At 62.4% G+C, this 57,671-nt stretch carries 40 protein-coding genes and 1 tRNA gene (1 of these 41 running past the window's edge); 21 read left to right on the plus strand and 20 right to left on the minus strand.

Going from position 1 to position 57,671, the window contains the following annotated elements; translation table 11 throughout:
* Nucleotides 1-337: 337 nt before the first annotated feature.
* The gene (locus QZY01_RS21135; protein WP_294541172.1) at nucleotides 338-1,792 is read right to left on the minus strand and encodes a M48 family metalloprotease; all 1,455 of its coding nucleotides are present in this window, start codon (nucleotides 1,790-1,792) and stop codon (nucleotides 338-340) included.
* A gap of 208 nt (nucleotides 1,793-2,000) precedes the next feature.
* Nucleotides 2,001-2,810, minus strand: coding sequence for a thermonuclease family protein (locus QZY01_RS21140; RefSeq protein WP_294541174.1), 810 nt, complete (start codon nucleotides 2,808-2,810; stop codon nucleotides 2,001-2,003).
* A 133-nt stretch (nucleotides 2,811-2,943) separates the two neighbouring features.
* On the opposite strand from QZY01_RS21140, the gene QZY01_RS21145 reads away from it, so the two are divergent.
* The 3 genes from QZY01_RS21145 (at nucleotide 2,944) to QZY01_RS21155 (ending at nucleotide 9,875) form a co-directional block, all read left to right on the plus strand.
* Nucleotides 2,944-3,020, plus strand: a tRNA-Arg gene (locus QZY01_RS21145).
* 275 nt (nucleotides 3,021-3,295) lie between these two features.
* Nucleotides 3,296-8,035, plus strand: a complete 4,740-nt coding sequence (locus tag QZY01_RS21150; RefSeq protein ID WP_294541176.1) for a hypothetical protein — start codon at nucleotides 3,296-3,298, stop codon at nucleotides 8,033-8,035.
* A 394-nt stretch (nucleotides 8,036-8,429) separates the two neighbouring features.
* Nucleotides 8,430-9,875, plus strand: a complete 1,446-nt coding sequence (locus tag QZY01_RS21155) for a class I SAM-dependent methyltransferase (RefSeq protein ID WP_294541178.1) — start codon at nucleotides 8,430-8,432, stop codon at nucleotides 9,873-9,875.
* A 109-nt stretch (nucleotides 9,876-9,984) separates the two neighbouring features.
* Here QZY01_RS21155 and QZY01_RS21160 read toward each other — a convergent pair whose 3' ends face one another.
* The 10 genes from QZY01_RS21160 to QZY01_RS21205 all read right to left on the minus strand — a co-directional run bounded on the left by QZY01_RS21160 (nucleotide 9,985) and on the right by QZY01_RS21205 (nucleotide 21,287).
* Nucleotides 9,985-10,260: a hypothetical protein gene (locus tag QZY01_RS21160; RefSeq protein ID WP_294541180.1), complete on the minus strand. Its 276-nt coding sequence runs from the start codon at nucleotides 10,258-10,260 to the stop codon at nucleotides 9,985-9,987.
* Between the two features lie 27 nt (nucleotides 10,261-10,287).
* On the minus strand, nucleotides 10,288-10,788 hold the full coding sequence (locus QZY01_RS21165; RefSeq protein ID WP_294541182.1) for a hypothetical protein: 501 nt from the start codon (nucleotides 10,786-10,788) through the stop codon (nucleotides 10,288-10,290).
* Between the two features lie 30 nt (nucleotides 10,789-10,818).
* On the minus strand, nucleotides 10,819-13,539 hold the full coding sequence (gene tssH, locus QZY01_RS21170; RefSeq protein ID WP_294541183.1) for a type VI secretion system ATPase TssH: 2,721 nt from the start codon (nucleotides 13,537-13,539) through the stop codon (nucleotides 10,819-10,821).
* Between the two features lie 28 nt (nucleotides 13,540-13,567).
* Nucleotides 13,568-14,608, minus strand: a complete 1,041-nt coding sequence (tssG, locus tag QZY01_RS21175) for a type VI secretion system baseplate subunit TssG (protein WP_294541185.1) — start codon at nucleotides 14,606-14,608, stop codon at nucleotides 13,568-13,570.
* On the minus strand, nucleotides 14,605-16,560 hold the full coding sequence (gene tssF, locus QZY01_RS21180) for a type VI secretion system baseplate subunit TssF (protein ID WP_294541187.1): 1,956 nt from the start codon (nucleotides 16,558-16,560) through the stop codon (nucleotides 14,605-14,607). Before tssF ends, tssG begins: the two co-directional genes overlap by 4 nt.
* Before the next feature lie 4 nt (nucleotides 16,561-16,564).
* On the minus strand, nucleotides 16,565-17,071 hold the full coding sequence (tssE, locus tag QZY01_RS21185; RefSeq protein ID WP_294541189.1) for a type VI secretion system baseplate subunit TssE: 507 nt from the start codon (nucleotides 17,069-17,071) through the stop codon (nucleotides 16,565-16,567).
* A gap of 198 nt (nucleotides 17,072-17,269) precedes the next feature.
* A complete protein-coding gene (locus tag QZY01_RS21190; RefSeq protein WP_294541191.1) occupies nucleotides 17,270-17,755 on the minus strand; it encodes a type VI secretion system tube protein Hcp in 486 nt (161 codons plus the stop codon).
* Between the two features lie 46 nt (nucleotides 17,756-17,801).
* Nucleotides 17,802-19,304: a type VI secretion system contractile sheath large subunit gene (tssC, locus tag QZY01_RS21195; RefSeq protein WP_294541193.1), complete on the minus strand. Its 1,503-nt coding sequence runs from the start codon at nucleotides 19,302-19,304 to the stop codon at nucleotides 17,802-17,804.
* A gap of 20 nt (nucleotides 19,305-19,324) precedes the next feature.
* Nucleotides 19,325-19,846, minus strand: coding sequence for a type VI secretion system contractile sheath small subunit (tssB, locus tag QZY01_RS21200; RefSeq protein WP_294541254.1), 522 nt, complete (start codon nucleotides 19,844-19,846; stop codon nucleotides 19,325-19,327).
* Nucleotides 19,847-19,958: 112 nt separating this feature from the next.
* Nucleotides 19,959-21,287, minus strand: coding sequence for a type VI secretion system ImpA family N-terminal domain-containing protein (locus QZY01_RS21205; RefSeq protein ID WP_294541195.1), 1,329 nt, complete (start codon nucleotides 21,285-21,287; stop codon nucleotides 19,959-19,961).
* A gap of 106 nt (nucleotides 21,288-21,393) precedes the next feature.
* On the opposite strand from QZY01_RS21205, the gene tssI reads away from it, so the two are divergent.
* The 11 genes from tssI (at nucleotide 21,394) to QZY01_RS21260 (ending at nucleotide 37,508) form a co-directional block, all read left to right on the plus strand.
* Nucleotides 21,394-23,208: a type VI secretion system tip protein TssI/VgrG gene (gene tssI / locus QZY01_RS21210; RefSeq protein WP_294541197.1), complete on the plus strand. Its 1,815-nt coding sequence runs from the start codon at nucleotides 21,394-21,396 to the stop codon at nucleotides 23,206-23,208.
* Nucleotides 23,209-23,212: 4 nt separating this feature from the next.
* Nucleotides 23,213-23,770, plus strand: coding sequence for a hypothetical protein (locus QZY01_RS21215; protein WP_294541199.1), 558 nt, complete (start codon nucleotides 23,213-23,215; stop codon nucleotides 23,768-23,770).
* A gap of 34 nt (nucleotides 23,771-23,804) precedes the next feature.
* Entirely contained in the window at nucleotides 23,805-25,193 is a 1,389-nt protein-coding gene (gene tagH, locus QZY01_RS21220) for a type VI secretion system-associated FHA domain protein TagH (protein ID WP_294541201.1), read from the plus strand.
* A 27-nt stretch (nucleotides 25,194-25,220) separates the two neighbouring features.
* On the plus strand, nucleotides 25,221-26,558 hold the full coding sequence (tssK, locus tag QZY01_RS21225) for a type VI secretion system baseplate subunit TssK (protein WP_294541203.1): 1,338 nt from the start codon (nucleotides 25,221-25,223) through the stop codon (nucleotides 26,556-26,558).
* Nucleotides 26,555-27,988, plus strand: coding sequence for a type VI secretion system protein TssL, long form (gene tssL / locus QZY01_RS21230; protein ID WP_294541205.1), 1,434 nt, complete (start codon nucleotides 26,555-26,557; stop codon nucleotides 27,986-27,988). The genes tssK and tssL overlap by 4 nt, the downstream gene beginning before the upstream one ends.
* A gap of 121 nt (nucleotides 27,989-28,109) precedes the next feature.
* Nucleotides 28,110-31,652: a type VI secretion system membrane subunit TssM gene (gene tssM / locus QZY01_RS21235; protein WP_294541207.1), complete on the plus strand. Its 3,543-nt coding sequence runs from the start codon at nucleotides 28,110-28,112 to the stop codon at nucleotides 31,650-31,652.
* A gap of 1 nt (nucleotide 31,653) precedes the next feature.
* A complete protein-coding gene (gene tagF / locus QZY01_RS21240; RefSeq protein WP_294541209.1) occupies nucleotides 31,654-32,343 on the plus strand; it encodes a type VI secretion system-associated protein TagF in 690 nt (229 codons plus the stop codon).
* A gap of 1 nt (nucleotide 32,344) precedes the next feature.
* Nucleotides 32,345-33,148, plus strand: a complete 804-nt coding sequence (locus QZY01_RS21245; protein WP_294541211.1) for a protein phosphatase 2C domain-containing protein — start codon at nucleotides 32,345-32,347, stop codon at nucleotides 33,146-33,148.
* 3 nt (nucleotides 33,149-33,151) lie between these two features.
* Entirely contained in the window at nucleotides 33,152-34,951 is a 1,800-nt protein-coding gene (locus tag QZY01_RS21250; protein WP_294541213.1) for a serine/threonine-protein kinase, read from the plus strand.
* 62 nt (nucleotides 34,952-35,013) lie between these two features.
* A complete protein-coding gene (locus tag QZY01_RS21255) occupies nucleotides 35,014-36,828 on the plus strand; it encodes a caspase family protein (RefSeq protein WP_294541215.1) in 1,815 nt (604 codons plus the stop codon).
* An 11-nt stretch (nucleotides 36,829-36,839) separates the two neighbouring features.
* Nucleotides 36,840-37,508 carry a DUF4384 domain-containing protein gene (locus tag QZY01_RS21260; RefSeq protein ID WP_294541217.1) on the plus strand — a complete coding sequence of 223 codons (669 nt, stop codon included), beginning with the start codon at nucleotides 36,840-36,842 and terminating at the stop codon, nucleotides 37,506-37,508.
* A 3-nt stretch (nucleotides 37,509-37,511) separates the two neighbouring features.
* Here the strand turns inward: QZY01_RS21260 and QZY01_RS21265 are convergent, their stop codons facing one another.
* Nucleotides 37,512-37,874, minus strand: coding sequence for a DUF4280 domain-containing protein (locus QZY01_RS21265; protein WP_294541219.1), 363 nt, complete (start codon nucleotides 37,872-37,874; stop codon nucleotides 37,512-37,514).
* Nucleotides 37,875-38,020: 146 nt separating this feature from the next.
* Between QZY01_RS21265 and QZY01_RS21270 the strand changes: the two genes are divergently transcribed.
* Together QZY01_RS21270 and QZY01_RS21275 are read left to right on the plus strand one after the other, a co-directional pair.
* Nucleotides 38,021-39,049, plus strand: coding sequence for a DUF4424 family protein (locus tag QZY01_RS21270; RefSeq protein WP_294541221.1), 1,029 nt, complete (start codon nucleotides 38,021-38,023; stop codon nucleotides 39,047-39,049).
* A gap of 69 nt (nucleotides 39,050-39,118) precedes the next feature.
* Complete coding sequence (locus tag QZY01_RS21275; RefSeq protein ID WP_294541223.1) at nucleotides 39,119-39,532, plus strand: hypothetical protein; 414 nt, start codon at nucleotides 39,119-39,121, stop codon at nucleotides 39,530-39,532.
* Between the two features lie 75 nt (nucleotides 39,533-39,607).
* Here the strand turns inward: QZY01_RS21275 and QZY01_RS21280 are convergent, their stop codons facing one another.
* Nucleotides 39,608-42,571 carry a caspase family protein gene (locus tag QZY01_RS21280; protein WP_294541225.1) on the minus strand — a complete coding sequence of 988 codons (2,964 nt, stop codon included), beginning with the start codon at nucleotides 42,569-42,571 and terminating at the stop codon, nucleotides 39,608-39,610.
* Nucleotides 42,572-42,741: 170 nt separating this feature from the next.
* Nucleotides 42,742-44,430 (minus strand): hypothetical protein, encoded by a 1,689-nt coding sequence (locus QZY01_RS21285; RefSeq protein WP_294541227.1) that lies wholly within the window; start codon nucleotides 44,428-44,430, stop codon nucleotides 42,742-42,744.
* Nucleotides 44,431-44,701: 271 nt separating this feature from the next.
* Here QZY01_RS21285 and glf point away from each other — a divergent pair, with 271 nt between their 5' ends.
* Nucleotides 44,702-45,844 carry a UDP-galactopyranose mutase gene (glf, locus tag QZY01_RS21290; RefSeq protein ID WP_294541229.1) on the plus strand — a complete coding sequence of 381 codons (1,143 nt, stop codon included), beginning with the start codon at nucleotides 44,702-44,704 and terminating at the stop codon, nucleotides 45,842-45,844.
* A gap of 25 nt (nucleotides 45,845-45,869) precedes the next feature.
* Here glf and rpe read toward each other — a convergent pair whose 3' ends face one another.
* From rpe to QZY01_RS21315, 5 genes are all read right to left on the minus strand, one after another.
* Entirely contained in the window at nucleotides 45,870-46,577 is a 708-nt protein-coding gene (gene rpe, locus QZY01_RS21295; protein WP_294541231.1) for a ribulose-phosphate 3-epimerase, read from the minus strand.
* A gap of 46 nt (nucleotides 46,578-46,623) precedes the next feature.
* Nucleotides 46,624-48,009 (minus strand): ribulose-bisphosphate carboxylase, encoded by a 1,386-nt coding sequence (locus QZY01_RS21300; protein ID WP_294541233.1) that lies wholly within the window; start codon nucleotides 48,007-48,009, stop codon nucleotides 46,624-46,626.
* 152 nt (nucleotides 48,010-48,161) lie between these two features.
* A complete protein-coding gene (gene tkt / locus QZY01_RS21305) occupies nucleotides 48,162-50,168 on the minus strand; it encodes a transketolase (protein ID WP_294541235.1) in 2,007 nt (668 codons plus the stop codon).
* 160 nt (nucleotides 50,169-50,328) lie between these two features.
* The gene (locus tag QZY01_RS21310; RefSeq protein WP_294541237.1) at nucleotides 50,329-51,204 is read right to left on the minus strand and encodes a phosphoribulokinase; all 876 of its coding nucleotides are present in this window, start codon (nucleotides 51,202-51,204) and stop codon (nucleotides 50,329-50,331) included.
* 11 nt (nucleotides 51,205-51,215) lie between these two features.
* The gene (locus QZY01_RS21315; RefSeq protein ID WP_294541240.1) at nucleotides 51,216-52,280 is read right to left on the minus strand and encodes a class 1 fructose-bisphosphatase; all 1,065 of its coding nucleotides are present in this window, start codon (nucleotides 52,278-52,280) and stop codon (nucleotides 51,216-51,218) included.
* A gap of 344 nt (nucleotides 52,281-52,624) precedes the next feature.
* Here QZY01_RS21315 and QZY01_RS21320 point away from each other — a divergent pair, with 344 nt between their 5' ends.
* The 4 genes from QZY01_RS21320 to QZY01_RS21335 form a co-directional block, all read left to right on the plus strand.
* On the plus strand, nucleotides 52,625-54,592 hold the full coding sequence (locus tag QZY01_RS21320; RefSeq protein WP_294541242.1) for a methyl-accepting chemotaxis protein: 1,968 nt from the start codon (nucleotides 52,625-52,627) through the stop codon (nucleotides 54,590-54,592).
* A 384-nt stretch (nucleotides 54,593-54,976) separates the two neighbouring features.
* On the plus strand, nucleotides 54,977-56,407 hold the full coding sequence (locus QZY01_RS21325; protein ID WP_294541244.1) for a sigma-54 dependent transcriptional regulator: 1,431 nt from the start codon (nucleotides 54,977-54,979) through the stop codon (nucleotides 56,405-56,407).
* Nucleotides 56,408-56,513: 106 nt separating this feature from the next.
* Nucleotides 56,514-56,903, plus strand: coding sequence for an Hpt domain-containing protein (locus tag QZY01_RS21330; protein WP_294541246.1), 390 nt, complete (start codon nucleotides 56,514-56,516; stop codon nucleotides 56,901-56,903).
* A gap of 157 nt (nucleotides 56,904-57,060) precedes the next feature.
* On the plus strand, nucleotides 57,061-57,671 hold the 5' portion of the coding sequence (locus QZY01_RS21335) for a ferritin-like domain-containing protein (RefSeq protein WP_294541248.1). 286 nt of this gene lie beyond the right edge of the window; the window shows 611 of its 897 coding nt (coding positions 1-611); its start codon is at nucleotides 57,061-57,063; its stop codon lies off the right edge, out of view.

Genomic DNA, 57,671 nt, shown 5'->3' on the forward strand with positions numbered 1-57,671 from the left:
TCTGATCGTCGGCCTGCGTCCGACCCCCGATCAGGAGCGCGAAGGTCTCGACATCGCCGAACATGGCGAAAAGGCCTACAACTACTGATCGAAGCCTAAATCCAACATCAATCGGCGGCGGGGAAACCCGCCGCTTTTTTTGTCGTGACTTCGCGCAGCAATGCGTCGATGGTCGCGACCCGTCCCGATCGACGAATTCATTGCAACAAGCAGGAAACCATGCCGAAAGACTCCCGGCTGACGACACGTTCGCGGCGCATTCACGCCTTGAGCATTTTCGTATTTCCATGAAACAAGAAAAAAATGTTACTAGGTCATGACCTTCCGAAAACAGGCGTCAATTGGTGACCAGCTTGTAGGTTTCGCCCAGCCGCAGCGCCGGGCTTTCCAACTCATTGAGCAGCAGAAACTGGTCGAGCGAGCGGTCCACGCCGGTCATTTTCGCGGCCAGCGACTCGGCGCTGTCGATCGGCCCGGCGATGGCGAGGCGCAGATGCAGCGGCTGCGCCCGCGCCGCCTCTTCCGGCGTCATCGGGGCGAAAGAGCGGATCGACCGGATGAAACGCTCGTCCGCCTCCGGCGTCAGCGCTTTAACGGCAAAAATGATGCGGTAGAAATCTTCATGGAAGGCGATGACGGCGACGCGAAAATTCCATTCGCCGGCGCGCGCATGGGCCAGTACAGTAGGCATGCCGTTGATTTCGGCAGATTGGATCGACGATTCCAGCAAACCGTCGATCCAGCCCGAATTCAGATATTCGGCCAGCGTCTTGCCTTGAGGCGTGCGAACGCTGTCGAGCCGCAAGGCCTCGGCGCCGCCATCCGCCACGCCGAGCACGGCCTGCGAAGAATTTTCCAGAACGAATCCCTCTGGCGCCTCGAAGGCGAAGCCGAGGCGCGGATGAATGAATTTGCGGCCCCTTATGGCGCCTTCGGTGGGATCGTCGCCGAAAGCCATGCCGCCGATCGCCGCCAGATAGGGCGCCCGCGCGGCCTCGCCCAGCCCCGGCCCTCCGATCTGCCGCGCCGCCTGCAAGGCGGCGTCGATACGCTCCGGCGTCGAGGGATGGCTCGCGAGAAAATCCGGTTTTTCGGCGCCCTTCTGGCCCATCAGCGAGGCGCGGAAAGCGCTGGAGCGGGCAAGAGATTTCAGGAAGCGCGAGCCGCCGAAGGGATCGTAGCCGGCCCGCGCCGTCACGCCGATCCCGATCTGGTCGGCGTCCAGCTCCTGTTGGCGCGAGAAGCCGGCGATGGTCATGGCGGAACTCGCCTCGACCTCCTTCCCCTTCTGCCGGCTCTGGATCACGCTCGCCGCCTGGGCGATCACCGCCGCCTTCTTTTCCTGCTCGGCGCGCAAAAACGCATGGCGCGCCGTGACATGGGCGATTTCATGCGCCATCACCGCCGCGACTTCCGATGTGTCATTGGCCAGGGCGAGCAATCCGCGCGTGACGAACAGGTCGCCGGAGGGCAAGGCGAAGGCGTTGACGACGCCCGAATTGAGAATGGTCACGCGATAGGGCTGGCCGGGCGTCTCGCTGGCTTTGGCCAACCGGACCAGCACGTCGTTGAGATAGTTCTCCGCCCTTGGCCAGCGATATTCGCCGCCATAAAGCGCGATCAGTCTTTTGCGCTCGGCTTCATTGGGCGACTCCGCCAGCGTTTTCGGGGCGGCCTCGGGGGGTGAAGGGGCGACCGGCGGGATGGAAACATCCGGCCCGCCGCCCTGGCGCTCCAGCGTCGAGCAACCGGCGAGCAGCAGCAGCGCGGCGGCAACAGCCCCTCGCGCCAAATCCTGTCGCGTCTTGGCCTGCCACGTACACGCCGCCGGGCGCCCCCGCGTCCCTTTACCCCCTACTGCCGCCATTCGCGCCCGTCGCCCTGTCGAAAACCTTTGCCGCCCGGATCGGAAAAGGCATGTCCTTGAAAATTGCGCCCGACTTTCGCGCGACGCCGGCTCCAAGCGTGAGCCAAAGGCCGAACCACACGTCGAACCCGTGTCATCTGCGGTCTTCCATAAACTCGATTTGATCGGGATGGAACAATTCGATTTGCGGCGCAGCCCCAATTTCCACCACGCCGCGCACGCGGATCGATTGATGAAGCAGGTTTTTCTCGGCCAGTCCGGCGCGATCGAACAGGGGCAGAAGGCGCCGGGCGATGGTCAGGGAAAAGCCGCCGCTTCCTGCGCCAAAATTGAGGTAAAGACGCGGCGCCGTATGGCCGATGCTGGCGATGCGACCCTCGACCAAAGTCACAATCCCGGCGCGGGCGGCGAGATTTGCGCCGTCTCCCGGCGAAATTACGGCGAACTCCGGATCGGCCCAGATCCCGAGACGGTCGCCGCGCGCCGCCGCTTCCGCCGCCAGCAGCGCCTTGCGGCAGGCGCCCGATTCGCCGTTCGCCGACGCGCCGCTCGCCATCACGAGGCCCGAGACGGCGAGGATTTCCTCGACCGATTCGGCCTCGCCTTCGACGAACAGCCGGGCTGGAATCCGCCCCCAGCGATCCCGCACTCCCAGCGCAATAAGGTCGAGACTTTTGCCCTCGAGCAGCGAGGTCAGTTCCTCGGCGACATGTTTTGGCCGCTCGGGCTCGATGGCGGTCGCGCGCGGCGGCTCCAGCGTCGGAAAATAGACCCTGCGGCCATCGGCCAGAATAATTTCCAACCTTTCATCGACGCTGGCGAAGAGCGCTTTTTCGTGCGGGGCGGCGGCATCGCAAGCCGGAACCTCCGCCGCTCGACCCGCGCGCGGCGGGACGGCGAGACAAAGCGCCAGGGCGACGAGGATGAAACAGCGCATTTTCATGACGCCGCCAGATTAAACCCGCCGCGGCGGCGCGCCATGGCTTTTTTGCCCGGAGGTTTTTCAGCCGGAATTTTTGTGGTAGGGGAGAAGCGCCTCCGGGCGGCTGGCGCGAATCTACGCCCGCCCGGACCGTGTCCCGGTAGCTCAGCAGGATAGAGCAACGGTTTCCTAAACCGTAGGTCAGGGGTTCGAATCCCTTCCGGGACGCCATCTCCCTGTTTTTCTTTCTTTTTCGTCATTGGCCCGAAGCCAAAGCTCGGTCCGATATTTGTGTTCTTTCGGCCACATTGTTTGAGTTTTTTCTGACCGGCGTTATGGAAATTCCTGCAAGATTAGACATAAATACGTTTTAACTCAGTGACTTAGCCCATTAAGCGCGGTCGGCGCGGCATAGGGTCGGCAGGCGGGGGCCTTTGCCGGGCTTGCACTCTTTCCTTGTTCCGATAGGACTGAGGGCAATCCGAATTGCGTTTGCCGGGGGCTTCATGTTTCAATTTTCCAAACTCAGTTCGGCGCCGGACGCGCGCCGCGCGTCTTCGCGTCCGGAAGCCGCAAAACGCCGCTTCTATCTGTCGAGCGTGTCGATCTTCGCACTGGCGCTCGCCGCCCAGTCAATCCCGTCGCCGGCCTCGGCGCAGACCTGGAATGGCGGCCCGGGAGCCTGGGGAACCGCCGGCAACTGGAACTCTCCGGCGACCGTTCCCAATGCGGTTGGCGCGACCGCCACGTTCGGCAATCCTTTCGCTTCCACCATCTACCCCGTCAGTCTCTCGGGCGGTCCCTACACGATCGGCACACTGAACCTTACCGGCCCGCAGAACGTTGGCGGCTACACCTTTGGCGGCGGCACGCTGATCATGCAGGTGGCGGCAGGATCGGCTCAGATCAATGTGCAGACCAACGCCGGGGTTGCGGATTTTGGCTTTAGCGCCCCCGTCACCCTCCAGTTGAATTCGAATACGGTCGCCAACACGAGTTCTGGCGCCACGCTGGGATTCACTTCGCAAGCCAGCATCACGGGTTTGGGCGGCCTGACCTTCACGGGCGCCGGGACGACCACTTTTGCCGGCGCCAACTCCTATTCGGGCGGAACGACCGTCGCGTCAGGCTTCCTGACCCTCTCGGGCGCCGGAACGCTGGGCGCGACGACGGGCGTTTTGGCGGTCACGGGCGGCACGCTGAACCTGGGCGGCACGACGCAGACCCAGGATGGCGGCGTGACGGTCTCGGGCGGCGGCACGATCCATGACGGAGTCTTGATCAGCGCCCTGGGCATCACCTCGTTCGCCGGCGCAATCGGCAACGTCAGCGGAACCAATGTCACGGTGACAGGAGGAACCACTCTTTTCTACGGGTCGAACTCGTTTGGCGCGGTGACGATTAACGCTGGCGCTACGCTGATCAACAATGGCGTGACGGCCGACGACCTGAACAATTCGGGAATCGTCGTCAATAACTCCATCTATAACGCCAATATCGCGTCGAATACTGGAACCATCACCAATTCCGTCGGCGCGAACTGGGTTGGCAATGTCAACGCCGGCGCCAATGTTGCTGGCGGGTTGATTACCAACCAGGGAACCTGGACCGGAACCGGCAACAACGCCGGAGGGACGATCGACAACCAGGCGACCTGGACCGGTTCCATCGTCAACACGACCGGAACCTTCACCAATTCGGGGACGGTTTCCGCCGGCGTGACGAATGCCGCAACCTTCAACAATAATGCGGGCGGCGCCGTCACGGGCGGCGTGATCAACAACGCCGGCGGCGTAACCTATAATTATGCGGGCGCCACGATCGACACGGCGACGGTCAACGGCGGAACGCTCGTGAACAGCGGCGGCGCGATCACCGGCCCGGTGACCAATAATGCGGGCGGAACGTTTTTCAACAACGCCTCCGGCACGGTTGGCGGCCTCCTGACCAACTCGGGTTTAGCGAACAATAATGCGGCGCTGGACGCGGGCGTCAGCAACAGCGGCACGTTCAATAACAACAGTGGCGCCACGGTCGTCGGTGGCCTGACCAATAACGCCGGCGGCGCCTCGACCAATAATTTCGGCGGCACGATCGACAACGCGACGGTCAACGCCGGATCGCTTTCGAACTCCGGTCTGATCACCGGGACGGTGACCAACGTCGCCGCGTTCTTCAACAATGCAACCGGCATAGTCAACGGCCATCTGAACAATTCCGGTACGACCAACAACTCCAATCAACTGAACGGCGGCGTCGACAACTCGGGGACATTCAACAACAACGCGGCCGGCGTCGTCGTCGGCGGCCTGACCAATCTCTTCGGCGGCGCCTCGACCAATTTTGCCGGCGGTACGATTGACACGGCGACGGTCAACGCCGGATCGTTGTCGAACTCCGGCGCGATCACCGGGGGGGTGACCAACGCCGGGACGTTCTTCAACAACGGAACCGGCACGGTCGGCGGCCTGCTGTCCAATTCGGGTACGGCGAACAACTCCAATCAGTTGAACGGCGGCGTGCTCAACAGCGGGACGTTCAACAACAACGCCGGCGGCGTCGTTCTCGGCGGCCTGGACAATCTCCCGGGCGGCGTCTCGACCAATTTTGCCGGCGCCTCGATCGATGCCGCGACGGTCGACGGCGGAACGCTGTCGAACTCCGGCGCGATCACCGGGGCGGTGATCAATTTCGCGGCGTTCTTCAACAACGCCGCCGGTGTGGTCGGCGGCCTGCTGACCAATGCCGGAACGGCCAACAATTCGAATTTGTTGATTGGCGGCGTGGTCAACAGCGGGACGTTCAACAATAACGCGGGCGGCGTCGTCGTCGGCGTCGGCCTGATCAACAACGCAGGCGGCCTGTCCACCAACTTTGCCGGCGGCACGATCCTCACCGCGACCGTCAACGGCGGGACGCTGTCGAACAGCGGCGCAATCACCGGAGCTGTGACCAACGCCGGGGCATTTTTCAACAATTCGACCGGCACGGTCGGCGGGCTGCTGACCAATTCCGGCTCGGCGAACAACAATAATCAATTGAACGCCGGCGTGCTCAACAGCGGGACGTTCAACAATAACGCGACTGGCGTCGTCGTCGGCGGCCTGACCAACGCCGGCGGCTTGGCGACTAATTTTGCCGGCGGGACGATCGACACGGCGTCCATCAACGCCGGCACGCTGTCGAACTCCGGCGCGATCACCGGAGCGGTGACGGTGACCAACGGCGCGACGTTCTTCAACAACCCGACCGGCGTCCTCAACAGCGGCCTGACCAATACCGGCACATTCAACGCCCAGGGGACCCTCAACGGCGCGATCAACAACAACGCCGGCAATTTCAACGTCACCGGAAACTTCAACGGCAACGGCGTATTCACCAACGCGCTGGGCGCCAATCTGAACGTCAACGCCGGAACCTACACCAACACGGCGGCGGGTCCGGGCGCGATCACCAACAACGGCGCGATCAACGTCGCCAATGGCGCGACCCTCTCGGCTCTTGCCGGCGTCACCAATAATGTGACCGGCACGATCACGGTAGCCCTCGGCGGCACGGTCAACGACGCCCTCAACAATGCCGGAACGGTCACCAACAGCGGCACCTATAACGCCAATGTCGCGACCAACACCGGGACGATCACCAATACAACAACCGGAATTTGGAACGGCAATGTCGCCTCTAGCACCGGAACGATCAACTCCAGCAATATATGGAACGGCAATATCGCCAATTCCGGAATATTGAATGGAACCGGGACGATCAGCGGCGCCGTCAATAATGCGGCGGGCGCCAGTCTGAACGTGGTCGCCCCCGGACAGATCGGGGCGCTCACCGTCGGTTCGCTGGCCAATCAGGGCGCGATCAGTCTCCCTAACGCCTCGTCCAACAACAAATTGGTGGTGCAAAACGGCTATGCCGGCGGCGGATCGATCTATATCAGTTCGCTGTTGAACGCCCGGTCGTCGAGCCAGTTGATCATCCAGGGCGGGCCCGTGTCGGGCGCGACGACCCTTTTCATCAACACCAACAACACGACGGTCGCCTACCACGCGGATACGCCGGTCGTGACCGGCGGCGCCGGAGGAACTTTCACCGTCGCCAACGCCTTTGCGACGACCTCGCCCAGCCCCTTCGCCATTCCTGGGGCGCAGCTGATCGCGGCCCCCTCCGGCATCCTGCAGGAATGGCTGGGTCAGGCCACGCCCGGCAATTATGTTCAGCGCGTTGTCGTCAACGCCTCGGCCGTCGGCAATCTGATGGGCTCGGTCAGCGGCATGCTGTCGACCTTGAACGAAGTCTTCACCGAACCGGCTTCGGCCTTCATCACCGGTCCGCACGATCCCAAACCCGATACGTTCTCTATGGGCGCCTGGGTGCGAACCCGCGCCGCCGGCTTCACCACCAAGACTGCCAGCGTCGTTCAATCCCAGGGGCTGGGCGCCGCCGCGCAATCGGTCAGCGCCACCACCAATTCGTCGATCTCCGGCTTCCATGGCGGCTTTGACTTTGGCCTTTACAACATCGCCAACACCAACTGGAACGCCAACCTTGGCTTGCATGGCGGCACGGTCAGCGGCTCCAGTTCCTCCGGTCCGACCAGCATGACGCTGGAAGCGCCGTTCTACGGCCTCTATGGCGCCTTGACCAACGGCGTCTACTCCTTCGACGTTCTGGTCCGCCGCGACCTTTACATGATGAACGTCTATTCGTCCCAGGGCCTGATCGCCAATAATTCCAATTCCGACCGGGGCAATGGCTGGAGCGGCATCGTCAACGGTCAATATCATTACAATATCGGGGAAACCGGCTGGTACGCGGAACCTTCGCTGGCCTTCCTGTGGTCGAACGCGCAGGTCAATCCGCTTGCAGTCAATGCCCCCGGCTCCACCGGGAACAACGCGATCCAGTGGAATAATTTCGAGAGCGCGACCGGCCGCGCGGGCCTGCGCGTCGGCACGGCCTTCCAGGCGACCAGCGACCTCATCGTGGCGCCCTACAGCACCTTGTCGGTCTGGCACGAATTCGCCGGCAACAGCTTCAGTTCGCTCAACCTGACGACCGGGTCGGACAGCACCAATGTCACCGTCTCGACCAACCGAATCGGCACCTTCGGCCAGTTTGGCCTAGGCTCCGCCTTCTCCTCGCCGTTGCCCGGCCTCTCGGGCTTCGTGCGCGGCGACGTGCGGTTCGGCCAAAGGATGAGCGGCGAAGCGATCAACGCAGGCCTGCGCTGGCAGTTCTGACGCCCAATCGCGCCAACCGGAATCCAGGAAAAAGAGAGCCGCGGGGCTCTCTTTTTTTGAGTTGCCGGGCTGCTTGCGCGCCCTGCTGAAGCTGGAAGGAAAAAAGCGGGCGCGATCCCACAAGCCGCGCCTTTTTTAAGAATCGCCGAACCGTCCGAGAAGTTTTAAGATTCAGGAAGCTCCGTGGATGGCGATGGGAAACGGCAAGTGCGATGGGTGATCGTGAGCCGCGATTACACGCAAATCAAGACCCAAATGGCTGCGGCTGCTGCCTGAAACTCGTGCATTCGTATGTTTCGAGAAAACATTAGAATGCTCAAATCATCTATTTAACTGCGTATTCTTATCCAAAAAGTCTCCAATTTGTTGGGAATATGCTCTAGCGAGGAAGCACATGCCGACGATCTATGATCGCGTCCGCTATCCGAACTGGCCAAATACCCGGACCCATCCGGCAAGGACAGGCGCATTGGCGCAGTTGTTGGGGCGAAAATGCGCGCCCTTCACCCGCTGCCGCGTGCTGGAAATCGCGTGCAGCGAGGGCGTCAATATCGCCAGCATGGCGGTGGGGGCGCCCAATTCCGAATTTATAGGGATAGATATTGCCGAATCGGCGATAGCGCGCGGCGCCGAGACGATCCGCTCAGCCCGCCTCGACAATTTGAAATTGCGGCTGGCCGACATCCGCGATGAACAGGCCGTCGAAGGCGAATTCGATTACATCATCGCGCACGGCGTCTATTCCTGGGTCGCCGCCGATGTGCGCGCCGCCTTGCTGGCGATGATCGGGAAAAAGCTGTCGGCCAATGGTCTGGCCTTCATCAGTTATAATGTCTTTCCCGGCTGCCGCGTCCGCGAAACGATCCGGGATTATCTGCGCTATGCGCTGCGCGACATTGCCGATCCGCAGGAGCGCATGGCGGCGGCGCGCTCGGCTCTGGAATATCAGATGTCGGGTTGGTCGGACGACAAGCCTTTCCAGAAAGCCTTGATTGAGGCCGCGGAAAACAATCTGGAGCGGCCGATCGAAGTGCTGTTTCACGATGAAATGGGCGAGGTCTGGGAGCCGCAATTCCTTACCGATGTTTGCGCTGCCGCACGGGCGCAGGGGCTCGAATATCTCGCCGACGCCCATCCTTCCGTACTTAACGACGGGTTGTTTCCTTCGGTCCGCTTCGACGCGGCGCGAAAGCAGACGGGCGGCGACTGGGTGAAATTCGAACAATTGCTTGATTTCACCGACATGCGGCCGTTTCGCTGGTCCTTGTTCTGCCGAAAGGCTGAGAAAATCGAGCGCATCGCGACGCCAGACCGGGTGGTCGGGCTTTACGCTTCCGCCGATCTGACGGCGGCGCCCGGCCCTGGCAAAAAGGCCTTTGCATTCCGCGAGAAAAGCGGCGTCGAGTTCGAGACCGACGACGAAAAACTCGGCGGTCTGCTCGACGGGTTAACCCGGGAACCGGCTGTGCAGCTCGACGATTACGCGGCGTTTCCCGAAGCGGTCGAAGCGCTGTTGCGCCTTTACGTCAACAGTGCGGTGACGCTCTCGACGCAACCGCCGATCTTCACGCTGACGCCGGCAGAAAAACCGCTGGCCAGTCCGCTGGCGCGGGCCCAGGCGCGACGCGGCGAAGCAGTGCTCGCAGCCCTCAACCACAAGCCGGTGCGGATGGAAGACCCGTTCTGGAACGTGTTTTTGCAACAGTTGGACGGGACGCACACACATGAGGATCTGGCGCAGTTCCTGTTAGCGCAGGCGGGCAAGACGATCGAGGAGGCGCGCCGGATGATGCCGGACGCGCTGAGGGAAGTGGCGGGAAACAGGTTGTTGATGCGGTGAGCTTGCGCCTTGTTCAAGCAGCGTCGGACGTCGTCCACATCTTGCCGGTCTTCATCGGAAATTGTCCTGGGGGTGGCGTTGGCCATGCAGAACCAGTCCCTTCCATCAGCTAGGCCCGAAACAATTCGCCCCATTCCTTTTGCCAGACATTGTCGGGATCGATCACCACGATCGCCAGCTTGAGGTCGTTGGCCAGTTTGACCGCGCCGCGAAAAGCATCTCGCGCGGGAACGTCGCCGCTATCGACGCCGCCGGGCAGTCTTCCCTCTACGGCGGAGTGAGGGACCCGGACGCGGCCGGTCTGACCTTCCGGCGATTGCGCCAAAGACAGGTTCAGGGCGTCGTCCTGCAGCTCATCGACCTGTTCGAAACGATTGACGGTCATGGCGCTCTCCAATGATTTTTCCTGGCGTCAAACATACCTGCCAAAATAAGCGCTTCCCGGCGCAACCTGTTCTGCAACCCAGAATAGCAGGCCCGGTTCCACGATGCGCCATTGCGGGATGCCGCCACCCGGCGGATAGGGCGTTGGCCCCTGCGCCGGATCGAGCGGAATGACTTTGGCGAGACGTTCCGGACCGGAAATTCGGAATACCTCGCGGATGATCTTCTGTTTCAGGCGCGTCATATCGAACCCTCCGGCGCGCAGGGATTGCTCGGCCGTCAGGCCGCCGGACGAGTTCAGATGGCCCAGAGGCACACCTCCGGACATTTGCGAATAGCCCATGAATTCGAAATCCGCTGGCGTGGGCGTTTGTTCGAGAAACAGCAGCCAGTAACCCCCATCGAGCCGGCCCTTGGCGTAGCCCAGGCTGGCTTCCAGTTCGTTCGTCGTCCTGCCGCGCAGGAACAGCGCCTTGGTGACGAAGCCGGTCATTCGAACCCGGGCATTGAGAGCAAGCGCCGCTGTCATGGCTTCGTCACAGATCACCGGCCTGTCGCTTCATTGCGGTCCTTCGGCGCCCGATTCCGGCGCGCCTTGCGGCGTTCCGGTTGGCGCCTCGGAGCCTCCCCAGGAATAGGAATAGGCGTCATTTTCAATCCTGACCCGCGCCTGCGTCAATTCCTCCTTGGCCAGCGAGCGTTTCAGGAATTCACGCGAGAGCGCCGGCAGCAGCGTATTGGTGACGATGTTGTCGATGACGCGGCCGCCGGAATCCGGGTCGTTGCATTGCGCGACGATGTGAGCGACCACGGCGTCGTCATAGGAAAAATCGGCCTTGTGGTTGTCGCGGATTCGCTTGCCGATGCGGTCGAGTTGCAGGCGCACGATGCCCGACAGCATCTCCGGCGACAGCGGGAAATAGGGGATGGTGACGATGCGCCCGAGCAGCGCCGCCGGAAACACCTTTAAAAGCTCGGGCCGCAGCGCGGCGGCGAGCGCTTCGGGATTGGCCAGAGTGTCCGGGTCCCGCGCCATTTCCATGATCAGGTCCGTGCCGACGTTCGAGGTCAGGATGATCAAGGTATTCTTGAAATCGATCCGTCGTCCGGTGCCGTCTTCCATCACGCCCTTGTCGAACACCTGGAAGAAAATCTCGTGCACGTCGGGATGCGCCTTCTCGACCTCGTCGAGCAGGATGACGCTGTAAGGCTTGCGCCGCACCGCCTCGGTCAGGCGGCCGCCCTCGCCATAGCCGACATAGCCCGGAGGCGCGCCCTTCAATGTCGCGACCGTATGCGCCTCCTGGAATTCCGACATGTTGATGGTGATGATATTGGTCTCGCCGCCGTAAAGTGCTTCTGCCAGCGCGAGGCCGGTCTCGGTCTTGCCGACGCCCGAGGGGCCGCAGAGCATGAATACGCCGATCGGCTTGTTCGGGTTGTCGAGCTTGGCGCGGTTGGTCTCGATCCGCTTGGCGATCATCGCGAGGCCATGGCTTTGCCCGATCACACGGCGATTGAGGATTTCCGGCAGGCGCAGGACGTTTTCGATCTCGTCCTTTACCATCTTGCCGACGGGAATGCCGGTCCAGTCGGAAACCACCGAGGCGACCGTCTGTTCGTCGACATGGGCGTAAATCATTCTCTTTTCGGCGTCGATGCCGTCGAGCGCCGTGAATTTTTCGTTCAACGACACGCGGGTCGCTTCCTTATCGGCGCTTGTCCTAACGGCGCCTTCATCGGGCGCCGCGAGAATTTCCCGCAACGAGCGGATTTCCTCGACGATCTTCTGTTCGGATTCCCACGCCGCCTCGAACGCCGCCAGCTTTTCGCCGGCCGCCTTGGCCTGTTCGTCGATTTCGGCGATTCGCGTCTCGTTGGGAGCGCCGAGATCGCGGTCGGAGACAAGAGCGGCTTTCTCCTGCTCCAGCGCCGAAATTTCGGCGCGGGCGTCGGCTATGGCCGCCGGGGTGGCGCTCTGGCTGATGGCGACGCGCGCGCAGGCGGTGTCGAGCAGACTCACCGCCTTGTCGGGCAATTGCCGCGCCGGAATATAGCGGCTGGACAGGTTGACCGCCGCGACAATCGCCGCATCGGAGATGCGCACCTTGTGGTGCTTTTCCATCGGCGCCAGAATGCCGCGCAGCATCTGGCAGCAGCGGGCGATATCGGGTTCGTCCACCAGAATCGGCTGGAAGCGCCGGGTCAAGGCCGGGTCTTTTTCGATATATTGCCGGTATTCCGCCCAGGTCGTGGCGGCGATGGTCCTCAGCGTGCCGCGCGCCAGCGCCGGTTTCAGCAGATTGGCGGCGTCGCCCGTGCCGGCCTGGCCACCGGCGCCGATCAGCGTATGCGCCTCGTCGATGAACAGGATGATCGGTTGCGGCGAACTCTGCACTTCGTCGATGACGGAGCGCAGCCTTTGCTCGAACTCGCCCTTCATCGAGGCGCCCGCCTGCATCAGGCCGACATCGAGCACGCACAGGCGCACGCCGCGTAGCGCCGGCGGCACGTCATTGGCGGCGATCCGCTGGGCGAAACCCTCGACCACCGCCGTCTTGCCGACGCCGGCTTCGCCGGTAAGGATCGGGTTGTTCTGGCGGCGGCGCATCAGCACGTCGATCAGCAGGCGAATCTCCTCGTCGCGGCCAAGCACCGGGTCCATTTCGCCGGCGGCCGCCTTCGCCGTCAGGTCCTGCGAATAGCGATCCAGCGCGGTTTGCCCGCGCGGGCCGGCCGCCGCCGCCGCGCCCGGCGTCCCCTCCGCCCGCAGTCCCGAGCCATCCATCGGGCGAAGGTTCTCTTCTTCCGAATCCGCCCAGATTTTCGCATATTCATTGGCCAGCTGATCGACGGCGATCTTGGAAAACTCCGGCGAGAGGGCGATGAAGGCGCGGCGCAGTTCGGTCGATTTGAGACCGCCGGACAGGATATGGCCGGTGCGGATTTGCGTCTCGCCGAAGAACAGGGTCGCGTAATGCCAGCCCCTGTCGAGCAGATCGACGATGGTGTTGGAGACGCCGGGCATTTCGGTTTCGTTCTTCTTGAAACCTTCGACGACGCGGGAGACGTCTGAGGCGAGCCGCGCCCGATCGAGCTTGAAATGGTCGCAGGTCAGAGCGAGGTCGCTGCGGTCGTTGCGCAGTATGTGAAAAATCCAGTGCGCCAGTTCGACGTTGCGGTTGCCGGCGCCCTTGGCGTGCCTGAGCGCCTGAATGAAGGCTTCATAGCCGATTCGGTTCAGCTTGCCGGTCACCGCTTCCAGACTGATATCAGTCATCCTGACCCCCCGCCAAAATTCTTATGGATTAATCGACATCAGCTTCGCGCTTGCGCCGCATGCGCTCCGCCGGATGGAAAAGCGCGTCGCAGCGATATCCCGTCGCCGACAGATCGGGCGACAACCAGGAGGTCCAGCCGAGTTCTCCCGATTTGCCAAGGCAAATATTCTGTATCTTCGTCGCCGGGATCGCCAGTTCGACGTCCCAGTCCAATTCCTCGCCCAAATAGAAGAAAACAAGATCGACCAGAGGTTCGCAGCGGTCGCCTTCCGGCAGGAAGCGCTTGTATGCGATGAGGTCGGGCGCGTAGATGCGAATGCGAATCTTGTCCTCGACGCTGTAAAACGTGCGCCCGAGCATGGTGTCGACTCCGAGCGCGGAAAGATTCGCGCCGAGCCGCGTGCAATCGTCGCTCGCCAATTGCAGCCGCGAACCGACGAATTCCTCGACCTCGACTTCGACCCCGAACAGGCCACGAATAGCGCCGCGAAGCCGCGAGGCCGATTTGGCCTTGGCGCCAAGCAGGCCGGCGTAGCCGAGCTTGGCGCCGTCGGGGACGCTGTCGAGATCGCGGAAGGGGGCCGATCCTATGCCGACCGCCGAACCTATATAGGCGTGGAAGCGGTCCTCCGCTGGCCGGTCATGCTGGGCCGCAGGTCGCGAATCCGCCCATGCCCGGAAGAAAAGCTGAAGAAACCGGTGGTTGATTATGTCCAGAAAGCGCGGGAAGGCGTCGTCGCGCGCCAAAAGCCAATAATGGGCCTCCTCGGTCGTCGCCAGCGGCAACGCGCCCTGGGGGCCGAGCAGACCCAGAAACTTGACCAGAATCTCGATCCGGCCGTCGGGGCGCTTCGAGAGCTTGCTCAAATTGGAGGCCGGGAAGTTGAAATAGGGATCCTGGCCGAGCAGAACCAGTTCTTCGCGGCGCGAGCTTGCGTCGCCGATGCGCGGCTTGGCCATCGAAGTCCCGTCGGCCCCGGCGCCGTCCGGCCGGCGCTCGATGCGCCGCAATGAATCGAAAAAATCGAAACGCCAGGGCGCCTCTTCCAGCTCGCTAATCGAGGTCATGCGAGCCTCCTCAAGCCCGCCCGAACCGGCCAGCGCGCGATTTCGCCGCGATCGAGGCTGCGGACGGTCGTTTGGGTGAAATGATTGAGACTGGCGTATTCGCCGAAGAAACGATCGAGCACGGCCCCGAGCAGAAAGGCCCCGGTTCCCTCGAAAGCCTTTTCGTCGATGGTCACGATGATTTCGAGGCCCCGGGCGGCGCCCACGCCGCCTGCGCGCCGCATCCGCCGCACAATCGGTTTCGAATCCACGCTCTGGACGCCTCGGATGCGGCGTTCCGTCGCGCTGTCGCTGATGTCGGCGAACATCGCCAGCAATTCGCGCAGCGCATGGGCGTTGCGTCCGGCCCCGCGTTCGACGAGCCCGAGATGATTGAGGCTGAGCATGTTGATCAGCCGCCAGGTGACGACTCCGGCGCTCGCCGTTTCGCCCCGTCCGCGCAATTGCGCGACGATCGGCTCGCGGGGCCGCGTCGGCCCGGCGACGCAGGTCAGCGCCAGTTCGGAGCGATCGAGCAGTCGGAAATCCGCGCCGCCCTGGCCGACCGGCAAATGTTCGGTGAGATGGCGATTGGAGCAAAGTGCTCTCAGGCTCAGTTCCGCGACGGAGCGATCGTCCTCCAAGCCCGCCGGTTCGACGAGCGTGACGAACATGTCCGTTCCGGTGTAATTGGACGCCGCGCCGTACCGGCGCTCCTGCTGCGATCGTCGGCGCGGCAGACGCCTCAGCGTGAAGTGGAGGTCCGGCTGGCCGAAGCTTTCCTGCGTGGCGGAATAAAGCGGATAGACTTTGAGCTTGTCCCGCTCGCCTCGATAATGCGCGAAGACGTCAAGGAGCCGGTGCGGCTCGTAGTCGAGAGTGCGGCTGCGGTCCGGCACGATATGGTATTCATGCTGGCTTCGATTGACCGGAATGCGGTCGAGCGTCTTTTCAAACAGGTTGATCGCCGGCGCGGCGTAAAGCGCAAACATGCTGACGTCGGCGGACGCCGCCAGACGCGTGTTGATCTCGTCAAAGGTGATGAGAATATCGACCGTTTGCGCAGGGATTCGGGCGAACAGCTTTTGCAGACCGGACAGCCGGAATCCCAGGAACTTTCGGGGAAATACGAAATACTCGCGCAACAGATCGAAGCCCGTAAAAATTCTGTTGTCATTCGGGAACAATGGGTCGTCTCGGTCGAAGCCGATCTGCGAGACACATTCCGGCAAGGCCGGAACGATCACCGGGTCGCCGAACGTATCGAGGTAGCGAAAATGCACGCCGACGCGATTGGCGAAGATTTGTTCATAAAGCGCCACGGCGTCGGCTTCGGGACCGACCAGATGGAAAGTGAGATCCTCGGTCTTGCATCCGACGAATTGATGCTCCGGTTTCGTCGCGCTTTCGGTCTCGCGCGCCTCTTCCCTGGCCGCCGTGCGGTGAACAAGGGTCAGGCGCAGTCCCGCGAGCACATTGGGGCCGGTGGAAAGACCCAGCGCCTGGAGCGGACTGGGCGTCGGGAAATATTGCGCCGCAAGAAGATCGAAGGGCCAGACCTCTATTTCCGCCGTGAGCCGGAACCGGCAGGCGATCTGACGATCGAGCTCCTTGTAGCTCGCCTCGAGATAGGAATTTCGCGGAATCTTCTGTCCATTGCGCAGGGTCGGATCGCCGAAAGGCGGCGCGACGCGCATGAGCACGCAGGAGGGCGTCGGCGCGAGATAATGCGGAACCAGCTGCTCGATCAGATTATTGCTGAACTCTGGAAATTCGTGCTTCAGTTTCAGTTGCACGCGCGCGGCGAGAAACGCCGCTCCTTCAAGCAGTCCCGCTATCATCGGGTCGGTGCGTTCCGCGAGAAGTCCGCCGAGACGTTCGGCGATACCGGGGTATTCTTCGGCAAATTCCCTGGCGTGCTCGTTTAGCAATTGCAATTCGCGATTATAATGATCCAGAAACTCGCGATCCATCGCGTCAGAGCCGGCTGAGCGTGATTTTGCCGCTGTCATATTCGACATCGGCGACAAATTCGACCGGCACGTTGATCGGGTTGCAAATGAGATCGCCCTGAACGCTGAAACGCAGTTTCAACGCCGTTTTATCGGCATTGTCGTCACGATGAACCTTGATGGTGTTTCGCAATAGGCGCGGTTCATAACGAGCCAGGGCGAATTCAATTTCGCGCGTGACTTCCGCGACGCCGGCTTCGTCGATGGTGCGATGCGCCATGTCGGGAATTCCATAGTTCAAAATCGACTCTTTGACTGCGGGGAAAGGCCCGAGATCCTGCGTCGATTCAAGGGCAATGGCGTTCATCAGCTGTTCGAGATCGTGTTTGACTTCCCGGCGCAGCACCATTTCGGTAATGGCGAAGCGTACGGCAATGCGCCGCGAAGCGATCACACGCTCGCCGCCCTGGTCGCGTAAATCCAGAGCGTGTTTTGCATCCTTTTGTTCGTGCGCGCTTCGAAAAGCGAACATCAGAGGCGGACTCAGCCGGTTCTTTCGCTCGGCGTTCGACATTTTGAAACCCAAGCCTGTTTGCTGAAACTGCAGTCGCCTCCAGGACGGGAGCGGATATCCAGGCCAAGTTGACGACCGCCTGTCGGAACTTCATGGACCTCAAGACATCGAAACGGCGCGGATGGCCGGTCCACCTTCCGTTCGCCGCAACCCGCCTCAGACCTTCTTGTTTGCCTTGACGTCCCATCCGGTCTTGACCGAACCGCCGAGGGTGCCGTCCGCCTTCTGCTCTTTATAGTCGAATTCGATCTTGGCGAAATTGAGCGAGACCGACTCGCTCGGCAGCGTCGTTCCGCCCTGGGAATCGGACACCTGGTAAGAGGAAACAAGAACATCGCTGAGCGTGATCTTGAAATATTCCTGCTGCTCCTTGCCCGCCTTGCGAAAGGTGACTTCCGCCTTCTTGATATGTTCGCCGCTCGCCGACGCCAGAAACAGCTTGGGCGAGGATTTGTCCGAATGTTTGGTGAAGTGGACGTCCTGAAAACTGGCCTTTCCGACGCCGCCGCCGCCACCCGCACTATAGGATCCAGTCTGGGACAAGCCAAAACTGAAACTCTGAACGTCGATTTCATTCTTGTGCTTGTCGTCGTGCGACTCGCCTTCGATTCCATCGATTTTGATAAAGATGTCAACAGCCATGGCGCTCTCCCAATGTCTTCATGTCTCTGGCGGCGAAACGTCGATTTCAGATTTTCGCGCCGGGCAGCCGCGAAACCAGGCTGAGCCCGATATCCATCGCTTCCAGCTGATAATGCGGCCGCAAGTAGAATCGGGCGCTGTAATAGCCGGGGTTGGTCTCGTCTTCGAACACCTCGACGCGCGCGTCGGCCAGCGGCAATTTGGCCTTGGTGCTCTCGCTGGAGTGCAGCGGATCGCCATCGACATATTGCATGATCCATTCCTGCAGCCAGATCCGCAACCCTTCCTTTTCCTTCGTCGCGCCGACCTTGTCGCGCACCATGCATTTCAGGTAATGAGCGAAACGCGATACCGCAAACATATAGGGAATACGGGCCGAAAGATTGTCCGAGGCGGTCGCCTCGACGCCGTTCTTGCCCTCGTAGACTTTCGGCTTGTAGACCGACTGCGCGCCAATGAACGCCGCCTTGTCGGTATTCTTGCGGTGAATGATCGGGATCAGTCCCGACTTCGCCAGTTCATGTTCCCGGCGATCGCTGATGGCGATTTCCGTCGGACATTTCAGGTCGACGCCGCCGTCGTCGGTCGGAAAGGTATGGGTCGGCAAATTGATTACTTCACCGCCCGACTGGACTCCACGGATCCGCGTACACCAGCCATATTCCTTGAAGGCGCGATTGACATTGACCGCCATCGAATAGGCGGCATTCATCCACGCATATTTTTCGCCTTTGTGGCCGTCGGTGTCTTCCTCGAAGGCGAAAGCTTCGACCGGCTCGGATTTGGCGCCGTAAGGCACGCGCGCCAGCACGCGCGGCATGCACAGTCCAAGATAGCGAGAGTCCGCCTGATCGCGCACGCCTTTCCAGGCCGCATAATCCGGCGTGTCGAACAGTTTCGACAAATCGCGCGGATTCATCAGCTCGTTCCAGCTGTCCATGCCCATCAGGATCGGGTCCGCCGCCGCGAACAGCGGCGCGTGCGCCGCCGAGGCGATTTTGGACAGGTCGCGCATCAGTTGCACGTCGGCGGGCTGATGGCTGAAATAATAGTCGCATACGATGGCGCCATAGGGATGCCCGCCGAGCTGCCCGAATTCGGACTCGTAAATCCGCTTGAACAGCGGACTCTGGTCCCAGCGGGCGCCCGGATAAAGCCGGAGATTCTTATAGATCTCGGACTTCGAGACATTCATCACCTTGATCTTGAGCTGGGCGTCCGTCTCGGAATTGAAGACCAGATAGTTCAGCCCGCGCCAGGCGCTTTCGATTTTCTGAAATTCCGGCGCGTGGATGATCTCGTTGACCTGCTCCGTCAGCTTCGCGTCCAGTTTGGCGATCATGCTCTCGATCGTATCGAGCACGTCGTCCTTGACGACCGATTCGTCGGCCAGCGCCTGTTTGACCAGCGTGGCGACGGCATTCTCGACTTCAGTGGCCGCGCGCTCGGTCCTTGGCCGAAAACTTTGTTTCAAAAGCGATGAAAAATCATCGATTTCGCGCGTCTCACCCTGTGCGTCCCGAGCTGTCGGGTTGGCTTCAGTCGGCATTGCATGGCCCCCTCAAATCATTATTCGGCATTGCCTTCAGGTGGAGCTTTGGCGAGTTTTTCTCCAAGCGCGGCCATCAGCGACGGATCTTTCAATAATTTTTTCAATTGATCTTCAGCAGCGGCCTTGCCATCCATATAGCGCATCAGATTGGCGAGTTGTTCCCGCGCTTCCAGCAATTTTGCGAGCGAGGGCACTTGCCGCGCGACCGAGGCAGGGGAAAAGTCTTCCATTTTTTTGAATTTAAGCTTTACCGACAGCTTTTCGCCAGCTTCGCCAAGCTTGTTCTCGACGCGAAAACTCGTTCCTGGTTCGATCGCCGCCATACGCTGTTCGAAATTGTCCATGTCGATATCGAGGAAGGTCCGGTCACCGACGTCCGGCTTGGCGACATCGGAAGAATCTCCCGACAAATCGGCCATCACCGCCATAACGAAGGGAAGTTCGATCTTCCGCTCGGCATCATAGGGATCGTCGTAGGCAATGTGGACACGGGGTACGCGATTGCGCCGAATGAAATTCTGGCCGCTGTCCGAGCTCATGGCGAACAGTCCTCCTGAAACGCTTCCACGGGTTCGGACGATCCGAACCGGAATTTCTTCATGAGCATCGCCGCATTTTACTTCGGCGTCAATGCGCGGCAAACGTTTTCGTTCAGGTTCCGTCAGGCGCTTTGAGCGCGCCTGAAGGAAGTAGTTCCTTCAATAGTGTCATAAAATCCATAGCCGAGATTTTTCGCGCGCGTTCGCACAGGAACGGCACCGGACTGGAGGGCTCGCACCGGGCATAATAAGCCTCGATCTTGAGCAAGGCGGCGTTCGCGGAGGCGCGGTCCCTGATGTCGAGGGCTTCCGGTGGGTCATCCGCCGCGGTCAATGCCTCCTCCCCGATCTGCTCCGAAAGTCTCTGGATCGGCAGATCGAAGGTCTGGCCCTTGCCGATGCCGATCATCGCCTGATCGAAATGATCGGGAACGAGAATGCGCATGACCTGGACGAAATCCTTCCCCACCAGTTGCTCGGCCTGTCTGACCAGCAAAAGAGAGGGACTCGAGGGTTCCGAGCGCGCAAAATAACGCGCCGTTCCGGCCAGCGCGGCGGCGACGGCGCCGAGCGTGGCGATGGCGTCGGCCGGCCCGGCCGCGGCGGGAAGCGAATCGGATTCGGCGTCCGAAGGCGTCGTGGACGACGTCTCGTCCGCGTGCAGCGCCGAGCCGGGGTCGCGCCGCGCGACAATGTCTTCGAGGAAATCGAGGATCTGCTGGCTCAGCTGTTGCAGCAAGTCGAGCCGGATCGACTGTTGATGGCCGAGCCGATCGATCGTTACCGTCTTGATGGTTTCCGCGGCCTGGACGAGCCGCGCGAGCCGGTCGCGCTGGGCGATCAAATCTTCGAGAGCAATGTCCATGAAAGCGCGATCGATGGTCGTGGCGTCCGGAACCTCCTCGCCGTCGCGCGGCTCCAACCCCTCGGACAAAAGTTTGTGACGAAACGTCAGGGCGCCGGAACGTGGGTGCCGGATCAGCGGGGTGAACTGCAACGGCAGGCAGATATGCGTCATATCGTCCAGCGCTTGCAGCGACGCCAGACGAAAAGAGAAATCGCCGTCTTCGGCGCGCGGATTGATCTCTTCCCAGCGCGCATCGAGCAGCCGCGCCAGCGTATCAACGCTATCGACCAGATCCGGCAGATTGCGATCGAGCGCGGCGAGTTTCGCCAGCACGACCAGCACGCGAATATCCCTTGTGCGCTGCAAGAGCTGGCGGGCGGCGGCGATTTCCGCCTGAAAATTCAGCGCCCCGCGTTCGAAGGGCCGCTCCCGTTCGCCATCGGCGTCGCGCTTGAAAAACGTCCCCGGCAGAATCCCTTCCGCGCGGGCGAGAAAATTCATGAAATCGGCGTCGCCTTCGAGATCGAGATCGGGGCCGCATGCGCTTTCGCTCGAAATCGGCTGGCTGAGCTCGTCGAATAGCGAAAGGGTCATTGTCACTCACGCTTAAGAACACAGGCTCTACGACGCGCTCGACTATGGGCAAATGGTCCTATATCGTCAACCCGGTGGCGGATATGCCCTTTGCGCGGCGGACAGCATGTCACAACTGCTTCAGGAAAATCGGCCCGGCGAATTCAACAGTCCCCTCGGCAAGGACAAGCTGTCGCTGACGCGTTTCGACGGTTCGGAAGGAATAGGCGAGCTCTTCGAATATCGCGTCGAGGCGGTGAGCAGCCAGGACAATATCGACTTCGATTCCGCGCTTGGGCACAATTGCTGCGTGACCCTCAAGACCAAGAGCGGTCCCGACCGCCATTTCAACGGCGTTCTCGTCGAAGCGCAATGGGTCGGCTCCACCGAGGATCTCTTCATTTATCGCATGGTTTTGCGACCTTGGCTCTGGCTTTTGTCGCGCACGTCGGATTGCCGGATATGGCGCGACGAGAACGCCCTCGACGCTCTCGACATCATCAAGCAAGTGTTTCGCGACCGCGGCTTCACCGATTTTCGGGACTCGACGACATCGGGTTTTCCAACCCAGGAATATTGCGTCCAATATCGCGAGACAGACTTCAATTTTGTCAGCCGATTGATGGAAAAGCACGGGATTTACTATTTTTTCGAACATTCGCAAGACCGTCACCTGCTGGTGCTCGCCGATTCGAAATCGTCGCACAAACCGGTTCCCGGCCATGCGGCCACGCCCTTTTTCGGCGCCGCGCAAACGCGTCGCGATCAGGAGAATTTCAGTCGCTGGACCGCGGAGCGGCGTTTCCGGACCGGCAAATATGATTTGAATGACTATGACTTCAAAAAGCCCGGCAAAAACCTGGACGTCAACAAGTTGGCCGGGTCGAAATATAATAAAGGCCAGCTGGAAATCTATGACTATCCAGGGGCCTATATCGAGCAGAGCAATGGCGAAACCTTCGCCAAGGTGCGTCTCGACGCGGATCAGGCGCAGGACCGTCGCCGCCATGCGACGGGAAACGCCATCAGCCTCTTCCCCGGCGGGCTGACGAAGCTGGAGCGTCATCCGACCGCCGCCGAAAATGTCGAATATCTGGTTCTGCGCGCGTCCCATTCCTATGTCGCGCAACATTACAGGTCGAAGGGCGAGGGCGAGGACGATTATTCCGGCGCCTATGAATTGCTCGATTCATCGATTCCCTATCGCTCGCCCCTGGTGACGCCGAGGTCGGTGATCCACGGTCCGCAAACGGCGCGCGTGGTCGGAAAGGACGGGGAGGAGATCGACGTCGACGAATTCGGTCGCATCCTGGTGCTGTTTCACTGGGACCGCAAGCAGAAGAAATCCTGCCGCGTGCGCGTCGCCCAGGTCTGGGCGGGCAAGCAATGGGGCGGCCAGTTCATCCCGCGCATCGGAATGGAGGCGGTGGTCGAATTTCTCGAAGGCGATCCCGACCGTCCGCTCGTGGTCGGAACTGTTTATAATGGCGACAACAAGCATCCCTATGACCTGCCCGAAAGCAAGACGCAGTCGGGAGTCAAAACGGACTCCTCGCTCGGACATAGCGGATATAATGAATTCATGTTCGACGACAAGAAAGACTCCGAAACGATCCGGATGCAGGCGCAAAAGGACCATGAAGTCAAAATATTGAACTCGGAGACTTGGGAAATCGGCTCGAAATTCCAGGGCGGCAAAGGGGCTTCGCGAAAAACCACGCTGGTCCAGGGAAGCGATTCTGTGACGATCCAGTCCGGCGACCAGACCATCGAGGTGCAGGCCGGCGATCAGACCGTTACGATCTCGGGCAATCTGAAGACCAGCGCGGATATGGGGATCAAGCTGACCTGCGGCGCGAGCTCGATCGAAATGACGCCGACCGAGATCAAGATCACCTCCGGCCATGTCGCGATTTCCGCACCGAAAATCGATTGGAACTGAGCCCATGAGCCGGGTCCGCTTCGCCACGGTGCGGGACCTGTTCTCGTCCTTTTCCACCGCCGCGACGGAAGTCGGCGAGGAAACCAGCGACGAGGACTCGCTCCTGTACATCCAGCGCTGTCTGTCCGAAGGGCGTCTTGAGCCGGCGCTGGTCTATTGCGCCTATCTGCTGCCGCGGCGCGAAGCCGTCTGGTGGACCTGTCTGGCGCTGCGCGATCTGACCGATCCAAAGCCGACGGAGCGCGCATGTCTGACGCTGGCGCGCGAATGGGCGCTGAAGCCGGAGGAGTCGCGGCGTCGCTCGGCGCTCGAGCGGGGGTTGGAGACCAGCGCCAAACTGTCGGGGGCGTGGGTGGCGCTGGCGGCCGGCTGGTCCGGCGGCAGCATAGCGCCTTTGGGCGCCGCGCCCATGCCGCCGTCGCCGGCGGCGACCGCGCAAGCCTTGCGTGTGGCTCTGCTTTCCGCCGCGCCGAGACTGGCCAGCGACCGGAAACAGGCTATCATGGCCTCATGGGTCCAAACGGCGTTGCGGACGTTGAAAGAAGGCGCCCAGTTCGTCTGAGGCCACCGGACGATCGGTTAAACGGGAAGGCGCGATGGCGCTGACATTGAAGATCGAGAACCACGCGAGCCTGCCGGATGGCGGGCCTTTGTCCTTTACGCTCGAAGGACAAAGGAGCGCCGATATCGGGCGCGACCAGCATCTCGACTGGAGCTTGCCCGATCCGAACCGCTTCATCTCCGGAAGGCATTGCGAAATAAAATATCAATCGGGCGAATATCTGCTCGTGGATGTTTCGACCAACGGCACTTTCGTCAACGGGGCTTCGGCGCGGATTCAATCGCCTTACCGGCTCAAACAGGGCGACCGGCTGCAGATCGGCGAATATCTGATTTCAGTGGCGATCACCGGCCAGCCCGGCCCGCCGCCGCCAGATCGCGACCGCGACTCGGGCCGGCCGAAAATCGACCGCCCGGCTTCTTACGATTCGCTGTGGGATGTCGGCGAAGATATTGCGCCGCCGATCGATCCGAGGGAATTGCGGCCGCAGGGCAAGTCCACTCCAGTGTATGGCGATTTCCTGTCGCACGCGGTAGACGCGCCGCGTCTTTCGGACAGCGCGCAGTTCCTGCCGGTCGAAGACGCGATGGACTGGGCGCCGGTCGTCAAAAAGCCTGAACCGAAAAAGGAGGGGCCGCGCGCCCCCGAACCAAGGCGGCGGGCGGGTTTTGAGGATGACGCGATCGATATCCCGCTGGACCGAAGCTCCGGGTCCCCTTCAGGCGCCCCGTTGGACAGTCCCTGGGGAGCGCCGCCCGATCCGCCGCCCGATTCAGCCGCCGCAAGGCCGCCCATCGACGCAGAATCGCACACCGGCGCTCCGCAAAAACGCGCGACCGATTCCCCCGACGCCATGCTGGCCGCTTTTGCCGCCGCAGCGGGTATTCCGCTCGAAGCTCTAGCGCATCGCAGCCCCGAAGAAACCGGCGCCTTGCTGGGGCGGTTCGCGCTCGTCGTGGCCGACGAAATGCAGAAACTTCTGCACGCGCGGGTCGAAGCCAAACGTCTGGCGCGCAGTTCCGAACACACCCTGATCCAGCCCCAGGAAAATAATCCGCTGAAATTCACCCCTGGTCCGGAGGATGCGTTGCGCATCATGTTCGGTCCGCCGACGCGCAGCTATCTCGACGCGACCAAGGCGGTCGGCGCGGGCTTCGCCGATTTGAAGCGGCACCAGATCCAGACCTATTCGGCGATGCAGCAAGCGGTCCGGACTCTTGTCGAGTCGCTCGATCCGGCAACCCTGGAGAAAGAGGCGCCGAAACCGCAGGGACCGACGTCACTGTTCAAGGCCCGCAAGGCGCAACTCTGGGACGCCTATGTCGTGGCATGGCAAGCCATGACCAAAGGCCAGCCGGAAGGGGTGATCGGACGATTCATGTTTCTGTTTGGAAGTTTTTACGATCGCGCGGGCGACCGGTGAGCGCGCCGGAGGTTCAAAGGGGGGGCGATGTCCTGGTACAGCAAGGTCATTTGGAGGGAGGGGCTGTTCCTTCGCTCGCATCATTTTCAGCAGAACGATCGCTACCATGAGCGGCTGGTCGATGGCCGCACCCGTTTCATTTCGCCTTACCCCTGGGGATTTTCGGAGTTGGAAATCGACCGCGACGTCGCGCAACAAAGCAAATTCGCGCTGCGCCGGGCGGTGGGGATCATGCCGGACGGAACGCCGTTCGACATTCCCGGCGACAGTCCTCTGCCGGAACCCATCGACGTTCCCGAGAATGCCGGTAACCAGATGCTCTGGCTGTGCATTCCGGCGCCGGCGCCCAATACCCGCGAAGTCGATCATCGCGTCTCCGACAGCGCCTCGCGTTTTCTCGAAGGCAGCGAAACCTTCATCGATTCGACGTCCGAACTGCGCGACGAGCACGAGATCGACATCGCCTATCCGCGCCTCGCCTATGAAGTGCGGCGCACGCCCAAGCCCGGCTATTTCAATCTCGGCGTCGCCCGCATTCTGGAAATCCAGGACAAGGCGCTGGTGTTCGACGAGAAATATGCGCCGCCGGTTCTGGTTTGCCGCGCGCATAGCGTCGTCTCCGGCTGGATCGACCGCATTACCGGCTGGGTCGAGAACAAGCTGGAGGAACTGTCCCGCTACGCCGCCGATCCGACCTCGGGCGGCGGTCTGCAAAGCGTCGATTATTTCGTCCTGCAATTGCTCAACCGGACGATTCCGGGGTTGCGGCATTTGCGCGGCTCGGCCTATGTCCATCCGGAAAGACTTTATGAGGCGCTGATTTCGCTTGCCGGAGAACTGGCGACTTTCACCACGACCGACCGTCGGGCGCGCAGCTATCCCAACTACGATCACAATAATCTCGAAGCCACGTTCGAGCCGGTCTTGCGCGATTTGCAGGATTTTCTCTCGGCCCGTCTTGGGCGGCGCGCCATCCGGCTGGAACTCATCGAGCGCGCCGACAATGCGTTCGTGTCGCCGATCCGCGATCGCTCCTTGTTCCGCAACGCCAGTTTCGTGCTGGAGGTCTCGGCGCGGCTGCCGCTCACGGAAATTCAGCGCCAGTTTCCCAATCTGTTCAAGCTCGGGCCAAACACCAAGATGAACGAGATCGTTCACGCCCATCTGCCGGGCGTCCCGCTGGTGCATCTGCCGACGCCGCCGCCGCAGATCCGGGCGATCACCGATCATGTCTATTTTTTTCTGGACCGGAAATCGCCGCTCTGGCAGGAATTCAGCACGGCGGCCTCGATCGGCATGCACTTTTCCGGCGATTGGCCTGAGCTCGAACTCGAACTCTGGGCCGTTCTGGAGGATTCCAGATGAACGGCAAGGACGGCTCGGGCTCCGACGATAATGAACGCACCGTGTTTCGGCCCAACCCCGGACGACGCCTTCCGGCGGCGGCCCCACCGCAGACGCCTCCCGCTTCGCCTTCTTCCTTCAACGCCGCCGCGCCGCCGCCATCCGGCGAAACCGACGACTGGATCGTCTCGCAGCGTTCCGGCGGACCGGCGGCGTCTTCCCTGCCGCAGGCGCGGGATCTGCGTTTCGACGAATTGGTCGCGCCCAATCCCAATCCGATCATGCGCTCGGCGGGGCCCCTGCTGCTGCTGCTCGGACGTCTCCGGGTGGCCGCGCTGAGGGCGTCGTTCGCCAGCCTGATGGAGCAGGTGGCGGAAGCGGTGAATTTCTTCGACAAGGATATTCGCGCGCATGGCGTGCCGCCGGAACAGGCCCAGACCGCCAAATATCTGATCTGCGCCACCGCCGACGACATCGTTCAGAACATTCCGACGGAAGACCGGCATGTCTGGACGCAATATTCGATGTTGAGCCGCTTCTTCGGCGAAAGGATCGGCGGCGTCCGTTTCTTCGAGGAACTGGATCGGCTGTCGGTCGATCCCGCGGGCAATTACAATGTGCTGGAATTGCAGCACGCCTGCCTCGCTCTCGGTTTCCAGGGCATGTACCGCGCCAGCGGCGGCGGAGCGGCGAATTTGCAGGCGCGCCAGCGCACGCTCTACGAAACCTTGCGCCGAATCCGCTCTCGCGCCGCCGGCGCGCTGTCGCCGCATTGGGAAGGGCAGAAGCTGGCGCTCGCGCCATCGCGCTTCCACGCGCCGACCTGGGCCATCGCCGGACTCATTTCATTGCTGGCGTTTGGCGGCTTCATCCTCATGCGTGCGTCACTGATCGGCAGGACCGAAGCGGTCGCCGCCGAGACCGCCGGGCTGCATCCGGAAACGAAAATCGCCTTGCAGCGCCGTCTCGCCGCGCCGCCGCCCAAGGTGGAGCCGACGCCCGCGCAATTGACCCAGCTGCAAAGGATTCGCGCCGCTCTCGCGCCCGAGATCCAGGCCGGCGCCATTTCGGTCGATCCGGCGGGGGCCTGGATCGCCATAAGGGTCGGCAACCTGATCCTGTTCAATTCCGGCGAGGCGAAAGTCCTGCCGCAGTTTCTGCCGGTGGCGAAGCGCATCGGCGAAATCATCGAAAAGGAGCCGGGACCGCTGCGCATCGTCGGCCATACCGATAATGTCGCGCTGAGCCCGGCAAACCGCTTCCAGTCCAATTTTCAACTATCGATCGAACGCGCCAAGGCGGTCGCCGCGCTGGTCCAGCCGCAACTGACGCAGCCGGACCGGCTGACGGTCGACGGCAAAGGGCCGGACAGCCCGATCGCGCCGAATACGACCGCCGAAGGGCGGGCCAAGAACCGAAGGGTCGAGGTCCTGGTGACGAGAACCGATTGAGCTTTGCCTTGGTCCGACCGGTTTCGCCAAACCGCCCGGGCCTGGGGTTTCAAATAATGTCTTGCGGAAAAGTTCGGCGGCGGCGCAAGGCGCCGTTCCGCTCTTTGAGGGAACGAGGGGAATGTTCAAGAATTCGCCTGTCGGGTCCGACATCGCCAGAATCGGGCTTTACGCCGTCGGATTGGGCTCGATTTCGGCCATGGTCTGGCTTGCCGGTCCCTATATTGCCTTCGGCAATTTCAGACCGCTCGAAAACGAAGTGGTCCGCGAAATCGTCATCGTCCTGCTGGTGGCCCTGGTCGCCGGCTTCGGCGGCTTCGCGCTCTGGAGGCGCCGCAAGAGCGCCGAGGCTCTGGCCGAGGGCATGACCGAGGGCGAAAGCCCGGACGATTCCGCGGCGCTGAACGAGCGCCTCACGGACGCGCTGGCGACGCTGAAAGCGGCGGGCGGCGGCAAGGCCGATTTTCTCTACGATCTGCCCTGGTATGTCATCATCGGCCCCCCCGGCTCCGGCAAGACGACGGCGCTGGTCAATTCCGGGCTCAAATTTCCCCTCGCCGGGGACGGCGGCGCGCCCAAGGCCGTGGCGGGCGCGGGCGGCACGCGCTATTGCGATTGGTGGTTCACCGAAGAAGCAGTGCTGATCGACACGGCGGGCCGCTACACGACCCAGGATTCGGACGCCCGCGCGGACAAGAAAAGCTGGCTATCCTTCCTCCAGCTTCTGAAGAAGAACCGGCCGAAACAACCGATCAACGGCGTCCTGATCGCGATCAGCCTGCAGGATCTCTTGACCCTGTCGAAGGACGAGATCGACGCCCATGCGCGCGCCATACGTTCCCGGCTCGTCGAAATCTATGACGAACTCAAGGTGGCCTTTCCGGTCTACGCGCTGTTCACCAAGGCCGATCTGGTCTCGGGCTTTCTCGAATTTTTCGCCGACCTCGACGAGGAGGGGCGCCGGCAGGTCTGGGGCGCCACTTTCCAGACCGCGGACAAGACCAAGAACTGCGTCGGTGAGATTCCCGAGGAATTCGATGCGCTGATCACCCGTCTCAACGAACGCATGCTCGATCGCCTGCAGGAAGAACCGGCGCCGGGCCCCCGCGTGGCGCTCTACGGCTTTCCCGCGCAGATGGCTGCGCTGAAGCGAAAAATCCAGGATTTCGTCGACGCCATCTTCGAGCCGACGCGCTATCACGCCAACGCGACCTTGCGCGGCTTCTATTTCACTTCCGGCACGCAGGAGGGCACGCCGATCGACCAGCTCATCGTGTCGCTGGTCCGCAATTTTGGCGCGCAGGAAGTGCGCGGCTCGATGCTCTCGGGGCTCGGCAAGAGCTTCTTCCTGACCCACCTGCTGCAAAAGGTGATTGTTGGCGAGGCTGCGTGGGTTTCCACCGACGTCCGGGCGGTTTACCGGCGGCTCATCGTCAAGGCCGCGACCATCGGCCTCGTGGCGGCGCTGGCCGGCGGGGCGCTGGCCGCCTGGTGGGTTTCCTATTCGCGCAATCTGGCGCTGGCGCAAGCGGTCGCCGATTCCGACAATGAATACAGAATCGCCGCCGGGGGCTTGCGCAGCGAAGATCTGGTCGCGGATCGCGACTTTCAGAAGGTTGAACCCTTGCTGCGCAAATTGCGGTTCATGCCGGCCGGATATGCCCAGACGGCGGAAGCCGCGCCGCTTGCCGAGAAATTTGGGCTGAGCCAGCGCGCGCGTCTTCAATCTAGCGCCGTTGACGCCTATCACATGGGACTGGAGCGGCTTTACCGGCCAAGGCTGCTCTATCGCCTCGAAGAAACGCTCGACGCCAAACGCGATGACCCCAGCTATGTCTACGAAGGGCTCAAGGTCTATATGATGCTTGGCGGTCTGCATAAGCCAGACAATGATTTCATCGTGTCGTGGATGCGGCAGGACTGGGAGGAAAATCTGCATCCCGGCGCCGGACAGGCTTCCGGCCGACAGGCGCTGGAGGAACATTTGCGCGCCATGCTCGAACTCGACGACGGACGGGCGCCGCTGGTCGATCTCTCCGGCAGTGTTCTCGAAGACGGCCAGCGCACTTTGGCGCGACTCAGCATCAGCCAGAGGGCCTATCAGCTGCTCAAATCGAAGGCGCGCATGTTGCAAATTCCCGACTGGAACGCGAAGGCGGCGGGCGGGCTGGATTCCGATCGGGTGTTCGAGGCGAAAAACGGCGGCGATCTGGCCACGATCCGCATCCCCGGCTTCTTCACCTATAACGGATTCCAGCGGGGCCTGCTCGATCAACTCGCAACGGTGGCGGATCTGGCCCGCAATGAAAAATGGGTGTTGGGCCAGATCGGCGAACAATCCGCCGTCGCGTCGCAATATGACAGTCTGAGCGCCGACATCTACCAGCTTTATGCGCAGGAGTTCATCGCCTCCTGGCAGGCGGCGCTGGCGAAGCTGCAATTACGGCGGCTCACCGCCGACAAGCCGCGCTATCTGACTTTGTCGGCGCTCGCCGCGCCGTCCTCGCCGCTGCGCGCGCTGCTGGAATCCATCCGCGACGAGACCGCGCTGACGCGCGAGCGCCCCGGCGCGAAAAAGAAGGACGGCGAACCGCCGGCCGGCGCGATTTTGCTGAACCAGCCGCAGATCGGGGCGCCGGGCTCGCAGATCGAAAGCCAGTTCCGCCCGTTGCACGAATGGGTGGAGGGCGCCCCGCCCTCGCGCCCCATCGACCAGTTGATCGGGCGGCTGAACGAAATCAAGGATAATCTGATCCTTTCGACCAGCGTTCCGGCGCAGGCCGCTCAGGCCAACGCCCAGTTGCAGGCGCAATTGCAGAACCTCAAATCGCAGGCCGCGCGTCTGCCCGAGCCGTTCAACGGCATGATGAGCCGGGCCGCCGGCTCGTTCGAAACCGACGTCAATAATTCGGAACTGGCGCAATTGACCCGCTCCCTTGGCGATCAGGTCACAGGGGTCTGTCAGCAGCTGGTCCCGGGACGCTATCCCTTCGACCGCTCCGCGCGAACGGAAATCGCGCTGGCGGATTTTGGCCGTCTATTTTCTCCGAATGGCGTGCTGGACAAGTATTTCCAGCAATCCCTCGCCAAATATGCCGATACCTCGAAACGTGCATGGAGTTGGCGCGCCGACAGCGCTTTCGCCCGAAGCTTGTCAAGTACGACGCTGATGCAGTTTCAGCGGGCGGCGCAGATCAGGGACGCTTTTTTCGCCACCGGCGGCAATATGCCGTCAATCAATATGCAGGTGTTTCCTCCGGTCCTCAGCGGCGCCGGCGTGACCGCGCGGTTCGAGGTCAATGGCATGGCGGTGGTGACGCAGGCGGGCACGTCGGTCGCGCCGGGCGCCTTGTTGTGGCCGGGCGCGGCGGCCGGAGGGCGGACCGCCGTCATTTTGAGCGCCGATCCTGCGCCCGCGCCGACGGGGCTCCAATTTCAGCCCCAGCCGCAGCCCGCCCAGGCCCCGGCGGTGCTTGAAAAGACCGGCGCCTGGTCGCTGTTCAGGCTGCTCGACGCCGCCGGCGCGGCGCAGCGGGGCGATCGGCTGGTGGCGAGCTTCATTGTCGGCGGACGGGAATTGCAATATCAGATTGCGGTCGGCACGAGCGTCAATCCGTTCACATTGACGGCCTTGCGGGAATTCCGCTGCCCAACGGGATTATGAAATGCCGGTCAGCCCTGCCTTGTTCGGTAAAGTGCGGACGCGAAGGGATTTTATCGCGGTGGCGACGCCGCGCCGGTTTTTGAGCGTCTGGGAGCAATGGTTGCAAACCAGCATGGCGGCGAGCCGCGAGTCGTTGCGCGACGGCTGGAACGATGCGTTCCTGACGGCGCCGATCTGGCGGTTCTGGCTTGGCGCGGATATTTGCGGCGCTTCGGCTCTGGGCGCCTTCATGCCGTCGATGGATGGCGTCGGACGCTATTTTCCGCTGACCTATGTCGCCGTCGCGGGAACAGAGGCGGCGCTGGCCCCACCAGAAGCGGACGCCCGATCGCCATGGTTCGAACAGGTCGAGGATTTTCTGTTGGCGACGCTGGAAAGCCGGGACCATGACGACCTCCTGCACGCTTTTGAGAATGTCGCATCGCCCGCCGAAAACCGCCGCGTGGAAAACCGGCGCGTGACGCGTCTCGATGGCGACGCGGACCAAACCCCGGTCGAGGGCCAGGCGTTCGAAAATTCCTTCGCGCTCGCCCGCGCGGCGGATGCGGCGCGCGCCGCTTCCTCCTCGACCTTCTGGTGGACGGCGGGCGGCGAGGGCTTCGCGCCCTGCGCGATTTCCTGTCGGCGCCTGCCGTCGCCAGCCGTGTTCACCGCCATGCTGACCGGACGGTTCGAGCCGGGAGCGCCCTGAAATGGATCATCAGATCGGCAGCGGACGCGACCTCGCCTCGGTGTTTCAAACCGGCGGCGCCACCCATGCCGGCCATGTGCGCGACCATAACGAGGACGATCTGGTCTTGCTGCCCGAGGTGGGCCTGTGGGCTGTGGCCGATGGCATGGGAGGGCACGAAGCCGGCGCTTTCGCCAGTCAGGCCGTGGCCAGGACGCTCGCGACCGTTGCCGCGCCGGTGAGCGCCGCAGGCTTGGTGAAATCCTGCGAAGACAAACTGGCGCAGGCCAATGACGCCATCCGGGCTTTCGCGCAAAGCAACGGCGGCGTGATCGTCGGAACGACGGTCGCCGTTCTTCTGGTTTTTCAAACCCGTTTCAGCTGTGTCTGGTGCGGCGACAGCCGCGTCTATCTGATCCGCCGGGGCGTCCTTCGGCAATTGTCGCGCGATCACAGTGAATTGCAGGAATTCGTCGATCGAGGGGTGCTGACTCCCGCCGAGGCGAAAGTCTGGCCCGGCCGCAATGTGCTGACTCGCGCCATCGGGGTGTTCGAGACGCCTGAAACGGAACGCCAGGAGGGCGAACTGGAATCGGGCGACATGTTCGTCTTGTGCAGCGACGGCCTGACTGGCCATGTCGCCGACGATGAAATCCTGAAAATCGCGGCGCGGCGTCCACCCGAAAGCGCTTGCCACGATCTGATCGAGCTGGCGCTGTCGCGCGGCGGCAAGGATAATGTCACGGTGGTGATTGCACACTATCGTCCCGACAGCACCCGTCGCTTGCCGCCGCCGCAACGCGAAGCGCCGCCAGGGTCGGATTGAGGCATGTCCTTCGCAACGAAATCCACCATCCCCAAGGGGACGCAGCTCAACGGCATTTACGAGATCGATGAGCCGCTGGCGACGGGCGGGATGGGAGAGGTCTATCGTGGACATGCGATCCAGACCGGCGATGTCGTGGCGATCAAGCTGATCCGCACCGATCTCGCGGAGGACGATGCGGCGCTCGCCTTGTTTCGCCGCGAGGCCTCGGCGCTCCACAGCATTCACCACGAAGCCATCGTCCGCTATTTCGTTTTCTCGGTCGATCCGCTGCTGCAGCGGCCCTATCTGGCGATGGAATTCGTCGAGGGCGAGGCGCTGTCCGAGATTTTGCGCAACGGTCCGCTGCCTTTGGCCGAAGTCATGGCGCTGAAGGAGCGCATCGCCTCCGGCCTGCACGCCGCGCATCTGCGCGGCATCGTCCACCGCGACGTTTCCCCAGATAATATCATCGTCAGCAATGCGGATTTCGCCGCCGCGCGCATCATCGATTTCGGCATCGCGCGTTCGACCAAGCCGGGCGACGCCACGGTGATCGGCAGCGGCTTCGCCGGCAAGTTCAATTATGTTTCCCCCGAACAACTCGGCCTGTTCGACGGCGAGGTCACCGCGCGTTCGGATATTTATTCGCTCGGTCTCGTGCTCGCCTGCGCCTGCCGGGGCAAGCCGCTGGACATGGGCGGTTCGCAGGTCGATGTGATCGAAAAGCGACGAAAACTGCCGGACTTGCAGGAGATCTATCCGCAACTCAGGCCGCTGATCGCGCGTATGCTCAATCCCGATCCGGCTTTGCGTCCGCAGACCATGCGCGAAGTCGCCGATTGGCGGATCGAACCGGCGCCTCCAGCCGAAGAGCGCACGATCGTCCGATTGCGGCCGGCGCCGGCGGCGCCGCCCGATCCGGCGCCGTCGGGTCCGCGCAGCCCGCCGGCCGCGTTCAAGTCCGAACCGGGCGCGGTCGGCGCGGCGGGCGACCAGGCGGCGCCAAGACGCCAGCCCGCGGCGCTGTGGGGCGGTCTGGCCCTGGCGCTCGCCGTCGTTGGCGTGCTTGCTGGGGTGTTCCTTTCCGGGCGTCCCGGCCCAAAGCAGGACGCCGGCGAAGACCGGCGGCTCGAACAGCCGGCCCCGGCGCCCCCGCCCGCGCCAAAGCTGGAGCCGGCGCCCTCGCGCCCGCAAGACGCGGCCTTGAGCGCGCAAGAAAAGTCGCGCCGCTTCATCGCGCAATATGATCCCGGCGCCTGCGCTTTGCTGTCGCCGGCCAAGGTCACCGAAGAAAGCGCGCCGGTCGATGGATTCGGCGTCGACGCCGCGCCCTTCGAGGCCTTCGACAAGGCCTTCAGGCAAGCCAATAAAATCGAGGCGGATATCAACGTCCATCAAGTCTCGCGCGCGCAATGCCCCGCCGTCGATTTTCTCGGCCGCGTCGGCGCAAGCGCCGGCAACGGACCGGCGCTGACACTGCGCTCCGGCGCCATCCGCAGCGGCGACGTGCTCGCTGGAACGGTGGCAAGCGATTCAACCCATCTCGAACTGATCCTCGTCGATGACGACGGGCGCACGTTCAATGTCTCGTCGCAAATGCGCGACGGCGGTTCGAGCCGCACTTTTGCGATGCGGCTGCAGAAAGCAGCAGGAGCGCAAGCCCGCCCGATGCTGCTCATCGCGGTGGCGAGTTCCGCGCCGATTTCAGAATTGAAACCGGGCGCCACGCTCGACGCCGGTCCATTTTTTGAGGCCGTTTCGCAAGAATTGACGGGTCTTTCCAGCGTCAGCGCCTCCGCCGTTTATTTTCTGATCGAATAGGCGGCGCGACTGGCCGCGATGGAATGAATGGAGTAGATTTTGGCGAAAGCGGGTTGAACGCCATGAGGCCTTGTCGCGACTTTGCGATTCTGCGGGAAAGGCAAGCTTTGCGCTCGCCGGACGCGCCGGTGGACGAGGATGGACGCCGCTGCGCCGGACGCAGGATGAAGCTGCGAATTTTGGCGGCGCTGTCGCTGGCGTTGGTTTTCCAGGCCTCCGGCGGATGGGCCGCCTCCCGCGCTCTGGTGGTCGGAATCGACCACTACCGCCATATGCCGGCGCTGCGCGGCGCCGTCGCCGATGCGCGGGATATCGAACAGGCGTTGCGCGGGATCGGCGTCGCCGACGTCCGCCTCCTGCTCGAAGGCGAAGCGAACCGCAAAGCCATGCTTGCGGCCTTCGAGGCGCTGGCCGGCGCGACGCGCGCCGGCGACACGGTTTTCATCGCCATCGCCGGGCTTGGAGCGCAAGAGCCCGAAAGGGCGCGCGGGTCGCAGCCGGACGCCACCGAAGAAGTATTTCTGCTGCAGACCTTCGATCCGAAAAATCCCGACGGTGCGTCCGAAAAAATCCTCGGCAGGGAATTCAATTTTTATATCCATAAAATCGAAGCGGCCGGCGGGCGGGCGGTTTTCGTCGCCGACGCCTGTTCGGGCGGCGGGCTGGCGCGCGGCGTCGATCCGCGCGGCGCCGAACCGATCTACCGTTGCGTCGCCTACACGCCGGTCGAGGATCGTCTGGTCAGCGTCGCCGGGCGCGCGGATTCCTTTCCATCGACGTCCGATTTCAGGCGATCGCTGGTGCTCGCGGCGGCGGACAAGCATTCGCGCGTCGCGGAAGTCAAAATTCCCGGCGCCGGCTATCGCGGCGGATTGTCCTACGCCTTCGCCCGGGCGCTGGAAGGCGCGGCGGACCTCAAGGGCGACGGCCGGCTCACCGTTGGGGCGCTTTACGATTACATCAAGCAGATCGCCCACCAGATGAGCGATCAGCGCCAGATCGTGGTGCTGGAAGGCCCATCGCGCGAGGACGCCGGCCGCGACGTCGTCGTCGAATTGACGCGCGGCATTGCCATTCGCCCCGTCGAATCGGGGACCGGCAAGGATGGCGGCTTGACGATCTCGCCGGTCGATCAGCCGCTGGAGGCGGCGCCCCCGGCCAACCGGCCCATCGCCGACGCGCCGCCGGTCGCAGGCAGGCCAAATCCGGACGCGCTCGCGGCGCCGCGTCCCGGCCTGCGCCCCCCGGCCGGGCGCGACACCATCAAGGTGGCGGCGCTCAACGGGCAGAACGGCTTGTTGGCCGATCTCCAGCGCAAGTCGCCGGTCACGCTGGTTGCGCCCAACGCCAATCCGGATCTGGTTTGGGATCCCCGGACCAATGATGTTCTGGAGGGGGCGGACGTCATAGCCCGCAACATCGCCGCCTCCGAACTGCCCGGAGTGGTCGAGCGGACCATCGCGCTGGACCGATTGAAACAGCGCGCGGCGCGCGGCGCGCAAGCCATCCGGCTGCTGCCCAGCGACGAGTTGCACACCAAGGGCACGCGGATTGAAATCGAGGTCGAGCAGTTGACCGACCGCTATCTTGTGCTGTTCAATCTGTCGGGCAATGGCAATGTTCAATTGCTCTATCCGCTCGGTTCCGATCCGCCGAAGCGGTCCGATCCGAAATATGGCGTCGAATTCCAGGTTCGCGAACCTTATGGCGCCGATCTGATCATCGCCATCACCGCCAACCAGCGTTTGACGGAACTGGAGCGCCTGCTGCGGCAATCCTCCCGCCAGATCAGCCCCGAGCGCCTGTCGGATGTGCTGTCGAGAGAGGAATCGCAAGGATTGCGGGTGGGTTTCGTCGGCCTTTTCACCACGCCATGAAAGCTTGAGCCATGCGCCATGCCTTGCTGATCTTCGCTGTTCTCGCGGGCGCGGCGCCTACCGCATGCGGGGCGCAGGCGCCATCCGAAGGACTTTCGCGCGCCGTCCGCATTCAAGGCCCCGAATCGAAGCCAAAATCCGAGGCGGCGCCGGAGGCGACAACGCCGCAGACCGCGCCCCAGGACCCGCGATTGACCAATATGGTCGATTTGACGATGGAAATGTCCCCCTCCGCCGACGCGCCGCTTGGAACCAGACTGTCTTTCCGCGTCGGCGCCAGGAAAAAGGGTTATGTGATCCTCGTCGATGTCGACGCCACCGGCAGACTGACCCAGATTTTTCCCAATTTTCTCACGCTTGCAAAGGCTCAGGGGCCCATCGCGGAAAGCAACCAGATCCCGGCCAAAACCTTGGTGACCATCCCGCAGGCCGGCTCCCGGACTTATGAATTTGTGGCGTCGGCCCCGAGGGGCATTGGCATGGTCATGGCGATTTTCAGTGAAACGCCTCTGGAAATGGTCGATCTTCCCGATGTTCCGCCCGAGCTTGCCGGACAGGCCGGCGCCGCGGAATTCCTTCGCGACGCGGCCAATGGATTGAGGATCGTGCCGGCCGAAGGGACAGGAGAGTTTCAGCAGCCAAAACTCTCGTTCGTCGCGCATTTCTATGTCATTCGCTGAGGTTCAGTCGACATCGACCTGCGTCTGGCCGGCGAACTGGATCGAGATCATGCCGCCGATCATGCAGACGAGGGTGTCGCAGTCGCGCAGGTTGGGCATTTTCTGGATGCTGTTGGTGGGCGAACCGGTCGTCCATGGCGAAGTAGTCGCCGGGACGCAAGGGGTTGGAACCCCGTTTGCCGCCGCCGTCAGCGTCGTGCAGGTCCCGAACGGCGTGATGTTCGTTATCGGCATAAAGTCCATGATGGTGGCCGAAAATTGCCCGCAGCAAAATTCGGTTTGATTGCTGGTCACGACGATGGGCGTCGGCGCGACGCCCATCGTGCAGATGCACATTCCCAACTGGCTGATGACCTGTAGCGGCATGTCGGCCTCCATTACTTCGCGCGACAAACCCGTATTATAAGGATGGAATCCTGCGCTCGAAAGCTTAACGTCCAGGGAGCGCCTCAGGGGCGATATCGTCCAGTTTGGCCGTCGATGAGGGAAAGATGCGATATTGGAAGACAAAAGTGCCGAAAGCCATCGCTTTAGGGGTGGCGTTCCTGATCGGCGGCGCGGCGCTGGCGGCGGAATCCTTGACGGAGCTTGCGACCGGCGGAATCGAGTTTCTGAAAGTTTCGGACAATGCGGCTCTTGTCCTCGATTCCGAAGAGGTCCGGCTTACGCCTACCAGATCGACTTTCAGCTACATTGTTTCGAACAAAGGCGCCATTCCACTGGAACTTGTGCTTGGTTTCCGATTTCCCGAACTCGATTTTTCCGATCCGGACGCGCAATACGCCATTCCCGGTTCCGATCCCGTCAATTTTCTGAACGCCACGGTCCGCATCGACGGAGCGGCGGCGCCTTTCGCCATTACCCAGCGGGCCCTGCTGGATGGGAAGGACGTGACCGACCTGCTGCGCCAGACCAAGGTCGCTCTTGTGCCGGTCGGTCAATTTCAGAACCAGCTCGCGGACACGGCGCCCGAGCTTCGCGACAAGCTTGTCGGGCAAGGATTGATCGTCGAGTCCGGGACCAGCATCGACGGCAAGCCGCTGTTCTTTCCTTCATGGACGGTCAAGACCAGTTCAACGCGGAGAGTGGTGGTGCCGCCTGCCGGGTCGATCCGGATCGAATTGCAGTACCGCCCCAGCGTCGGCGTCGGTCCAGACACGGTGCTGAGAAAGCCCTTGCGCGATCAAAAAGGGCTGGAGGCCGATGTGCGCGGCAAGCGCGCGACTTTTTGCGTCGACGAAGCCTTTCTCAATGGATTGGACAAGCTTGCCGGCGTTGAAGAAGCCAACGTCAACGGCGTCAAGGAGCTGCGGCTTCACCTGAAGACCAAAATGTATTCGGCGTCATCTATCCCGGCGACGCACTATAAATTGGTCGTGGACAAGGAGTCTACGCAACGAATTTTGTCGTTTTGCGCTGGAGAACTTAAAAAGATTTCCGAGACGTCGTTCGAGATGCGCGCCGATAATTATGTCCCCAGCGCCGAAATCAATATTTTGATGATTGACCGAAAAGGGCTGCGGCCGGTTAACCTTCGCTGAAACTTTTTTCCGCAAGGCCATGGAAATTCCGCATTTTAAGAGGTAGACTGCCATTAGAGGGTTGAAACAATGTCCAAAATCAAATCCACTGTAATGGGTGGCGTGGTTGGCATATTTACGCTGGCTTTCGGCGCTGTGGCCTTCGCCGAAACCGTTGCGCCCGCGCCCTTTCTGCTTGCCGCTCCGGCGGAGGCATTTCCGGTGAATTCGGAAGCGCCGGGCAATAGCGCGAAAAACGACTCGACGGTCGATGCATTGTCAGTCGCGCAAGCGGAGCCCGCAGCGGATCGGTTCGTCTCGCAGGCGCCGCCAATTGACGTCGCGCCTCCCCGCCCGGTCGCGCCATCCGCTTTGGGAAAAACCAAGCCGAAAACAAGCGTTCATGCTCAGAAGAGAGCGGACCGCATCGCTTTTAACGAGAATAATAGCTCAACGCCTTCTCGCCCGCACGGCAAAATGCTTATGATTGGGGTTAGTTACTGACGCGCCTCGACCAAGGGGATCCCGATAATCGAAAGCCGCCTTTCCAGGCGGCTTTTTTGCTGGCTTCGCGACGGCTCAGTAACCGCCGCCGATCATCCCTGGACTATGCGAATGACTGGCCGCCGACGGTCCGGGCGGGCGCGCGGTGGCAGGCCGGGCCGTTGCATGATTGCGGACGACCGCGTGAGGCGCAGCCGCACGTTGTGGGCGCTCGGGACGAGACGCGTGCGCCTTGCGCGGCGGCGCCGGTTCGTCGGGCTCCTCGCGCGCAACAGGGTGACGCCGCCTCGGCTTGACCGTTTCCTCGCGCTGCGGTTCGACGGCGGGGCTCAGACGCTTCGGCCTGACAGCATTGGGTTCCTGGTCCGGTTCCGGAACCTTGGCGACGATCGCGCCTTCCTTGCAGACCGTTACCGGCTGCCCTTTCAACTCTCCAAGCAGGTCGTCGTTGACGCCCTTCGGACCATCGCTTTTGCCTTGCGCCTGGAAATAATTCTGCAAAGCCGTCCTGGTGCTCGCGGACAGCGCGCCATCGATTTTGCCGGAATAGCATCCGATGCGGCCAAGCTCGATTTGAGCGGTCTTGATCTGGTCTGGCGTATCGACATCCGGCGTCTGTTTCGGCGCAAAGGATTTCAGCGCGTCGGCGATGGTCGGGCGCAGCCTGGCGCACAACAATTGCGCCTGCAAAGCGGTCAATTCCGAATAAAGCTGATCCTTTTCCGATTGTTTGGCCATGATCGCCGCGAGCCGCTCGCCTTCGCTTGTGCAAGCCGCCTCAATTTTGGCGATTTCCGCTTCGAGCCTGCCGACCCCTTCTCCCGCCGTCTTTCGCGCCCCATCGCAGGTCGCGCCGCCGACGAAAACCTTTAACGCGGTCAGATCGTTTGCGCCGATTTTGCGCAAAGCGCGATTTTCGGCGACGCAGGCTTGCTCTTGCGCTTTCAGTAACTTCGCCACGGCTTTGTCGATCGACGCAACAAGCCCCGGACAGCTGACCTGCGTCTTCAGCTTTTGCAGCGCGTCCGGCTGCTTTTCACCGACAAGGCGGGTGAAATCGGCGTTTTCACGGACGCAGGCCTCCGTTTGCCTCTGCTTCGCCGCCTCCATTTCCGCCTTGTCGCGATTTTCCTGTTCGAGCGCGGCGATTTTTATGCGCTCCTTTTCGAGCCTTTCGGCCTCGCGCTTCTGCTCGGCCAGCCGCTGCGCCTCCTGCTTTTCGGCCTCACGCGCGGCCTCGGCGAGACGTTTTTGCTCCAGCTTCTCCGCCGCCTGCTGTGCGGCCAGCAGGCGTTGGCGCTCCCGCTCCTCTGTCGCCAGCCGCTCCTTTTCCTTGCGCTCGTTGGCCAGACTCAAGGCCGCAAGCCGTTCCTGCTCCGCCTTTTCGACCGCCAGTTGAGCGCTCTTGCGCTTTTCCTGTTCGCGCAATTCGGCGGCGACGCGGTCTTTTTCGAGCTTTTCCGCCTCGATTTCAGCCTTTTTGCGATCTTCCTGCTCAAGTGCCGCGATTCTGGCGCGCTCCTTTTCAAGCCTTTCGGTCTCGCGCTTCTGCTCGGTCAGCCGCTGAGCCTCCTGCTTTTCGGCCTCGCGCGCGGCTTCAGCGAGACGTTTTTGCTCAAGCTTCTCCGCAGCCCGTTGTTCGGCCAGCAGGCGTTGGCGCTCCCGCTCCTCGGCGATCTGCCGCTCCTTTTCCTTGCGCTCGATGGCCAGATTCAAGGCCGCCAGCCGCTCCTTCTCCGCCTTCTCGGCCGCCAATTGGGCGTTTCTGAGCCGCTCCTGTTCGCGCATTTCGGCGGCGACGCGCTCCTTCTCCAGCTTTTCCGTCGCGATCCGGGCGGCTTCCTGCCGCTCGGCCTCAAGCTTTTCGGCTGCGAGGCGGGCCTTCGCCAATTGCTCCTGCTCGCGCTTTTCAAAGGCGACCCGCTCGGCCTGCCGGCGTTCGGCTTCCTGGCGCTCCTTGTCCTGCCGTTCGATGGCCAGACGGTCGGCGTCGGCGCGCTCCTTTTCGCGACGCTCCTTTTCGCGCTGTTCGGCGCTCAGGCGTTCCGCCTCGCGCTTCAGGAATTCCTTCTTTTCGGCCTCGAAAGCGGCGATGCGCTGGTTCATCGCGTCGCGTTCCTGGCGGACGGTGTCGAGCACGTAGAGACGGCTCTGGGCGTCGCGCACGTAAGGGGACGACGGAAATTTGGCGATGAAATCCCGAAGTTCCGCCTCGCTGGCGTTGGGGCCGATCCGCCGCCACTGGCGCGAATCGTCATCATGGATGTTCAGATAGAAATCCTGCAACAGCGAGATCGACAATTCCGGCCTTTGCCGGCCGCCGGTCTGTTCGTAAACGTCTTGCGCGACGCGCCGGAACAACGTGGCGATCTCGAGATTGGGCTCCTTGAGCCGGCGCACCAGCGCGGAAGAGAACGGGCTGTTGCGGCCGGCGCCGTCCTGAGCGACCTGATCGGCCTGCGTCGCATAGGCGACCACCATGCCCTCGGTGCGGTCGAGACGCGCCAGACCGCGCGTCAGCGCGGCGCTGCGGCTCAGGCCGGCGGTGCGGGTGACGAGCTTGTCCGACAGCGGATTATTGCGGCAGGCGTCGAGAATCATGATCTTGACGCCGCTAGCGGAATCGAGCGCCTCGCGCACTTTTTCAATCGCCAGCGTGTTATATTTGAGGCTGACTTCGTCTTCGAGATCGGCGTCAACCGGCAGCAGATAATTCTGCCCCCGGAATTGCAGTCCGTGACCGGCGAAGAAGAACAGCGCCGTGTCGGCGCCCTGCGCCTTGCGCTCGAATTCTTCGAGCGCCGCCCCGAGACCGCGCTGATCGACATTGATCTTGAAAATCACCTCGAAATTCAGGCCGCGCAGGGCGTCGGCGAGGTCGTGCGCGTCATTTTCGGGATTGCCGAGTTTTATCACGCGGGCGTAATCGGAATTGCCGACGATGAGCGCGACCCTCTTGTCGGCATAGGCCGCAACGCCGAAAAGCGCCCAGAACAGGACGCTCACAGCCAAAACGGCGATATTGACCCTCGCCTTCATTTCCCCAGCCTGTTGAGCCCCTCCGGTCGCAATTCGGAAGCACGCGTAAAATACTCCCAATTGCCAATGCAATCCAAATTTTTTTGGGGCCGGGCCTCAAAATCTCGTGAAACGATCGACGGCGTCGGAAAGTCGCGGCCCACGGCGCAAGGAAACAAGCCGCCGCCTCTTCACTTTCCCTTGGTCTTCCCCTGCGGCGTCGCCGCGTCCAGCTTCGCGGCGTCGGTCGCCGCCGTCGTGTCCGCCAGCAAAGCACGGTAGCGCACCGGCCGGTAGCCGCGCGCGAGCAGCGAACCCAGCGGATAAATATTGCGGCAGACCTTGCCGTTGCAGCCGCCGGTCGAGGATTCAAGCACTTCGGCCTTCTTGTCCGGGGTAAAGCGCACGAAAAGCATCACATGCGAACCCGGCTTGTTCAGCGCGTCGCCGGGCAGCAGATCCCAGCCGCTCGGCAATTGCCGGGCGATGGCGGGAATGGCGATGGTGGTGAAATGGGTGGACAGGCCCCAGGCGGCGCTGACGAAAGCCGAGCAATCGACGCCGCCGACGTCGGGGCGCGGATTATTATGGGTGCAGACATTGCCCGCGAGCCGCCCGCGCTGGACCCAGGCGGCGAAATTGGCGAGGCTGCCATGGCAGCCCCAGCAATAGGGAACGCCGACGACTTCCTGATTGACTTTTCCATGCATATAGCCGGGGCGCCGGATGCGGTTGAAACCGGAACAGGCCGTATCGGGATCGCGCCCATAGGCGGAGGGACTGACCCGCCAGCGAACATTGGCGAATTCCATTCCGGTCTGGATCACCTGCTGGCGCGTCAGCGGCCGCACCGCCGCGTTGGTGCGCTTGAGCGAGGGAAAATCGGTCAAAGCGAAACTGGACGCGCCGCCGCCGACGCCGAGGTCGATGATCTTGCTCTTGCGAATTTCGCGAAAGCCGACGCCGAGCACGTCGCTCGAACCTTTGCGGTTGCGCAGGAAATAGACGTCGCCATCGGGGGAAACCGTGACGAAGCGCCGCGACAGCCCGACATTTTGCGCCAGCGGCAATTCATAGACGCCTTCGAGCGCGCCCGACGGCGAAAATCGTACAACGAAGGCGAAGGAAGATTCTTCGCCGCCGGTCGGAATTTCCTCGGCGAAAACGTAATAGCGGCCCGATTTGTCGATTTCCAGCAGCTCCGCCGCGCCGAGCCGGCTACGGACCTGCAGATCGAGCCGCGCCAGCGGCGCGCCGCCGCCGCGCGGCGTCACGGCGATACGGACGCCGGAGTCGCCCTCAAGCGGCGCAAAAGCGGCGACCACGGCGCCGCGCCCGCGCGAGGCGACGAATTGCTTGTTGCGCTCGTTCGAGCCGAGGCCGCGGGAAATTCCCTCCGGCTCGTCGGAAGGATCGACCGAGCCCATCTGGGCGAAGGCCGAAAGCGTGGTTTCATCCGGTTTTTCGGTGGAACGGGTGATCGACAGGCCACGGGTCGGCGCATCCTCGCGCCCGGTCGCCGCCAGCGTCACGACCTTGCCATCCCAGACATGAATGTCGCCATTGGCTACGACCAGATCGGTCGGCGCGAGGTCGTCCGGAAGCTCCAGCGCCTGGGTCTGCTGTTGCGGATTGTTCGGATCGAATTTGAGAACGCGCCGGTTGATCTGGTCGAGGAGGTAGATTTCGCCCTTGTCGCCGGAATAGATCGCCCGCGGACCCTCCAGTTCAGCGTCGTCGCCGGCGTCGACGGCAAGGCCGACGCTGCCATGATCGTCCCCCTCGCCGAAACTCCGGGCGAGCCTGTCCCCGGCGCGGCTCACAGGAGTCGAAAACGCCAGAAGCGCCGCCGAAACGAGAATGGCTTTTCGCGACAACACCACAGCGACCTCCCATGCCGAGGGTCGAACCTAGACATCCTGATCCTCGATTGCAGCTCAATCAAGATGGCCGGCCAAAAACATCAAGCGAAGGCGTCGAAACCCGCCTCGGTCATTCCGTCGCCCATTTGAAGCGGCGCGCAATAGGCGTCAAATTGCGTTACACAATGGACGACCGATCTTATGTTGGGCGCGGTCACGCTTCGACGCCTCAACACATCGCGTCGGGCGGTCGAATTTTCAACTGCGATGGCTTCAGGATATGCGCCCCTTGAGATTTTGCATTGTTGGCGCCGGCTTTTCGGGCGCGGTAATCGGCCGGGCGCTGGCCGAGGCCGGTCATCGGGTTCTCGTCATCGACACGCGCAAGACTGTCGCGGGCAATTGTCATTCCGAGCGCGATGTCGAAACCGGCGTGATGACCCATGTCTATGGTCCTCATATTTTCCACACCGGCAACGAGCGCGTTTGGGCCTATGTGCAACAATTCGGAGAATGGGCGCCTTACCAGCATCGGGTGCGGGCGGTGACCGGCGGGTCGGTATATTCCTTGCCGATCAATCTGCTCACGATCAACCAGTTCTTCCAGAAGGCGATGGGGCCTGAGGAAGCCCGCGCCTTCATTGCCGCGAAAACCCAAAAATTCGATCAGCCGGCGAATTTCGAGGAACAGGCGCTGAACATGATTGGCCCGGAGCTCTATCAGGCGTTTTTTCTCGGCTATACGCGCAAGCAATGGGGTCTCGACCCCCGACAATTGCCGGCGTCAATTCTGAAACGCCTGCCGCTGCGCTTCGACTACGACGATTCCTATTTCGCTCACCCGTATCAGGCCATGCCGAAAAACGGGTATACGGAAATCGTCAAAGCCATCCTCGATACGCCCAACCTCGAATTAAGGCTTGGCGCGCGGTTCGAGGATATGGATGAAAAATTCGCCCATGTGATTTATAGTGGGCCAATCGACCGCTATTTCAATCATGAATTTGGCCGCCTCGGCTATCGCACCCTGGATTTCGAAACATTCCGCGCCAGGGGAGATTTTCAGGGAACGGCGGTCTTGAATTATTGCGACGAAGACGTCCCCTTCACCCGGATCACGGAGCACAAATATTTTGCGCCCTGGGAGAAGCACAATTTCGGGGGCACGATCTGCTATCGAGAGTTCAGCCGTTTCTGCGGCGCGTCGGACATTCCCTATTACCCGATCCGCCAGACCGACGAAGAGGCCATGCTCAACAAATATGTCGGGCGCGCCAAGGCCGCCAACGGCGTGAGCTTCGTCGGCAGACTCGGTTCCTATCGCTATCTCGACATGGATGTTACCATCGCCGAAGCGCTCGCGGCGGGAGACGCCCTCATCCAACAGATCAGGGATGGCAGGCCGATCCCGGCGTTTTTCGTTGAACCGTGAGGGATAAGGCCGACAGCATCCATCCTCAGGCGGCCACGCTCATGCGCGCGGCTTCGGCGGCGGCGCGTATAGCCGCGATATTGCGGCCATAAACCTCCGGCGTTTCGACCGAGCCGCCTTTGAATACCGCCGAGCCGGCGACCAGCACGTCGGCGCCCGCCGCCGCCACCAGCGGCGCGGTTTCCGGCGTAATGCCGCCATCGATCTCGATATGGATCGGCCGCGCGCCGATCATGGCGCGCAATTGCCGCACTTTATCGACCTGACTGGCGATGAAGCTCTGGCCGCCGAAACCGGGATTGACGGTCATAACCAGCACCAGATCGATGCGATCGAGCACGAATTCGATCGCGCTCGCCGGCGTGGAGGGATTGAGCGAAACGCCGGCCTTGGCGCCGAAGGAGCGCACCAGTTGCAATGAGCGGTCGAGATGGGCGCCGGCTTCGGCGTGGACGGTGACGAAATCGGCGCCGGACTTGACGAAGGCTTCGATATAGGGATCGACCGGCGCGATCATCAGATGCACGTCCATCACGCCGCGAATATGTTTGCGGATGGCGGCGCAGGTCGAAGGGCCGAAGGTGATGTTGGGCACGAAATGGCCGTCCATCACGTCCACATGGACCCAGTCCGCGCCCTGCGCCTCGATAGCCCGGCATTCGGCGCCGAAATTGGCGAAATCGGCGGAAAGAATCGACGGCGCGATTTTGATCGATCGGTCGAAGGCGTTCATATCAGGACATTCCTTTTTGTTCGCCGGTTGTCGTTTTTCGCCTTGATCAGGCGGCTGCTTTGCCAAGCTTTTCGCGCCAATTGGGGAAGAGAAGGTCGGCGTCATGCGAAAAACTCTCGAAGGCGCGGGCGAATTCACGGTGATCCTTGGCGAATTCGACCGGATCGGCGCCGGCCTTCCAGCATTGTTCCGCCTGCCGCAGGGATCTGGCCCCGGCCGCGCCGCCGTCGATATGGCCGAAGGCGCCGCCGCCCGCCGTCATGATCAGGTTCGAATGGCCGAGATTGGCGAAGAAACCCGGCATGCGCAACGCATTCATTCCGCCCGAAATGATCGGCGTGGTCGGGTTCATGCCCAGCCATTCCTGATGATAGAACGGCCCGTCGGCGCTGTCGTCGGTGATCATGTAGGCCATGGCCTTGTCGGAGGCCTCGCCTTCCATCTTGCCGAAACTCATCGTGCCGGTGTGGATGCCCGAAGCGCCTTGCAGCCGCGCCATTTTCGACAGCACGAACGCCGTATAGCCGCGATGGGTCTGCGGCGAGGTCACGGCGCCGTGGCCGGCGCGGTGATAATGCAGATATTGCTTGGGGAAGCGGCGCCGCGCGGTGGTGATCGCCGCGGGGCCGGCGACATAGCCATCGACCAGGAAGGCGATATGGTCGGCATTGGGGCCGAAGGTTTCCAGAATGTATTCGCCGCGCGCCACCATTTCATAATGATCGTCGGCGGTGATGTTGAACGAAAACAGTTTTGGCTGGCCGGTCGTATCCTGGGCGCGGATCATGGCGTCATTGACCAGTTGAACGGTTTCCTTGAACGGCGCGAAGGTCTGGTTGCCCTGGGGTTCGTCGTTCTTGATGAAGTCGCCGCCAAGCCAGAAATCATAGCAGGCGTCGGCAAAGGGTTTTGGGCGCAGGCCCAGTTTGGGCTTGATGATCGTGCCGACGATGAAGCCGCCGTTGACCACGGGACGCTCCAACACGCGCCAAAGATCCTTGATTGTCGTCGAGGGGCCGTCGAACAGTTTCAGATAGGCGGGCGGCACATAGAAATCGTGCATCTTGCCATATTCGATGTCGCCCATGCCCTGGTTATTGCCGATGGTCAGGGTCAGAAAGGAGGCGATCATCGCGCGTCCGTCGATGATGTTGCGGTCGAACAGCGCCAGCGGATAGGCGATTTTCATGACCTCCCTCGCCTCGTCGATTTCATAGACGAGGGCGTCTACGCCGCGGGTAAAATCGTCGGTCGTCGAGACTTCGACATTGGTGCCGGTCGAGGATTCGGCCGCGAAATGCGCCGCCGCCTGGAGATAGGTTCCAAAGCCCGGCTTGGGCTTCATGATATAGGCGACAAGAACATGCTTGCCGGCGGCGATCAGGTCTTGTTCCTTAAGCGCCAAATTGGCGTAACGATCTGACTGGTCCATGTTGGTATTCCTGTCTGGCGCCGTCCGCCCGGGACGGCATTTTGTTCATGCGCGGCGCAAGGCCTGGCCGCGCGGCTGCTCTCGAATGTCAATTTCATGTTCGGCCGGTTCCGGCCGCCGGTCCGATCGCGACGATCGGACCGGGCGTCGCGTCAAGCCAGCAGGGATTTCGCGGCGGCGGCGACCGCATCCGCCGTGATGCCGAATTGCTTGTATAGGTCGGGCGCCGGCGCCGAGGCCCCGAAACCGTGCATGCCGACAAAGGCGCCCCTTTCACCGATCCAGCGATCCCAGCCGAAGCGCAGCGCCGCCTCGACGCCTACGCGGGGCGCCGTTCCCAGAACGGTTCGGCGATAGTCGTCGCCTTGCCGCTCGAACAATTCCCAACAGGGCATGGAGACGACCGCCGCCTTGACGCCTTGCTCGGCGAGCAGGTCTGCGGCGGCGATGGCGATCTCGACTTCCGAGCCGCTCGCCAGCAGCGTCGCGTCGCGGGCGCCGTCGGTCTCGCGCAGGACATAGGCGCCCTTCGCCGACCGATTTTCTTGGCCCGGCCCCAAGCGCAAGGCCGGCAGAGCCTGGCGCGACAGGGCGAGAACGGAAGGGGCGTCCTTTTGCGCCAGCGCCGCTTGCCAGCACTCGGTTGTCTCGACCGCATCGGCCGGCCGGAAGACCAGCAGGTTGGGCATGGCGCGCAAGGCGGCGAGATGTTCGACCGGCTGGTGGGTCGGTCCGTCTTCGCCGAGACCGATGGAATCATGGGTCAGTACGTAGACGACCCTTTGTCCCATCAGCGCCGACAGGCGGATCGCGCCGCGCGCATAATCGGCGAAGACCAGGAATGTGCCGCCGTAGGGAATGAAGCCGCCATGCAGCGCGATGCCGTTCATGGCCGCGCCCATGATGTGCTCGCGAATGCCATAATGGATATAGCGGCCTCCAAACTCGCCGGGCCGCACCGATTCCATGCCCTTGGTGATGGTCAGGTTGGAATGGGTCAGATCGGCCGAGCCGCCGATGGTGACATCGCTGGCGGCGTTGATCGCGCCAAGCGCGATTTCCGAGGCTTTTCGCGTGGCGATTTTCGGCTTTTCCGCGAATTGTCTGGCTTTCAACTCGTTCAGGGCGGCGTCGATCGCCGGCAGCGGGTCGCCGAAAACCTGGGCCGTGAATTGCGCGCCCTTGGGCGAGGCGGCAAGCCGCGCGTTCCATTTCGCATGGGCTTCCGCGCCGCGCCGCGCGACTTTGCGCCATTCGGTCAGGATCGGCTCCGGCACGACGAAGGGCTCGTGGGGCCAGCCAAGTTTTTCGCGGGCGCCGGCGATTTCTTCGGGTCCGAGCGCCTCGCCATGCGCTTTGGAGGTTCCGGCGCGGGTCGGGGCGCCGAAGCCGATCATGGTGCGGCAGGCGATCATCCAGGGCTTGTCGCTTTGCGCCCGGGCCTTGGCGATGGCTTCGGAAATCTCAGCCTGATTATGGCCGTCCACTCGCGCCACCCGCCAGCCGGAAGCCTCGAAGCGGCGGATCTGGTCGGTCGAGGTGGAAAGCGCGGTGGTGCCGTCGATGGAAATATGGTTGTCGTCCCAAAGCACGATCAGCTTGCCGAGTTGGAGATGGCCGGCCATGTCGATGGCTTCGTGGGAAATGCCCTCCATCAGGCAGCCGTCGCCGGCGATGATATAGGTGTAATGGTCGACGAGATCGTCGCCATAGCGCGCATTCAGCAGCCGTTCGGCGAGCGCCATCCCCACGGCGGTGGCGAGACCCTGGCCGAGCGGGCCGGTGGTCGTCTCGATGCCCAATGCATGGCCATATTCCGGATGGCCGGCGGTTTTCGAGCCGAGCTGGCGGAATTTCTGCAATTCCTCGATCGGCATGTCGGAATAGCCGATCAGGTAATGCAGGGCATATTGCAGCATCGAGCCGTGGCCGGCGGACAGGACGAAACGGTCGCGATCGGGCCAGGCCGGATCGGCGGGATCAATGTTGACGAATTGTGTGAACAACACGGTTGCAACATCCGCCATGCCCATCGGCATGCCGGGATGGCCGGACTTGGCCTTCTCCACCGCGTCCATCGCAAGGGCGCGAATGGCGTTGGCCATGTCCTTGAAAGCGGGTTTCGTCCCGGCGCGTTCGGCAAGCACTGTTTCGCTCATCTTCGAAAAATCCCTTCGCTGCAAGGCGACCCCTGCGTCGCGTAAAACGCCGGAACCGCCCGACTCCAAGTGTTCGCAAACATTCAACTCTTCGCAAGCATTCAACTCAAAGAGGCCATTCCGCCTTTCGACAGTATGCGGCCGGCTGGCTGGCGACGCCTCATCTCGCCCTGTCGCTGCGCTCCCGGAGCCGGAGAATCATCGGCGTGAGAATGAGTTGCATGGCGATGTCGAGCTTGTCGCCAGGAATGACGATGGAATTGGCGCGGCTCATCCAGCTGTTTTGAATCATCGACACCAGATAGGGAAAATCGATGCCGCGCGGATTGCGGAAGCGGATGACCACCAGCGATTCGCCAGCCGTCGGAATCCAGCGCGCGATAAACGGGTTCGACGTATCGACGATCGGCACGCGCTGGAAATTGATGTCGGTCTGGGTGAATTGCGGCGTGATGACATGCACATAGGCGTGCATGCGGCGCAGAATCGTGTCGGTAACGGCCTCCGCCGAATAACCGCGCGAAGAACTGTCGCGGTGGATTTTCTGAATCCATTCCAGATTGATGACGGGGACCACGCCGATCTTGAGATCGGGATAGCCCGCTATGTCGATGCCGTCGGATTTCAAGGCGCCGTGCAAGCCTTCGTAAAACAGAAGGTTCGAACCCTCGCCAATTTCGCGCCAGTCGGTGAAATGACCGGGCGCCACGCCATGCGCCTCGGCTTCGCGCGCGTCATGCACATAGGTGCGCGACATGCACCTGCCGGTCTCGCTGTAGCTTTTCATGGAACTTTCCAGTTCCGCGAGCAAATTGGCGTCGATCGAGAAATGGCTGAAGGTCTGGTCGCCGATGTCGCGCCGTCGCGCCATTTCGGCTTTCATGTCGGCGCGGTTGTAACGATGGTAGGCGTCGCCCTCGACCGTAGCGGCGACGATGCCTTCGCGCCGAAAAATCTGGTCGAAGGTGAATTTTACCGTGCTGGTGCCCGCGCCCGAGGAGCCGACGACTGAAATGATGGGATATTTGACGGACATTTTCTTAGGCCTCAGGAGCGAAACAGACCACGTTCGCCAAACAGCGGCGGCCGCGAGCGGTTGAAAGTGGAATCATTGTAATAGGAGGCGATGCGGGCGACTTTTTCGGCCGAACCGAAAACCAGCGGCGTGCGCTGGTGCAAGCTGGCAGCGCTTTTGCCCAGAACACGTTCGGCGCCGTCGGTGGCCGCGCCGCCCGCCTGCTCGACCAGAAAGGCGATCGGGTTGGCTTCGTAAAGCAGGCGCAGACGGCCCTGTTCATAGCCCGCACGCTGATCTGCGGGATAAAGAAACACCCCTCCGCGCATGAAAATGCGATGGGTTTCCGCCACCAGCGACGCCACCCAGCGCATGTTGAAATCCTTGCCGCGCGGCCCCTCTGACCCTTCGACGCAATCGTCGATGAATGTGCGGATGGGCTCCAGCCAATGGCGGTAATTGGAGGCGTTGATGGCGTATTCGCGCGTCGAAGGCGCGATTTTCAACCCGTGCGAAATCAGCCGGAAGGTTCGCGTCGCCGGATCGAGCACGAAATAGGCGACGCCTTCGCCAAGCGTGAACAAGAAGGACGTATGCGGACCGTAAACAATATAGCCGCCTGCCGACTGTTCTTCGCCGGGCCGGAAAAACGACGCCGTAGCGCCTGCCGGGGACGCCGGAAAAACTGAAAAAATCGTGCCAACCGAAATATTGGCTTCGATATTCGACGAACCGTCGAGCGGATCGACGGCGACAGCCAGATCGCCATCGGCGTTGAGCGTCACGATCGCCTCTTCCTCTTCCGAGGCGTAATAGGCCGTCGAGGTTCGGCGCAAGGCCGAAACCACCGCCTCGTCAGCCAATATGTCCAGCTTGCGCTGCTTGTCGCCGTCGGCGTTGGCCTGCCCGATTTCGGCGCCCATCGCGCCCAGCAGCGGGCCGGAGGCAATTACGGCGGCGATGGCGGCGCCCGCCTCCGCCAGCGCGGCGATCACGGCAGCGACAGAACCTCGACCCTTGTCGGCGGCGCTCCAGAAGTTCAGATAAGACTCAAGGCTTTCGCCCTCTGTGTGGCGAACCTGCGCGTCAATGCTCATCTTCGGTGCGTCCTCCCGGCTCGCTCTTTCGGCGACCTGAGGCGCACAATGATCCTCCGTTCACGAAAAAGAAAATTAAAAAACGAAAATCCGGTTTTAGATAATCTAAATGTCTGATTGGCGCGGCCTATGCGGCATTTTTCCTACGGCCCATGCGGGCGTCATTCGCCGCGCGGTCGCTCCCGCGCAAGGCGGTTCGCCCGTCTCCCCGCAATGACTTTTTGTTCCAGGATCGAGGACGGTCGCCGATCGTCGAACCAGCTTCGGGCAAGGCCGCCGGTTTCAAATCGGCCGAACGGATCGCATCGGTTAGATTCTGCTGCGGACAACGCGAAAGGCCTTCCATGAATCGAGCCCTGACCCGGATTTCCGTCGCCGGAAAAATCGTCGGCGCCGTTATTATCCTGGGATGCCTGCTCAATTCCGCCACCGCCTGGCTGAGCCTGCACAAGCTCAGGGTCGGCGGCCCGGTCTATGACCGCGTCGTGCTCGGCAAGGATCTGGTGGCCGACATCTTGCCGCCGCCGGAATATCTGCTGGAAGCCTTCCTGGAAACGACGCTCGCCGTCAACGCCCCCGGCGAGGTCGGCGCGCACAAGCGGCGATTGGCTGAACTGCGCAAGGATTACGAGGACCGCCATCAATATTGGAGCCGGCAGGAACTCGATCCGACGGTTCGCGACCTGCTGCTCAAGGGCGCCGACGCGCCGGCGAGGGAATTTTTGTCGCTGACCTTCGACGCCTTCATCCCGGCGCTGGAACGGGGCGACAAGCCGGCGGCGGACGCCGCCTACGGCAAGATATCGAAGGCCTACGCCGCGCATCGCCGCAAGATCGACGAACTGGTGACACAGACCAACCGGCTGACCGCCGAAACCGAGGCCTATGCCGCCGCGCAGGATCGCTGGCTCACGGCTTTGATGACGCTCATCGCCGGGGCCGTACTGGCTCTGACCGTCGCCGCCGCCTGGGGCGTGCAGAAGAGACTGGTCTCGCCGGTTGCGGAAATCACCAAGACCATGACCGGAATGGCGGCGGGCGACTTGCCGGAACATATGCCCTTTGCCGGACGCGGCGATGAAATCGGCGACATGAGCCGCGCGGTCGAGGTCTTCCTGCAAAACGAGCATGAGCGCCGCCGGCTTTCCCAGGCCGAACAGGCGTCGCGCGAACTCGAATTGCAGCGCCAGCAAAAACTCAATCTGCAAGTGAAGCAGTTCAGCGACGAAATCAGCCATTCGGTCACCGATCTCGGCGTGCAGACCGATCACATGCGCCAGGCGTCGACCACCCTCAACACCGGGGCCGCCAGCGTCCGCTCCGACGCCAGCGACGCCGCGGCGGCTTCCGCCGGCGCCGCCCAGAATTCGCAGGCGGTGGCCGGAGCGACGGTGGAACTGGAGGCCTCGATCCGCGAAATCTCCGCGCAGGCCCAACTCGCGCGGGAAATCGTCGATTCGACGGCGCAGGCCGCCGAACGCGCCGACGCCGACATGAACGGGCTGGCGCACTCCTCGAAACAGATCGACGATATTCTGGAGTTGATCCGCACCATCGCCGGGCGGACCAACCTTCTGGCGCTGAACGCCACGATCGAGGCGGCGCGGGCCGGCGAAGCGGGCCGGGGCTTCGCCGTCGTCGCCAACGAGGTCAAGGGACTGTCGGAACGGACCGGCAGGGCGGTGGACGAGATCGCCGCGCAGATCGGCCGCATGCATGGCGCGACCGGCGCGGCGGTCAGCGCCATTGCCGACATCAACGCCAAGATCGCCTCGATCAGGGAACTGACGCTGGCCATTGCCGATGGCGTGTCGCAGCAGGAAGAAGCGACCCGCGAAATCGCGCGCAACGTGACCATGGCCGCCGAGCGTAGCGACCGGGCCGCCCAGAACGTGCGCGCGGTGACCGTCACCGCCGAGCGCACCGACAACGAGGCCAATCATCTGGCCGAAGTTTCCGAAGCTCTGGTGAAGACGGCGGCGCGGATCACCGACGCCATGGATCATTTCGTCCAGATGATGGTCGTCGATCTGCAGGAGCGCCGGGTCGCCTGGCGCGAGACCGTCCACGCCGAAATCGTCGTCGAATATGAAGGGCGGCGATTGCGGACCCTGATCGACGACATCAGCCTCACAGGCGTCAGGCTCAACGATTGCTTCGGCTTGAAGGTTGGCGCCACCCTTCACGCCGAAATCGACGGCGCCTGGAATCCGGGCAAGGTTATCTGGGTTGACAAGGGGCGCGCCGGAGTCGCATTCGAGCACCCGTTGACCGCGATGCCGCAGTCGTTTGGCGCCGACATCGCGGCATGACGCATTTTTTGGCCTTGACGCCTGAGGCGTCCTCGCAAAAGCCGCAGGCAAGGGCGCTCTGCGACAAATCGCGCGGATTTCTTCCTTGCCGGATTTGCTATAAGTATCGGGGGGAACTGGGGAAACGCGTCGAAGAATAAGAATGGGAGCGGGGATGCGGACTCGAAAGCGCAGCCTGCGATTCGCGGAAGCGGCCTGCGGAAGGACTTCCATCCGACCGGATTTTCCGGAATTCGCCGAAGCTGCGGCGCGGACGACGCCGCCCGCCGTGAAAGCCGGGAAAAATCGCCTCACGATCAAATTATCGGGCCGAGAGAATTACTTGGCGAAAGCGCCCGCCACGGTCTATAACGGGCGCGACCCGAAGTTTTGCGAGCAAAAACAATGAACTCCCAGAATTCTTGCGTCCTGATCGTCGAGGATGTGCCCTCGCTCGCCGCCAGTTACGCCGCCTTCCTCAAGCGCGAGCCGCTCGACATCCATATCGTCCATGACGGCAAGGAGGCCTTGGCCTTTCTCGAACGCAATCCGGTTGCCGTCGCCATTGTCGACGTCGGCCTGCCCGACATGAGCGGACTAGAAATTCTCAAGAACATTCGCGCCATGGGCGCGCCAACCGCCGTTATCGTTATCACCGCCGAGGGCTCGATCAATCTCGCCGTGGAAGCCATGCGCCACGGCGCCTTCGATTTTGTCGTAAAACCCTGTTCGCGCGAGCGCCTTTCGGTCACCGTTCAGAACGCCCTCAAACATCGCCGACTCGAAAACCGGCTCGCCGAAGCGGTGGAGGAAACGGGCGAAGGCCCGCCGGGCCGGTTCATCGGCCAGTCGCTGGCCATGCAGACGGTCTATCGCATCCTGCGCAGCGTCGCGCCGACCAACGCCACCGTCTTCATCACCGGCGAATCCGGCGTCGGCAAGGAGCTCTGCGCCGAGGCGCTGCATCTGCTCAGCAAGCGTCGCGACAGGCCCTTCATCGCCGTCAATTGCGCCGCGATCCCCAAGGATCTGATGGAAAGTGAGATTTTCGGCCATGTCAAAGGCGCCTTCACCGGCGCCTCGGCCGACCGCAAGGGCGCGGCGTTGCAGGCCGACGGCGGCACCTTGTTTCTCGACGAAGTGGCGGAAATGGACCTCGCCCTGCAATCCAAGCTTTTGCGCTTCCTGCAGGAGAAAACCGTGCAGCGCGTCGGCGAAGACCACCTCCTGCGCTCCGACGCGCGTATCGTCTGCGCCACCAATCGCGATCCGCTGGCGGAAGTCGCGGCCGGCCGTTTCCGCGAGGATCTGTTTTACCGGCTCCATGTCGTGCCGCTGGAATTGCCGCCCCTGCGCGACCGCGATACGGACGCCCTGCTCCTCAGCCGGTATTTCCTCGAACTGTTCTCCCGCGAGGACGGCAAGGATTTCAAGGGATTCGCGCCCGAGTCCGAGGCCCTTCTGCTCGCCTATCCCTGGCCCGGAAACATCCGGCAGTTGCAGAACGTGATCCGCTCGGTGGTGGTGCTCAACCAGGGCCAGATGGTCTCCCCCGACATGCTGCCGCGCAGCTTGTGGACCGCCGCCAATCTGTCGCCGCCGCCCGCTCCCGCCGAACCGCGCGCCGCGGCGCCGAGCGCGATGGCGCCCCTGGCCGTGACGCCCCCTTCCTCCGTCGCCGGCATCGAGCCGCTGGAGGATGTGATCCGCAAGACCGTCGAGGCCGCGATCAACTTTTGCGGCGGCTCTATTCCCCGCGCCGCCGCGGCCTTGCAGGTGAGCCCCTCGACCATCTACCGGCGCATGGAGGCTTGGCGCGAAGCGCAGGCGAAATGATCGCCTGCGCCGCAAGGATTTGGCGCGAGGCACAGGCGAAATAGTCGCCTCCGATTGACTGAAGCGGCGGCAACACAGCCCCGAGGGACGAACAGGCGAGGCGACGATGATCGCGGACGAAGATCTGGATTTCAGGGAACAGAACGACGCCCCGCGGGACGAGGCAGAATTCGACCGCTCCTTGCTGGAGGAACTGAACGAGGATCTCGGCCCCGAGACCTTCCTGTTGCTGCTAAGACAATTCGTCGAGGATGTCGGCGTCCGATTGGAAAAGCTGTCGGCCCTGCCTTCGGCCGCCGCCGATCCCGCCGCCACGCGGGCGCTCACGCACCAGCTCAAAGGCTTGTTCCTGCAATTTGGCGCCAATACCGCGATGCGCGACGCGGCGGCGCTAGAGGAGGCGACGCCGGGCGACGCCGCCGAGAAGCTGGAAAGACTGCGGCGAAGCGGTGCGCGCGCGCTCGCACATTTCGAAGGTCTGCGCGGCCCGATCTGATCCATTGCGGCTGTGATGGATCGACAAGCCCGATTTCGATGCCTTAGAATTGACTGCCGAAGGGATTCGCCGAAGATCCCTGTCAGGCGCTCCCGAAGCGACCGTCGGCTTCAACTGTCCCGGCGGAGGGGGAGACCGTCGAAGGAGACTTGTTCAGATGACCGTCAATGCGACGACCCTCGACGCCAGCGATTTCGCCATGCGCAACTGGAGCGGTCGCGACGCCGGCCCGATCCGAATCGGTTCGCCGGAACATATGCGGCTGTTCACGAGGATGCTGCTGGAAACCCATAATCCGTACAAACCTGCCGTCATCGACTGGCCGAAGCTGGAGCCGGAAGCGTTGGAGCGCGTGACCTCGCTGCCGATCTGGGACATCGCCGTCCAGACCGAAGGCCGGGCGTCGATCCGTGTCAAGACCTTTGCCGAGGCCGTGGCCGATCCCGTGCTGCGCGAGGCGCTGGAGATGGACGCGGCGGAAGAGGCGCGCCACAAGGTGGTGCTCTCGAAACTGGTCGAGGCCTATGGCATCAAACTCGCCCCCGAGCCCGACTACGCCCCGCCGAAACATGCCTTGTGGGCATGGCTGGTGACGGGCTACAGCGAGTGCATCGACAGTTTCTTCGCCTTCGGCCTGTTCGAAACCGCGCGCCGGTCGGGCTATTTTCCCGACGAACTGGTCGAGACTTTTGAGCCGGTGATTCAGGAGGAAGCGCGCCATATCCTGTTCTTCGCCAACTGGGTGGCGTGGCGACGGCGCAACCTGCC

Source organism: uncultured Rhodoblastus sp. (genome assembly GCF_903903185.1).
Lineage (GTDB): Bacteria > Pseudomonadota > Alphaproteobacteria > Rhizobiales > Beijerinckiaceae > Rhodoblastus.

Bases quoted from the DNA above. Each gene is read 5' to 3' on its own strand.
- QZY01_RS21140 (WP_294541174.1), bottom strand. From the start codon at position 2,810: ATGAAAATGCGCTGTTTCATCCTCGTCGCCCTGGCGCTTTGTCTCGCC.
- QZY01_RS21150 (WP_294541176.1), top strand. From the start codon at position 3,296: ATGTTTCAATTTTCCAAACTCAGTTCGGCGCCGGACGCGCGCCGCGCG.
- QZY01_RS21155 (WP_294541178.1), top strand. From the start codon at position 8,430: ATGCCGACGATCTATGATCGCGTCCGCTATCCGAACTGGCCAAATACC.
- QZY01_RS21160 (WP_294541180.1), bottom strand. From the start codon at position 10,260: ATGACCGTCAATCGTTTCGAACAGGTCGATGAGCTGCAGGACGACGCC.
- QZY01_RS21165 (WP_294541182.1), bottom strand. From the start codon at position 10,788: ATGACAGCGGCGCTTGCTCTCAATGCCCGGGTTCGAATGACCGGCTTC.
- tssH (WP_294541183.1), bottom strand. From the start codon at position 13,539: ATGACTGATATCAGTCTGGAAGCGGTGACCGGCAAGCTGAACCGAATC.
- tssG (WP_294541185.1), bottom strand. From the start codon at position 14,608: ATGACCTCGATTAGCGAGCTGGAAGAGGCGCCCTGGCGTTTCGATTTT.
- tssF (WP_294541187.1), bottom strand. From the start codon at position 16,560: ATGGATCGCGAGTTTCTGGATCATTATAATCGCGAATTGCAATTGCTA.
- tssE (WP_294541189.1), bottom strand. From the start codon at position 17,071: ATGTTCGCTTTTCGAAGCGCGCACGAACAAAAGGATGCAAAACACGCT.
- QZY01_RS21190 (WP_294541191.1), bottom strand. From the start codon at position 17,755: ATGGCTGTTGACATCTTTATCAAAATCGATGGAATCGAAGGCGAGTCG.
- tssC (WP_294541193.1), bottom strand. From the start codon at position 19,304: ATGCCGACTGAAGCCAACCCGACAGCTCGGGACGCACAGGGTGAGACG.
- tssB (WP_294541254.1), bottom strand. From the start codon at position 19,846: ATGAGCTCGGACAGCGGCCAGAATTTCATTCGGCGCAATCGCGTACCC.
- QZY01_RS21205 (WP_294541195.1), bottom strand. From the start codon at position 21,287: ATGACCCTTTCGCTATTCGACGAGCTCAGCCAGCCGATTTCGAGCGAA.
- tssI (WP_294541197.1), top strand. From the start codon at position 21,394: ATGTCACAACTGCTTCAGGAAAATCGGCCCGGCGAATTCAACAGTCCC.
- QZY01_RS21215 (WP_294541199.1), top strand. From the start codon at position 23,213: ATGAGCCGGGTCCGCTTCGCCACGGTGCGGGACCTGTTCTCGTCCTTT.
- tagH (WP_294541201.1), top strand. From the start codon at position 23,805: ATGGCGCTGACATTGAAGATCGAGAACCACGCGAGCCTGCCGGATGGC.
- tssK (WP_294541203.1), top strand. From the start codon at position 25,221: ATGTCCTGGTACAGCAAGGTCATTTGGAGGGAGGGGCTGTTCCTTCGC.
- tssL (WP_294541205.1), top strand. From the start codon at position 26,555: ATGAACGGCAAGGACGGCTCGGGCTCCGACGATAATGAACGCACCGTG.
- tssM (WP_294541207.1), top strand. From the start codon at position 28,110: ATGTTCAAGAATTCGCCTGTCGGGTCCGACATCGCCAGAATCGGGCTT.
- tagF (WP_294541209.1), top strand. From the start codon at position 31,654: ATGCCGGTCAGCCCTGCCTTGTTCGGTAAAGTGCGGACGCGAAGGGAT.
- QZY01_RS21245 (WP_294541211.1), top strand. From the start codon at position 32,345: ATGGATCATCAGATCGGCAGCGGACGCGACCTCGCCTCGGTGTTTCAA.
- QZY01_RS21250 (WP_294541213.1), top strand. From the start codon at position 33,152: ATGTCCTTCGCAACGAAATCCACCATCCCCAAGGGGACGCAGCTCAAC.
- QZY01_RS21255 (WP_294541215.1), top strand. From the start codon at position 35,014: ATGAGGCCTTGTCGCGACTTTGCGATTCTGCGGGAAAGGCAAGCTTTG.
- QZY01_RS21260 (WP_294541217.1), top strand. From the start codon at position 36,840: ATGCGCCATGCCTTGCTGATCTTCGCTGTTCTCGCGGGCGCGGCGCCT.
- QZY01_RS21265 (WP_294541219.1), bottom strand. From the start codon at position 37,874: ATGCCGCTACAGGTCATCAGCCAGTTGGGAATGTGCATCTGCACGATG.
- QZY01_RS21275 (WP_294541223.1), top strand. From the start codon at position 39,119: ATGTCCAAAATCAAATCCACTGTAATGGGTGGCGTGGTTGGCATATTT.
- QZY01_RS21280 (WP_294541225.1), bottom strand. From the start codon at position 42,571: ATGAAGGCGAGGGTCAATATCGCCGTTTTGGCTGTGAGCGTCCTGTTC.
- rpe (WP_294541231.1), bottom strand. From the start codon at position 46,577: ATGAACGCCTTCGACCGATCGATCAAAATCGCGCCGTCGATTCTTTCC.
- QZY01_RS21300 (WP_294541233.1), bottom strand. From the start codon at position 48,009: ATGGACCAGTCAGATCGTTACGCCAATTTGGCGCTTAAGGAACAAGAC.
- tkt (WP_294541235.1), bottom strand. From the start codon at position 50,168: ATGAGCGAAACAGTGCTTGCCGAACGCGCCGGGACGAAACCCGCTTTC.
- QZY01_RS21310 (WP_294541237.1), bottom strand. From the start codon at position 51,204: ATGTCCGTCAAATATCCCATCATTTCAGTCGTCGGCTCCTCGGGCGCG.
- QZY01_RS21315 (WP_294541240.1), bottom strand. From the start codon at position 52,280: ATGAGCATTGACGCGCAGGTTCGCCACACAGAGGGCGAAAGCCTTGAG.
- QZY01_RS21320 (WP_294541242.1), top strand. From the start codon at position 52,625: ATGAATCGAGCCCTGACCCGGATTTCCGTCGCCGGAAAAATCGTCGGC.
- QZY01_RS21325 (WP_294541244.1), top strand. From the start codon at position 54,977: ATGAACTCCCAGAATTCTTGCGTCCTGATCGTCGAGGATGTGCCCTCG.
- QZY01_RS21330 (WP_294541246.1), top strand. From the start codon at position 56,514: ATGATCGCGGACGAAGATCTGGATTTCAGGGAACAGAACGACGCCCCG.